This window comes from Halobacillus sp. K22, assembly GCF_052246795.1.
Lineage (GTDB): Bacteria > Bacillota > Bacilli > Bacillales > Halobacillaceae > Halobacillus.
The window spans coordinates 1-57671 of the sequence record NZ_JBQQCN010000002.1 but is presented as its reverse complement, the minus strand read 5'-3'; the positions used below and the strand labels follow the sequence as shown (position 1 = coordinate 57671).

The following is a 57671-nucleotide window of genomic DNA, read 5'->3' as shown; positions in this document are numbered from 1 at the left end:
CACCACCCGAAACTTTGGTCATCATATTTCGTGATGTGTTGGATTTAGCATCAAAACTGACTTTATACGTGTGGCCTTCAACGATCGCTGCATTCTGGATCAATTGAAGCGACCACAGGGCATTGCCAGGATTACTAATTTCGGTTTTAGCAAACGTCTCTCCATCGACATCAGAAGTCGAGATGGAACCAGCGCCTTCAAAGTTTGGGAGCTGAAGGAAGTTCCAATACAAAGGATCATAGGAATCGCTTCCTGAATTTACTATATTGATCTCTCTCGTGTATTGATTATCATAGATAAGGTTTCCTTCTTCGAGTGGCTGCTTAGCATCCTCAGGAAGCTCCTCTTCTTCAACTTCAGGTTTAACGGGTTCTTTATAATCGCGTCCGGTTAGTTCATAGACACGGACGTAATCCACTTCCATGATACCCGGGAAAGGCGTAGTTTCATCTGCATTTCCGCCGTACCATCCACCTACAGCGAGATTCATAATAAGATAGAATTCCTGGTCAAAAGGGGCAGGATAGGTATAGTTTGCAGCTTCGTCTTCTCCTTTACTAAACCAGTTATTCAGCGTCTGGTAGAGTTCTCCGTCTACATACCATCGGATTTCTCCCGGCTCCCATTCCACAGAGTACGTGTGGTAGTCCGTGTAATCGGTTCCTTCCGGAAAATGATATTCAGTGCCGCGGTACGTATTATTCGGATATTGCTCTCCGTAATGAATCGTTCCGCCAATATTGCTCGGGTCATTTCCGGCTGCTTCCATAATGTCAATTTCACCTGAGGCAGCCCACTCCCCGTAGACACTGTCTTCCGGCATCATCCAAAAAGCCGGCCAGAACCCTTGGCCTTCCGGAAGTTTCATTCTGGCTTCAAATTTACCGTACTTCTTGCTGAATAATCCCTTCGTTTTCAGCTTGGCGGAAGTATAATCGTAAGAACCAAATTGATCCGTAATTGGCTCTTCTTCTTTTTGAGCTTTAATTACTAGTTTTCCGTCTTCAATATACGAATTTTCCGGAGAGTCAGTATAATACTCCTGCTCATTGTTTCCCCAGCCTGGAGAGATTCCTTCTCCATTTTCATCGACAATCCAGTTGCCAATATCATAAGTCCATTTGGAGTCATCAATTTCGGCCGTCATAAATTCATCTGACCAAACGAGCGACCAGTCTGTTTCTTTCTGGCCAGGTTCATAGATTTTCACTTGATTCACATCAGAATCGATTAAACGAACGTGATTCTGGACTTCTTTATGCACGTAAATCGTTCCTTCTACGGTAATATCATCTAATTTCGTCCAGCCTTTTTGGGTTCCCTGTGTGATGTACAGATCCCCAGTGATGGTTGTATTTTTGAGGTTTACATCAGCTGAACTGATAACCGCGGTACCTTCAATCGTTTCATCCTGGTATGTACCTGGCGTCGTGTACGTTTGCTCGATTACCCTGTCAAAAATTTCTACAGCTTTCCACACTTTGAGCGGCTTCTGAGGTTTTATGCTCAGTTCATTTGAAGTTAACTTTTCCTCTTCCGGCATAAGATGCCTCATTATTTCGATGGCATCCTCCTGTTTGATAACTGAATTTCCTGAAGGCCCGTCTTTAAAGACAGCTTCCCAATAGTCAGCCTTCTTGTCCTCGTACCCAAACACATGGTTCACAAGGTTAGCGAACTCTACTTTCGATAAAGCAGCATTTTGATTTTTTAAGCTTTTCTCAAAGTCGGAAAAGATCTCCTGCTCACTCCACTCATTCGCGGCTCCTTTATTTGCCTTAGCTAACGCGGGAGACGCTGCTGCCCCCAAAACCATCACCAGCAAGATACAAATGAACAACCATTTTCTCAATATGAATTCCTCCTATAAGAGTTGTATATGATAAAGTGGGATGCTGACCCACCAACCATCGACAGGTAACAGAAACCGGTTTCGATTAAGAGTAAAAAAAATAAGCAGAACATATGTGGATACAGTTGCGAAAGCGCTTTCGTTTTTCCTTAAAAAAATAAGAGTTCTATTAGGTCTCTGTCATGTTAGTCCATATCTTACCACAATTTTCTGAATTGGCAAGAGATCACTTTAAAAGGAATACTGATATTTTTTAATAATTATAGTGTAAAAGGACTAAAATTTACAAAAATAGCCTATCATTTTTATCCATTATAGGTAATAATAAGGAGGCGCGTACTACATGATTGAATATTCAATAGAAAAGAGAAACGATGAACCAATTGCCCTGTCCATTTGAAGATTACCAAGCTCTCGTACGTGATGTGCTGAATAAATTAGGTATCCCGCTGCCCTATGAGGATTACATACAGGATGCCTATTTTGTCTATGAGCAGTGCCGCAAGCGCTATGACTCTTCACTCGCTAAATTTTCTACTTATTTTACTTCGCAGTTAAATTACCACTTTCGAACCATTCTTCGCAAAGAGCATCAGTACTTGAATCGAATTACGATTATGAGCCGGAAAGAGAAAGGGTTCTTTCCTGATCCAACTTCCGAATTTAATCAGTTCTATGATGTGTTTTACTGCAGTCAGCTGAGCAGCCTGGAGAGTGAGATTCTGCATTTAACGCTTCAAGGTTATACGGTGGACGAGATTTCGGCCGAGCGCTCAGTCAGTGTATCGACGGTGAAAAGGTATAGGAAGAAAATTAAACAGAAGGTTGTAAAAAATTTCATGAGGACAGAGTAGGCGTATAGATACGTAACAGCTGGTAATGAAGCAGGGAAGACTGTCTCGATAGAGGCAGTCTTTTTTCTAACAATAAGACTAGGTCTTTTTTACTTCCTTCCCTAATTTTTATAAAAATAACTTCAGCTTATTGAAGAGTTTTCATTTCGAGTCGATATAGCATTTAGAGACAAATATCGACGTTTCAATAAGCTTTAGGAGGAATGAAATGACCATGCTTAGCCGTACATATGTAAAAAGGGCCATTGCTTCAATTGCCCTGCCCATCGCTCTGCTTATCCCCCTGCACACAGTGGATGCAGGATCTAAACAGTTTACTGATGTTAATGAAGGAACGATTTATTACGAACCGATCCATGCACTGGCAGACAAAGGAATTGTTCAAGGATATGGAGATGGAGAATTTAAGTTTAAATCAGAAATTACGCGGGCGGAAGCGGCGCTTATGATTGCCAATCTATTAGACTTAGATACAGAGAATGCTCCTGCTGCTCCGTTTACGGATGTAAAGCAGGGAGAATGGTATTCAGGAGCAGTCAATGCTTTGTATCATGAAGGAATTATTGTAGGAAACGGTGATGGTTTATTTGGCACCAATGAAGATATTACCCGCGCCGAGTTATCAAAGATCATCGTAGAGGGATACAATCTCGAAATGCAGGAAGGGAATGCATTACCTTTTGAAGATGTGAATAACCAGGCCTGGTACACCGATTACCTCAGGGTGTTATATTCGCACGGGCTGATTTCTGGAACTTCTGCTACCACGTTTGAACCTAACGCAGCTATGATCCGGGGTGATTTTGCTTTACTCTCGTATAATACTGAATTTGGATATGGTGACCTGTTCCTGGAGCTTGAAGAAGCGGTGGCGATCAGCGCCTATCAAATTTCGGCGACTTTTAACAATGAAGAAACAGCGGTCCTTCATCTGGAGGAGCCTCTCGAAGAAGGGGAAAATACGAGAACATTCACGTACAAAGGAGAGACGTACAAAGAAAACTTTAATTATGAATTAATTTTTCCAGAAGACATCGCGGTTGAAAATGAATATGTAGCTGCTGCGCTGCCATACCTTGGCATTCCGTATTTATTCGGTGGAGAAACGACAGAAGGATTTGACTGTTCCGCTTTCACCAGACGTGTCTATGAAGAGGCAAAAGGTTTATTTCTTCCGAGGTCCACAGATCGGCAGTGGGAGGTAGGTCAGGATGTAGCTCTCGAAGATATTCAAGTAGGCGATGTCGTATTTTTCAGTGATACATACAGGGAAGGAATTTCGCATAACGGCGTTTATGTAGGAAATGGGAAAATTATTCACGCTTCGAGAACCTATGGTATCAGCATTGCTTCGCTTAGCTCTTCCTATTGGCAGAAGAAATTCACCGGAGTGAAAAGGTTCGAGAATTTACGAATTCCTGAAGAAGATCCGGTGGTATCAGAAGCAACGAAATACATAGGCGAATCTCCTTATCTAGCTGGCGGAACGACTCCGGAAGGCTTCGGAGCGGCTGAATTTGTTCAATATGTATTCAAGGAAGCGGAAGGAATTGAGCTTCCAGATGACGCTTATGCTCAGATGGAAATTGGGGAGGATGTCGCAAGAGAAGACTTGCAGCCCGGGGATATTGTTTACTTGGAAGCGAATTATATGAACCCAACGATATACGTAGGAAATGAGCAGATTGTTCATGTTACAGTCTCCAAGGGAGTCACGGTTACTAACTTAGTGACGAGCAGCTTCTGGGGGCCGAAATACGTAGGTGCGAAACGTGTGACTAAAGAAAATTACGATGATGTACCGGAGCCTGAGGAGCCGGAAGATCCAGAGAATCCTCGTGAGGATCCAAAAGATCCACCAGAAAACCCAGAGGACCCTGTAAACTAAAACAAAACCACCTCCCTGAGCTTCAGGAAGGTGGTTTTTATTATGGTCAATTTACGACTGCGTGACGGTTTCTGCGGTCCGGCTCTCCACAAACCGTTTCATTCGGTCCATCGCTTTATCAAGCTGCTTCAGCGATGTGGCATAAGAACACCGGATATAGCCTTCACCACTCTCCCCGAATACATCACCGGGCACGACGGCAACCTGCTCTTCATGAAGCAATTGCTCGGCAAACTGAGCAGATGTTAATCCGGTAGCTTTAATGGATGGGAAGGCATAAAACGCACCGCCCGGATTCGGACAGTCGAGCCCCATTTCATTTAAGCTCGTTACAATAAAGTTTCTTCGCTGCTTATAACTTTCGAACATATCCCGCACACTAGGCCCGCCGTTTTTCATTGCTTCAAGTGCCGCGTGCTGAGCCATGGTCGGTGCACACATCATCGTATATTGATGGATTTTTACCATAGCCGCGATCAGCTCGGGCGGTCCTGCTGCATAGCCGAGGCGCCAGCCAGTCATCGCGAATGCTTTAGAAAAACCGCTGATTAAAATCGTTCGATCCTTCATCCCGGCGAGAGAAGGGAAACTGGTATAGGAAGCATCGTAAGTAAGCTCTGCATAGATTTCATCTGACAGCGCCACTAAATCGTGCTTCTCAATCACTTCAGCGATCGGCTCCAACTCTTCTTTTGTTAAAAAGGTGCCGGTCGGATTGTTCGGATTGCACAACATAATTGCTTTCGTTCTCGGGGTGACTGCTTTCTCAATGGCTTCTGCTGTGAGTTTAAATTCATTATCAGCATCTGCCTGGATTGTGACTGGTTTTCCTCCAGCGAGACTGACAGTAGGAACATAAGCCACAAAGCTTGGTTCGACCACGATGACTTCATCTCCTGGTTCGACCACCGCCCTCAAAGCAAGATCAATGGCCTGACTTGCGCCTACCGTAACAACCAACTGGTCAGCCGGGTCATAGTTTACCTGAAAATTCCCAGCTAGATAATTACTGATTTCCTTCCGCAGTTCGATCATCCCTGCATTTTCCGTATAAGAGGTGTACCCTTGCTCCAGCGAGTGGAAGCTTTGCTCGATAAAATTCCACGGTGTGACGAAATCCGGTTCGCCGACTCCCAGTGAAATGACATCCTCCATCTGGGCGGCCACATCAAAAAAACGGCGGATCCCCGACGGTTTCAGATCCTCCACATGCTTCGATACGAACGATCTTTTACTCATGGAGATACCACGATTCTCTTATCATCTTCATCATCGTCATGCAAAATAAATCCGTCGTGTTTATATCTTTTCAGGACAAAATGAGTGGTGGTGGAAAGAACGGAATCGAGCGCTGACAGCTTCTCGGAGATGAACTGGCCAATATCCATCATGGTCTTTCCATTAACCGTTACAGATAAATCATATGCCCCGGACATTAAGTACACCGCTTTCACTTCAGGAAAACGATAAATACGCTCTGCCACTTTATCAAAACCGACCCCGCGTGCCGGTGTCACTTTCACATCAACCATAGCCGTAACTTCCTCGTGCTCCACGACCTTTGCCCAGTCAATGAGAGTAGAGTAGCCGAGAATCGCTTTTTTCTCTTCGAGGTCATCAATCACCTGCTGGATTTCCCGTTCACTCTTTCCCATCAGCTTGGCGATTTTTGCCACGCCTAGATTTGCATTCTTCTCAATAATCTTCAATACTTGGATTTCTGTTTCTTTCAATGGAGTCACCTACTTTCCTTCTATCCCATCATTTTAACAGTATTGAGTATAAACGAGAACCTCGTTTCAGAGATATTTTCATAATAGTTTTACAATGAGTAAGATTAGAGCGAATATTTGGAAAATTATTCATTAAAGTGATACGCTGAATTCATCTTTAGGAAGGAGTCGATTATGAGTATTCCAACTATTACACTTCATGATGGTTTGACCTTACCAGCCATAGGCTTTGGCACTTACGCATTGAACGGTAATGCTGGCGTTCAAGCCATTACAAGCGCAATTGATAACGGGTATCGACTGATTGATACCGCTTATAACTATGAAAATGAAGGAACCGTCGGAGAGGCCGTCCGCCGCAGTTCGATTTCAAGGGAAGAATTGATCATAACCTCGAAGCTTCCCGGTCGTTATCAGACCTATGATAAGGTCGTTACAGCGATCCAGGAATCCCTGTACCGTGCGGACCTGGATTACTATGATCTGTATCTGATTCACTGGCCCAACCCTAAACAGGATCATTACGTCGAGGCCTGGCAGGCTTTAATCGATGCAAAAAAATGGGGGCTCATCCGTTCCATCGGCGTATGTAACTTCCTCCCTGAGCATCTGGAGCGGCTGGAAAACGAGACGGGCGTAAAGCCGAGCATCAATCAAATTGAACTTCATCCTTTTTTCAATCAGGAAGAGCAGCGAATCTTCAATGATGAACATGAAATTAAAACGGAATCCTGGAGTCCGCTTGCGAAAGCTAACGAAATCGTTCAAAATGAAACGCTTCAGAAAATAGCGGATGAGCACAATAAAACGATCTCGCAAGTTGTCTTACGCTGGCATCATCAGCTTGGGGCGATTCCGATTCCGAAGTCAGCTTCTCCTAAGCGTCAACTTGAAAATCTATCTATATTCGATTTCTCACTAAGTGATGCTGAAATGGGGATGATTGCAGAATTAACTCGTCCGGACGGCCGATTGAATGATCAGGATCCGGCAGAATATGAAGAGTTTTAATAATGGGAGGGCGCATCCATCAGGGTGCGCTTTTTTGTTGCTAAAAAGAGGATAGATGGATTTAATAGAGATAGACTTATTATTGAAGAAGGAAGTGAAACTATTGAATCGTAAAAAAAGAAGCGTGCCTCTAATATTAAGACAGGAAGAAGCTCTTTACCGCCGGCTGCCAGATCAATATGAGAAAAGAAGAAATATAGAGCACTCTATTCAGAAGAGGTGGGCGGGTTACCGCGGGGAACTTGCGCTTGATTACTTTCTTGATTTTCTCCCCAAAACCACTTTTCATATATTCGAAGATCTTCGTCTCTTTGCATGCGGCAAAACCTTTCAGCTCGATACCCTACTTTTAACCCCTCACGCAGGCTTCATTATAGAAGTCAAAAATATCTCCGGAACGATTATATACGAAGGAAAGTCTCAGCCATTTCGCCGCATTTCACAAGGCAAAGAAGAGCGCCTTCCGAACCCCGTTGCGCAAGTGAACCGCCAAAAACTCCAGCTGGAGCATTGGTTTCAAGCACGCGGTATCCACGATTATCCGATTATTCCTCATGTCGCCATCAGCAACCCCTCTACTACTATGGATCTACAAGCAGATCCAACCGTACCCATTACTCATCTGGAAGAAACGATAGAGAGAATTCAAGAGGTTCATTCTTTTTATAAAAAGAGAAGAAGTTTTAACTCTGGCAGTATTTCGGAGAAACTTATAGAAGGGCATCGTCCCTATTATTCTAATATTCTCGGTGCTTTCTCGATCCCTTTTTCCTATATCGAGACGGGAGTTCAATGTCCTAAGTGCCAACGTTATGCTATGGCTAGAGTTAGAAGGTTATGGGAATGTCCATTTTGTAAAAGTCGTTCAAGTGAAGCACATTATCAAGCGATAGCAGACTATTTCCTATTTTTTGGTCAATCTATGACTAATAAAGATTGTCGCGAATTTTTACATGTTCCCTCACGCTATATGATGGGAAAACTATTAAATAGGACAAACCTTGAGGGGGAAGGAGAAACAAAAGGAAGAACTTATCAGATGCCGACTAATATAGAGGAATGGTTAAATTAATCATAAATAACTGGAGACCTGATCAGTTTACACAAAGCCCAAACAAGAGAGCGCACGGCCCAATCGGGAGAGCGCACGGCCCAATCAGGCGAGGGCACGGCCCAATCGAGGGAGGAACATGCCCCTCCAAATAGATTTCAATTTAAATAAGAAAGCTTGCAGAGATCTCATCTCTGCAAGCTTTCCCCGTTATTTATACTTCCCTAAATCCTCTGTCATCGAAAGCGCCCACTGCGTCAAAGTCGCCGAACCATAAGGAAGTGCCTCCTCATCGAGATTAAACTGAGGATGATGAAGCGGGTGAACGGCTTCTTTTTCTTCATTTCTAACTCCAAGACGGAAGAAAATTGCTGGAATCTCTTCAGCGTAAAAGGAAAAGTCTTCTCCACCCATTGAAGGTGGGATGACAGAGAATTTGCCTGGACCGAATACATCGTTCACGGCTTGTTCTACCGAAGGAAGTAAATCTTCGTCATTCACAAGGGGTGGATAGAAATATTGGTAGTGGAACCGGTAATCCATACCAAAGCCTCGGGTAATTCCTTTAATGATACTTTCCATTTTAGCTTCAATTGAATCACGCACTTCTGGATCCAGTGTGCGGACGGTGCCGCCAATCGAAACTCTTGGAGCAATCGCATTGTTTGCCGAGCCACCGTGGATCTGGCCGACGGTAAGGACCGTTGGAGACAACGGATTTACCTGGCGGCTGACAACCTGCTGCAGGGAACTGATTACTTCCGCAGCTACACTAATAGGATCAGTTGCTTTATGAGGCTGGGCTGCGTGCCCGCCTTTTCCGATGATTTCTAGATCAAAAAAATCAGCGGCTGCACAGGCTTCTTTTTGGGCGCAGGTTACTTGACCTGTAAGGTAATCCGGATTTACATGGAGTCCGGCCATCACATCGATCTTCGGATTCTGAAGGACTCCATCTTCAATCATCGTTCGAGCTCCAAACAGAGCTTCCTCCGCCGGCTGAAAAATAAGCTTGATCTTCCCTCGTTTGGGAGGGTTGTCTTTTAATAGCTTTGCTGCGCCTAGCAGCATAGTGGTGTGCCCGTCGTGTCCGCATAAATGGGCTTTTCCTGGCGTATTAGAGGCATAGCTTATCGTTTTTTCATCCTGGATGGGAAGAGCATCCATGTCGGCTCTTAACCCAACCGTGGGTCCAGGGTTTCCAGAGTCGATCAAAGCGACGACCCCGGTTTTCGCTATTACGTAAGGTTCATAACCAGATTCTTTCAGTTTTTCCTGAACAAATCGGGAGGTATTATATTCTTCATACCCTGTCTCAGGGTTTTGATGTAAATATTGTCGCCACTGGGTCAAACTCGCTTGCATGGATTGCGCTTGTTCCAACAACGTTGTCATTAAATCACCTCTGTTCTTTTTATTAACCATGACACACCCGAACCTTCAAGGACAACTATTTATTCGAATATTCCATCTTCGAGACGACTGTAAGGTTCTGATATACTTTATTTATTGGCTCTGTTAAACTTCCGTGTTGATCTTAAGGATAAGCTCCCGTTTGCGTAAAACTCAGTTTCGAGATAATTCGGGTCCATTACCAAAAAAAGGATGAGGCGGCTACGGAAACAACTCGCTTTCCTGCGGGGGAACTGGCAAGCCTCCTCAGTCGTTACCACTCCTTGTGGGGTCTCGCCTCGCTCCTTCTCCCGCGGGAGTCTCGTCGTTTCCTCCGCCACACCAACGATATCTAGTGAACGGACCCTGCTATAGAAGACAGGAGCGAAGCTTTATCTGCCTCAAATGCTTCTATAACAGGGTTCCTACACGTAAACAAACAGTAAAAATCAAGGTGGATTATAGATGATCCTTGTTCATGGGAAGGTGTTTATGCAGAGAACTTCGAGCTCTCAATGATCGCAAAGGGGCGGAAGGGAACGGCGAAGACTCCTGCGGGATGAACATGATCGGCGAGATCCCGGAAGGCGAAGCCTGAGGAAGCTCACCACATGCCCGCGGAAAGCGAGTCGTTCCCTGGAGCCCCTATCCCTACAAAATATCTCAAAACTGAGTCTTACAGTATACGGCCCTATTGTGTAATAAGCCTCTTATGAATAATCAACAATAAACTTTAACAGAGCATATTTATTAAGAAAAGGGAGGTCCAATCAATCGATGAATAGCAAAAATGAATATATAGAAGTAACTAAAATTGAGGAAATCGGCGAAGGCATGAGAGTCTGCCTGGATTTTATTGACGTCCTCGACCCGGAGGACGGGCTCTATGTAGGAAATACAGGACACGGATACATGAAAGTACTATCCGAAAACCGCGATTCGGAAGGGTATCCAGCGCGTCCATTTCGTATTAACTGCGGCGCATTTCATCAATACTTATATCAAAAGGAAAAAACGTATTACTTACATGAACTGAACCCTGGAGAAAGCTTGTTTTTGTCTGGAAAAGAGGACCGGGAACTACCTCTTGGACGCGTGAAGGTAGAGAAGCGTCCGTTTCTAAGGATTGAATGTCAAACGGAAGAAGGGACGATCTCAGCTACGCTGCAAAAGTCCTCGAGTGTTTATGTGATGGAAGAGGAGGAAGGAGAACTTCCTATACTCAGTCTCGAAGTTGGACATCGCCTTCTCGGGATTAAGGATCAGCCTGGCAGGCATTTAGGGGCGCAAGTGGATGAGGTCATATGGGAGAAATAAAGAGGCAATGCTTCCGCAAATCAGAGTGGAAGCATTGTTTTTTTATTCACCTTAGAGCACTAAACTTCTTAATTGTGAATGCTGTGCAGCTTTATTGATTTCTAGTTTCGTTGTTACTTAATAAGAAACGAACGATAGCCACGAAGGTGAATAAGAAAACATACCCTAAAACGGTGATCATCTTCTGACTCTCCTTTCAATATTTTTTGTATAAAAACAGCGATTGAAATTTGGCTGGTCATCGTAACAAACCCTGCGGCGATCATCACCGTTTACTATTTTTATATAATGTATTACTTTTCCTTTTAAATGAAATCATAAACCACTTTCTTCTCTATCAGACTAAAATCTGACAAAAGTAATAACCTCTCCGCCGTTTCATAAGACGAAGGTAGGAAATATGAGAAACTCCGTTTAAAATTACCATTAAAAGTAAAACGAACTAATGTAAAGCAAATAAACAAGAAAGGTGGATGAAGGATGACAGCACTAAAAGAGTATATGAATACGCAACTCATGACTTGCGAGGCCTCCGATAACTTGTCGGAAGTGGCAAAATGTATGAGAGAAGAAGACGTTGGGTTTGTTCCAATAGTCGAAGGTGGGAAATATGCAGGCGTTGTTACAGACCGTGATATCGTCGTGAAAGGTTTGGCTAAGGGCTCGCCTGATCATGTAAAAGCTTCGGATATTATGACGGAGAAAATCATTACAGGTTCTTCAGACATGGAAATAGCTGAAGCTGCTCGTTTAATGCAGGATCATCAGATTCGCCGTCTGCTTGTTGTTGATCAGGATGCCATCAGTGGTGTCGTGAGCATAGGAGATATAGGAAAACAGGGCTCTGATGAAATAGCTGGAAACATTGTGAGTGAAACAGCGAAAGGCTTAAGCAACAATTAAAAGAAGAAATAATGGTACGGTAAGTATAAATTCCTCAAATCCAATAAGTTATATTAAAAAAATATTACAAGTAAATATTTGGGTTTGAACTCCATGTGATTGGTGGTAAATATTTATATCTTATTCAAAGGAGGTCAAATAAAATGGCTAAGAACAATAATCAAAATCAAAATCAAACGATGAGTCGAGAAGAAGCTGGTCGTAAAGGCGGAGAGAAGACAAGTCGCAAATATGATCAAGAACACTTCGAGAATATTGGTCAAAAAGGCGGCGAAACCACTAGTCAGGAATACAGCCAAAAGCATTTTGAAGATATTGGCCAAAAAGGCGGAGAGACCACCAGCGAAGAGTACAATCAAAAACACTTTGAAGAAATAGGTAAGAAAGGCGGCGAAACAACCGCTCAAGAACACGATCAGGAATTTTATGAAGAAATCGGCCAAAAAGGCGGCGAAACGACAAGTGATAAGTACGGAGAAAAACACTTTGAGAAGATTGGTAAAAAAGGCGGCCGCAACTCAGGTAATGGTTCTAGCAATAACTAAGAGTTGCAGCCTATCACTAAATAAAGCTGGTAACTTTATTAAATGATTCACTAAAATTATAACGGAGGTGCCTTAAAAATGGCAAACAAACAGTTTAAAACAGGTGAAAAAGCACCAGAATCCGGTAACTATAAAGTAGATAAACTTGTAAGTGGAAACAATAAATCCAGTGACAATACTGAGATCAGCTTGAATGAAGGCGATCAGTTCCCGCCTTCCCCATCTGAGAATGAAGCAGCCTATTGGGTGAAGTCATCCTAATAGCTTTCCGAAACTCCCCCCGCCCTTATAAGGCGGGGGAGTTTTTGCGGGCAATAATGATATTAATTTTCATAAGCAAGTCTTTCATTATCTGAGCAGATAATGAAAGACTTGCTTTTCTGTATATTTAACTATCTTACTTTTTTTATATATTCAGAGGAAGTCAGGTTACGTTTTGGTTTAGGTTTCCAAGTAACGATAAAAATCCCACACATAATTAGAAAGAACCCAATAAAGAATTGGAAAGATAAGGATTCATCTAATAATAGCCAGCCTAATACTGCTCCGGTAAGCGGCTGGAAAAAGTAAAATAAAGAACCGACACCCGCTTCCATCAATTCCATCCCTTTGTTCCAGAAATAAAAACCTCCAGCCGTGGAAACTATTCCTAGATAGAGTATGCCGGAAATAACGGTTAAGTTAGGAATGGAAAAGGAGGAATATTGCAGTTCTCCTATCATAAAAGGTATAGTCATTATCATTCCGAAGAGGATGCCATACGCTGTAATTTCCAGTGATGAAAATTTGGAAGAAGCTTTTTTTACGTAAATAGATAGCAAAGCCCAGCAAACCGCTGCCATAAAAAGAATGAAACTGCCCAGAAGATAATCATTCATTTGAGTGTTCCATTCAATTACAGTCACTACGCCGACTGTGGCGAGGATCAGAGAGGCTGCTTTCCGATAAGTAATTTCTTCTTTTAAAAGTATTCTAGCAAAAACCACAATAAATACAGGGGTGGTAGCTGTGATTAACGCCCCAGTATGAGCATTGGATAGTTCCACTCCAATGAACTGGAATGAAATCGTGACTAAATAACCGATGAAACCAATCCAGATAAGCAACATCCAATCCTTATTTGTTTTGGCTGCAGAAGGTTTTTCCCTTACTTTTATAATAGAAAAAAGCAAGAGACAGCCTATTAAATACCGGATACACATAAGCATGAATGGGGGAATGAATTCCAGCACATATTTGCTGGCTACAAACATCCCGCCCCATATGCTAGCGGCTAAAGCTAAACAGATTGCTCCCAGAACTTGCTGTTTCATTTTATCCTCCTACGTTATATAAATATATTAATATAGCAATTAACGCTATCCGGTTTTCAAGAATGATAAACATAAAACCTTTAAATTAGTTAATTTTAATGATTTCATTTCAATAAACCGGGCGTGTTAAATTATATTGTAAAATTAATATGAGAGTCGTAGACCGGAAGAGGATTTAAAACTATAGGCTGCTGAGCTCAGCTATTTTTCGTCTAATTCTGTAGCTTAGTAAAGTGTTTTGTAGATAGAAGTGAAATGAAAATGTCATATGATATAATGAAAGAAACGAAAAATAAGGGATGGAGTAAGATGACTATTAAAACTAAACGGGATATTGAAGAGTTGTTGTCGTCTTTTTGTGATTTCGCGCAGTACGATGAGAAGGGTGCTAAGCACTATCTGGTGTTTTCGGACAAGGAACGGAGCGGAGACTGGACACTGATGGTTTATCGTGACGGTTTGATCACGGCGCACGGGCGAGGCCTCGATTATTGTGATGAAGGTGAGCGTGTGTTGAAGCGCGAAGAAGCGGGTAAGTTTGTCTGGAAAAATCGGAAAGCTATTAATGCCGTAATTCGAGAGAAACGTAAGGTTACAACTTCATAAGCTTGATGCACAAAGAAAGGCAGAGGTTCTATAAACCTCTGCCTTTCTTCATTTTTTATTCATTTATTATTCGGTAATTCCTACCTGATTCAATCCATCTTCTGTGGCCTTGGCTTCTGCACTATTATCACCGTATAGATCAACAGCTGACTGAATCAAGGATTCTCTCGCATGACTGAAGTCAGAATCTGGAGTCAGATAAACCGTCAGTGCACGATAATAAATCTGCCCTAGTTTATCTTTGCCAATCTGTTCGCCTGTTAGATAGGCTGCATGGTTAATGATGGAAGAGTTGATATGGACACCGCCATTATCCAGATCTAAAGGAAGATCATAGTACTCGTCCATATGGGAAGGATACTTTCCGTCTCCATCTCCATATGACGTATATTTTTCGCCAACTGAATATTTACTAGGGTTGCTCAGACTGCGAAGGGAGGTACGGCCCGACTCTCTAGCGTCTTCTGCCATAATGTCTTCCCCGATTTCCCAGTCCTCCTCATCTACTAAAGCACCAAATATATCCGAGAAGGCTTCATTAAGCGCCCCGGATTGGAAACGATATTTCAAACCAGCGGAGTAAGTCGTAACCCCGTGTGCCATTTCGTGCGCTGCTACATCGAGACCAGCTGATAGAGGTACGAAAAATTCGCCATCACCATCTCCGTAGGTCATTTGCTCACCATTCCAGAAGGCATTATTATAATCCTGGCCAAAATGAACCGAGGACTTGATGGCCATGCCTTCTCCATCAATAGAGTTACGATCATGCTCTTCCAGGTAGTACTCGTAAACTTGTTCAGAATTGTAATGCGCATCTACAGCCGGCCTGTCATAAGCATCTTTAAATGAAGCGTTTGGCGAGCTGAAAAGAACTCCAGGGAAATTTATATCACTATCCCCCCATTGATTTTTCATATCGTAGGTGTAAATTCCTTCAAGGTCTTCATGAGAGTTATCAAACAGGTAAAAGTTTGTGCCCTTTTGAACTGATTTGTCGTTTTTATGAGTGATGTGAAGCTGGCGTTGATCACCCAGTACACCGATTCCAGACCCCTTAGATGATTTATAATCCTGTGCGTGCATGATCTTGTTATATTGATCAATGACTTCGCCAGAATTCGCATCGACATAAACCGACCAGTTCCCAGGCTTATCGCCCAGGAAATTCACATTTACTTTGTAAGCTAAATGATTTTCATCTTGAAACGAATAATAGACAAGCTCTGCTTTAGGTGATTCTACCAGCTGATCTGGAGCCTTAACTGATTTTTTAGCGAGTTTTATACTTTCCGAGGTGGATAGAGAAGCTTTGGAAGGCAGGCCTTCCTTTTCAATCGATTCGTTGAATTGTCCACTAACCGATTGCACACGATTATCATTGCTGTAATGCACGGTAACTTCATGACCTTCCACTGGTATATTGTTCTTTTTCTGCTGAAGCTTCACGTGTGTCATACCCAATTCATCTTTCGTGACTTTAGCGGATTCCAGACTTTCCTCGGGTTTATCCATATTGAATTTTGCTTTATTTTTATTTAGAAAATCCTTCGCAGCTTTGCCATCTGCTGACTTTTGTTTTTCTGCCTGCATTTCTTTAACGAAGAAAGGTTTTCCTTTACCTTCACTATGTACTTTCTTCTGAACAACCTCTGTATTGGCATTTGGACTTACAGCGAGCGTTTGTGCTGGTGAAACGGTCCCCATAAATAAAGCAGATGATAAAACAGCTACTGGTATTACGTGTTTTTTCTTCATAAAATACCTCCCAGGAGTAATATAACCAATTATAGGAAATATAGGTAATCATATACAGAGTATTTTTAACTATCTTTATTTTCTGAAAATAATTGAGTGTGGTATAAAAAGACTATTATAGTGGAAAGTCATTTAACAAATATAGTATGGGTATCTAGAAAATATTGATAGTACTCATGCTAATAGAATAAATAAATTCTATTATATTTAATGAAAATAGTAGGAGGGTGAGCGATCGCGAAGTACAAATTAATTTTATTAAAAAAATAAGCCGACTGAGGATGTATCTTCAGCCAGCTTACCTTTAACTTATACCAGTATAATTAACTTATACCAGTATAAACCAGAGCATAGAAGTAACTACAATTGCTGTACCGCCCTGAAGCAGCGTACCCATTGTCTGTGCTTTATAGGCCTGAGTTATCGACATTCCACTGAATTCTTTAACCACCCAGAAATAACTATCGTTTACGTGAGAGACGACCATCGCACCAGCCCCAACAGACATTACAACAAGAGCAAGCGGCACGGCTCCTTCAATTCCCACTTGAGTGAGTAGTGGAGCAATCAGAGTAGAGGTAATAACAATGGCTGCTGTAGAAGACCCCTGGGCACTCTTTAAGGCTGCAGCAATTACAAATGGTATAAAGATAAATAGGGCGCCCACGGCCATATCGTTCCCAGCTATGCCTTTAATTAAATCTGCTACACTGGTAGAGCTTATAACTGACCCAAAAGCTCCACCTGCACCAGTGATTAATAGAATAGGAGCGGCTTCTTTAATCCCTACGCCAATCCATTCTGTCAGAGTTTCTTCATCAAATTTTGGCAGCAGCGCGAAAGCGAACAGGACACCGACAAGCAAGGCTACTACAGGAGAACCTAAGAATAGGAAAAAGGAAAAAATACTTCCTGTCCAGCCCGCAAATGTAATTACTGAACTGAAGCCGATTAATAAAATCGGTACAAGAATAGGGGCAAAGGATTTTCCGGGTGAGGGCATGTCGCCAAAACTGCTCACCACTTCATCGTAACTATACATAGACTCATCCTCATCTGATTCAATATGGATGTTAGTTCCTGCCTTAACGGCCCAGAGGTAGCCCACGAGGATTGCCGGAATGGCAACAATGATCCCAAAGAGGATAACTGTACCTAAATAGTTTTCCGCTCCAATGTTCCCGGCTGCGGCTATCGGGCCAGGCGTTGGTGGAACTAGCGTATGAGTAGCAAATAAACCAGTGGATAAGGCAATGGCCATAGAAGCGACCGTAACTTTTGTTTTATTTGCAAGCGCTTTCTTTAAAGACGATAAAATAACGTATCCTGAATCACAGAAGACGGGAATACTAACGATACTTCCAATAGCACTCATAGCCAGCTGAGGACGCTTTTCGCCCACGATACGAAGCACCACTTCTGCCATTCGAAGCGCAGCGCCGGACTTTTCCAATATGACTCCGATGATCGTCCCAAATACAATCACTAATCCTATCCCGCCCATCAGTCCGCCGAAGCCGCCATTTACAGCTTCGACTACATCAGTAAGCGGCATCCCTGAAAATATACCTATGGCGAATGCTGCCACTAATAACGAGAGGAAAGGATGAAGATTAAATTTGGCGGTAGCGACAATTACAAATAAGACACCTGCAACAATAACCAGAATTAATCCGATTCCATCCATACGTTTAATACACTCCTTTTATTTTGTGAAATTTGAAACGAGACGTGCAACTTGCTTTGTTGCTTTAAACAAATATTCTTCCGCATGATCCATACATTCTGTTAAATCTTTCGGTCCTGGAACGATCGAAAAGCATCCTGTAAAAACTTGATTTAACTTCTCGTAATCTCCATCTAAACTCCCTGATAGGAGCAGGACCGTCTTGTTGTACTGTTTCGCTGTTTCTGCTACATAGCCAGGAGCTTTTCCGTACATGGTTTGTTCGTCACTTTGTCCCTCGCCGGTCACAACAAGGTCAGCCCGCTGAATTTCTTCTGGAAGACGGATGGCTTCAGAAATGAGCCTTGCACCGGATTCCAGTGAAGCTTCTATCGATAAAAAAGCAAATCCAAGTCCGCCAGCGGCTCCAGCTCCAGGAGAATTCATGACCGATCTTCCACTTGCTTGTTCCACAAGTGTTCCGTAGTCAAATAAAGCCTGGTCATAAGCAAGCACCTGTTCTTCTGAAGCTCCTTTTTGAGGCCCATAGATATGGCTCGCTCCCTTAGCTCCTGTCAGTGGATTATCGACATCGGACGCAACCCTGATCGTTGTGGTCTTTAATCTGGAATCGATCGAAGAAAAATCAATCCTTTTGATTTGAAAAAGATCTTTTCCAAATATTCCTGTTTCTTTGCCATGGCCGTCAAACGCCTTCATTCCCAGTGCTTGAAGCATCCCCAGTCCACCATCATTCGTGGAGCTGCCGCCGATAGCGATCATCAACTCACGGTGTCCGCGATCCAGGGCATGTAAAATCGCTTCGCCGATACCGTATGTAGTGGTATAATCAGGATTTCTCTGTTGTTTAGGAACCAGTGGCAAACCCGCAATAGCCGCTCCTTCAATGACAGCTCGCTGATCCTCAAATTCGATGTACCAGCTTTCAACTTTTTCACCAAGAGGACCTGTACATGTCAAGCTCACTTTTTTGGGGTCAGAGGCTTTGGACAGAGCTTCGAGCGTCCCTTCACCGCCATCAGCCATCGGTTTCAGAATGGTTTCTGCATCAGGATCGACGGCTAGGAAAGCTTGTTCCATTATTTCAGATACTTGCACGGAAGACAGACTTCCTTTAAAAGAATCTGGCGCAAAGACTACTTTCATCATTGGTCCCTCCAATCATCAGCCTGATTCTATTGAAACGAAATTCAGGCTTGAATACAATTGATTATTTACACAAAAATTCAGAAAACTGAAAGCGGATTCTTATGCAGATGCACAAATTAAAAATGTATGAGAATTGTTTGTAAGATAACCGCATCTTTAAAATGCCTGGGATCCAAACCTACTTTTCGAGTTAATTGGTCCAGCCGGTAGATTAACGTGTTGCGGTGGATGTGGAGGACTTCAGCGGTCCGGCTCATTTTCATATCCTGTTTGAAAAACTGTGTAAGCGTGATGCGGTAAACTTGTTCCAATTGCTGGAGGCGGTTTTGATAAACTTCCGTCACCTCATGAAAAGTATCTGCATTTACATTATGCAGAAGTCTCTCCATTTGCAGATCACGACTGTAAATGGGTTCTCCCTTTGTACCACTAAGATCAATGGCTTCACAGGCTTGTTTGAAAGACTGTCTAATGCCATGTACTGAGAAACCGGGTTCACCGACTCCTATGAGTGAGTCAATGTCGTTGAAAGGAAGGGATGAGGCGTCAGGATAATGGAGAACTGCAATCACCATATTATCCTGATAGGGCAGAATAAATAGATAGTCTTCATCTAGAAACATAGTTTGCAGGGATTCAGCCAATTCAAAAGGTTCTTCTGCTTGAAAAACCAAAACCTGCCAGGTTCGATTCACATCTACTCTTAATGTGTAGGAGGCTTCTCTTACCAGTTCCTCACGATCGATCGCTTCGGTTTGCAGCAGCTGCTGCAGCCAATGATTCCATTGCCTCTCCTGATAAAAAGCCTGCCTTTGTATGTAAATTTGTTCTAGGGCAATTTCAACAGAACCTTGCGTCATTCCAGCTGCCTGTGTTACCTGTTCTGGCCGGCCTGTCAGTCCAACAACACCAGCAAGTCTTCCTCTGTGAAAGATAGGTAGGTTTGCGCCAGGCTTTACATTTGAATAATGGGTTACTTCTTCTGCTGTAATAAACTGCGGCTCTGTCGTTTCAATCACTGTTATCGCTCCGCCGTGACTTTGTCCGATACGTGTGGGATCGGTACTGGCGACTATTTTTCCCTGTGGGTTCATTAAATTAATGGGCACATCAATATATTTAGATAACCGATTTATTATTTCACGGCCTAATTGATCGGTGAGTTCCATTGTTTCCTCCTTGCAGAAGCTGATGTTATTAGTTTAATAATAACAGAGTGGAGAGGGTGAGGATTAGGAAGATTTATTCTCTTTATTACCTGGAAAAGATCAGTCACCCACTTCGTCTTTGTTGACAGAATATTGAAATATCGATAGGATAGATACTAGAAAGCAGCCTCGTAGAAAGGAATCCCCTTTCACTGTCCGGCTGCAGTGTTGACATCACAAGCGGATAACGTAACTGTAAAGCTGTCTAATCTCTACAATGCCAGAGATTAACTCGCAGTTTAGAGCCAGTTTTCTTCCTTAAAGGGAGAAAACTGGCTTTTTTGATTTTTATGGGCCCATAAAAAAGCAACACTACACTTATTATGGAGGGAAAATCATTATGTGTGCAGTAGAAATGAAAAAAGCGAGTCTTCCGTCAATAACAGGAGAAGGGTATGCCATTAAGCCGCATCCAGAGCATGATCGTTTATACCATATTGAATTTGAGAAACAGGTGATTGACCAATTTTTGCATGAGGTTCAAGACATTAGTGACGAGCAGTTGGAATATATTCCTTACCAGCGATTTATCGCAGCAAACACACTGCTGAACTTAGTCGATGAGGACTTTGGGGACACCATCCGGACTATTCTTCACGACCGCAATTCCGGAGGTTTTACAGTTGGGTTGCAGGGGCGCACGGAAGATGCCCAGGATTATGTGAAGTTTTCCACGGCATTGTCCCACCTGGCTGGGATTCCGAACTTCGATGCCATGTCGAAAAAATATTATGCTCGCTTCTCTGTGAAGCATACGGATGACAGTGATTCGTACCTCCGTCAGGCCTACCGTCGATTTACGCTTCATACGGATGGAACCTATGTAGATGAGCCAACAGACTGGCTGTTGATGATGAAGATGGAGGAAGAAAATGCAGTTGGAGGAAGCTCAAGATTGCTGCATCTTGATGAATGGGAAGAATTTGACTATTTTTACAACTCTTCAATGGCAGCCTTTCCTTTCACCTACAAGGCCCCGGCCAGTAAGAATGTGTCAGAGGATGTACAGCGTAAGCCATTTTATGAATGGAATAATCGTCCTTGCATCTGCTTTATCGATCAGTTTGTCTTTCCGGAAACGATTGCTCAGGCTCAGTATTTAAAAGAGCTCTCTCAATCCATGGAAAACTCTAAGGGAGTCATTGAACTCGAGCTTCCAGTGGGAGATTTAGTAATGCTGAATAACCGTTTCTGGCTTCACGGCAGAGCTGCATTTGAAGAGAATCCTGATTTGCATAGAGAATTGCTTCGTCAACGAGGTCATTTTGTACAGTAGTAGGAGGTAGAAGAATGTATGATTATGTGATTATCGGCGGGGGCATTGTGGGACTATCCACAGCTTTCGCGATCGTTCAAAAGAATCCTGATGCTACCATTATGGTCGTGGAAAAGGAGCAGGAGCTTTCCGCCCATCAGACTGGAAGAAATAGTGGGGTGATCCACTCCGGTGTTTATTATAAGCCAGGAAGCCTAAAAGCACGGATGGCGATGCAGGGCAGAAACTCGATGGTAGAATTCTGCAAGGCTCATGACGTTCCTCATGAGGTCTGCGGAAAAGTGCTGGTGGCAACAGAACAAGAGGAAGTCCCACGATTAGAGGCCCTATATGAGCGCGTTCAGGAAAATGGATTGAAAGTGAAAAGGATTAGCCAGGACGAATTGAAGGAAATAGAACCTTATGCCAATGGCATTGAAGGGCTTCATGTTCCTTCGACAGGCATCGTTAATTATAAAAAGGTCAGCTTGAAAATTGCTGAATTGCTCAATCAAGCCGGGGTCGAGTTTTCGTTCGGTTCGGCTGTTGAGACGATTGATGAGCGCGATGGGGAGGTTGCGATTGAAACAGGAGAGCGTACAATACGGTCGCGCTTCCTCATAAACTGCGCAGGTCTTCACAGCGATCGTCTGGTTCGTATGGCGGGTATTCATACGGATCTGCAGATTGTTCCCTTTAGAGGAGAATATTTTAAATTAACCGAGGAAAAGAACCACTTGGTGAAAGGTCTGATTTATCCGATTCCGAACCCTGATTTCCCTTTTCTCGGCGTTCATTTGACAAAGATGATGGACGGCGGCATTCACGCGGGACCAAACGCTGTACTAAGCTTTAAACGTGAAGGTTACCGTAAAACCGATTTTCATTGGAAAGACACGTTTGATGTTTTGTCATTCCCGGGATTTTGGAAAATGGCAAGAGTCAATATGAAAGAAGGTATGAAGGAAATGGTGCGTTCTTTTCACAAAGAGAGCTTTGTGAAGAGTCTTCAGCGACTGGTACCGGATATTCAAGAAGAAGATGTTATTCCGACAGATGCCGGTGTTCGAGCCCAGGCGATGTTAAAGGATGGGCGTCTTGTCGATGATTTTCACATCATTACAGGTAAGCGTTCCGTTCATGTGTGTAATGCACCATCACCGGCGGCTACGGCTTCATTTGAAATTGGCAAAGAAATCGCGGAGCGGATTCCCCAAGTGGAACGAGTACAAGTGAGTTAAACGAAGAGACCAGTGCCCGGCACTGGTCTTTTTTTAAAATAAATTATGGTGTCAGCAACTTATAGGCGAAATATAACAGGATATAATAGAGACCTCTAAAAAGAGAAGAAAGCGAGGCGTCCTTTATAGAGGGCGGGTTAGCCGTTTCGTTTGTTATAAAGATCCATGATGGACAACGGAGTTTTCTCATGATCCTCGTATTCAGGAGAGGAATAGTGATCGTCAGACGTGGAGTGCTCTTTACTGATGGAGCTTGTTAATTTTTCCGGTAGAGAGTTGGAATTCGTAAGAACCCAAGGTTCAGCAGGGACCTCGACCCCGTCAGTATTCGCTACCCCCTGGAGATATGCTCTTTTCCTTAGTTCTAAGGTTTCTTTCAGGTTAACGGCATAGGCCAGCAGACTCTCCAGCGTTTCACGGTCGTATTCGTCCATGGAGTAGGAGTTCTCTTTCCTCATCCTCACGATAATCGTACCATCTTCTTTCGGTCGTTCCACGACCCCTAGTAAAAGGTTGTAAGGTCCAAAAACGGAGTTGTAATATCTTGTTGTGCTGTAAGGGTCAGAAAGAATCTCTTCATAGACATTTTGTTCAAAACTCTCAAGCTGAGAGTAAGAGACAATGTCAATTTCCAGTTTAACTTCACTCTTGGTGGCTTTAATCAGCTTATTAAATTCAGCAACCAGATAGTCAACAATATCTGGAAGGGCAGTTCTCTTTTCTCTAACTAACTTGATCAGGGTATCATCATGGTTTTTTAAAACAGAAGAAGTGAAGCGGAAGTTGCTGGTAATCGCTCGCTCCTTTTCTTCCCATTCCCCAAATTCTACCCCCAGTTTAAATACGGTTAGGCTTTTCAAGGCAGATAAGGATAAGACTCTGGCGAAAAAAACTGTAAAAAGAATTAGAATGGCAATCACGAAAAGAGCAAGAAGGGAAGGACGGATAAGATAGTCAATAAATGTTTTCGGACTCTCCGCATAAGCACTGTCTAAAATTTCATAATAGAAAAATCCGCCGTACGCTATGGAACCGATAATTCCAAGGGTGATCAATATGAAATAAATCTCTTTCTGGTTATTCATAATCATGCTTGCTGCTCTTGAGATCTTGCGCCAAATAGGTCCCTTATACATCTTTATCCCCTTTCTCTTTTACTACATCTTACTCTTAGATTACTACATTTTTCCTCTTTATGAATTATTTTTTCTAGATTCTGTTAAACCTCCGTGTTGTTATTACAGTAAAGCTCCCTTTTTCTTTAAGACTCAGTTTCGATATAAATGGGCCCGTTACTCTAGATGGAAAAGGATTGGTGGGGAAATAACTCGCTTTCCTGTGGGGGAACTGGCAAGCCTCCTCAGTCGCTATCGCTCCTTGTGGGGTCTCGCCTAGCTCCTTCTCCCACGGGAGTCTCTTCATTTCCCCACCAACCCAGCCATTTCTTGTGAACGGATCCTGCTCTAGGAGATAGAAGCCATTCTGAATCTGCCTCAAAATGCTTATATAACAGGGTTTTTACAGTTATACCCTCGTAGGATCCTAGGTTATACTTGTTCATTGGAAGACGTTTATGCAGAGAATTTTGAGCTCTCAATGATCGCAAAGGGGCGGAAGGGAACGGCGAAGACTCCTGCGGGATGAACATGATCGGTGAGATCCCGGAAGGCGAAGCCTGAGGAAGCTCACCACATGCCCGCGGAAAGCGAGCCGTTCCCTGGAGTCCCTTTCTCTACAAGATATCTCGAAATCGAGTCTTCAACTATCCGGCCCTATTGCTTAATAAGCCGTTGATGAAAATTGCATGTTGGTTGTAAAAAAGAGTAAGAAAAAAACCACCTGGGGGTGGCTTTTACTGGTGCAACTGATATTGTTTGTATGAATCCTTCAGAGCAGCTTCCAGCGCATTCCCGGCCTTTCCTAGATAACCTTCTTTGAGACGAGCGACCGGTTCGTCTGTTCCGTCTTTCAAACTGTAGCCTTTCAACAAGGATTTGATGAATTCTCGTCCATGGTCTGTGGCGAGCGTGCAGGAAGCGTCTACAATCACGCCATACTTTTTATCAATTTCCAAGGTAAGGGTTAAAGATTCGGATATGTGGTTTGCGGCCATTCCGGTAGGTAATTTGGAATGACCGGCAACAAATAAAGTGTTCATATTAAGTCCTCCTGTATGTTTATTGATACTTTTCCTGTAATCGATAAATTTCTTGCATCAGAGATTCCCCGACAATTGGTTCTGTTTCCTCATATACGGGTGTAACAGCCTCTTTCCATAAGACGCGTTGTTTTTTTGTTAAGTAATGAACATCAAGGGAGGCTGTCCGCTTGATCTGGCGGAGATGGGTATCGTTAATTTCTATGGAATGCCTTTTGATCCAATCAGTAGTTTCTTCCAAAGCCTGTGTAATAATAGCTTGATGCTCATTAGACAGCTTGCTCCAGAATTCGTCATTCATAAGAACCACATAACCCAGGTAGCCGTGATCGCTGATGGTTAAGTAGTCTTGCTCTTTGTAGAGATTCTTAGAATAAATGTTTGATAATGTATTTTCCTGCCCGTTGATAAAATCTACTTCTAAATTGTTGTACGTTTTATTGAATGGCATCTGAGTGGTACTAGCTCCCAGTGCATGGAACTGGGATTCAATAACAGGGCTCGGCATGATTCTCACGTGTGTTCGATTAAAATCAGAAGGAAGGATCATCGGCTGGTCGCTGCTAGTCATTTGTTTATAGCCGTTATACCAAAAGGTCATCCCTTTGACATTAGGTTCCAATTGATCAAGCAGGGTCCGACCAATCGTCCCTTCATAAGCTTCTTCCACTGCTTGATAGTTGGGGAAGGCGAAGGGGAGATCAAGCACCTGCCACTTCGGGAACCGCTCGGTGAGCTTGGATGTAGCCGGCGCAATCATTTGAATATGTCCATTTTTCAATGCATCGTACTCATTTTGATCATTATAAAGGGTACCATTCGAGTAAATCTCCACTTTAATATCTCCGTCGGTCCGTTCATGAATCAGGGAAGCAAACCGTCGGGCTGCTCTGCCTTTTGGTGTGTTTTCGGCAACGACGTGACTGAATTTAATAACGACTTTATCTTCAATTCCTTCCTGTTCATCATCGTAATTCAAGGAATCTGTGGCTTCACTCAAATCAAACCCGAACCAAAGAGCTGTCACGATCCCTGTTAAAATAAATAGACTAATGGCTGCGACAGTTTTCAATGAGACTACCCCTTGTAATCGTTTCCAATAGTGTAACATAGCTGTACTTTTAAGTGATACACTATAGATAATAGACTAGGGAGGAAGATCGGTCATGTCACTTAAACGGATGCCCATCCGCTGGAAAATTACTATTCTATCATTTGGAATAGTGGCCTTTACCGTTTTGATCGGCGGCATTATTATAATAGGAAATACCATTGAATCCAAAGAAGAATCACTTGGAGAGCACGCCCTCGTTACGGGGAGGACCATAGCGAATCTGCCAGCCCTCAAAGAAGGGTTAACGGAATCGGAGGGTTGGAAGAAAATCAATCCTGTAGTTGAGCGGATTCGGACGATTAACAGCTCAGACTATATTGTGGTTCTAAATATGAATCGTATCCGATATTCGCATCCGGTGGAAGAGAAGCTGGGTTCCTTATCTTCGGGCAAGGATGAGGGGCCGGCTTTTGGGGAACACAGTTATACCTCCAAGGCCGAAGGGGTAATGGGAGTAGCTGTACGGGGCTTTGTGCCCGTGATGAACAAAGATCACGAGCAGATCGGTGTTGTGATTGTCGGAAATCTCCTGCCATCCTTGACGGAGATTCTGCTAGGGATGAAAAGTGAAATTCTGCTTGTTCTTTTATTAACAGGACTCTTCGGAATTTCTGGTTCCTGGCTGCTCGCACGGCATTTAAAAGAGCAGACGTTTCATTTGGAACCTCACGAAGTGGTTCAACTGCTTGTTGAGCGGACGGCAACATTTCAGGCCATGAATGAAGGAATTGTAGCGATTGATAATGAAGGTAAAATTACCATTATGAATGATAAAGCTAAAAGGATTCTTGGGATCAAAGGGGATCAGAGAAAACAACGGATTGAACAGGTTATTCCCGATGTCAGGCTGGGGGATGTACTCACTTCGGGGCAGGGTGTTTATAATGAAGAGCTTCGCTTAGGGAGCGCATTAGTAATGAGCACACGCGTGCCGATACGCGTGGAACAGGAGACGATCGGTGCGGTCGTTATTTTCCAGGACCGGACTGATGTTACCAGACTTGCCGAAGAATTAACTGGAGTAAAAGCTTTTGTAGATGCTTTACGCGTGCAGAACCACGAGCACTTAAATAAATTACATACCATCGCCGGTCTTATTCAACTGGACCAGAAGGATAAGGCACTGAATTTTGTATTTGAAACCTCAGAAAAACAGGAGCGTCTCTCAAATTTTTTAGTGAAAAACCTGAAAGATTATAGTTTATCCGGTCTATTGCTTAGTAAAGTGAGCAGAGGAAAAGAACTAGGAATTGAAGTGGTAATTGACAGCCAGAGTGAGTTGCATCACTATCCTCCTTTACTTGATCAGCATGATTTTGTCGTTATATTAGGCAATCTAATCGAAAATGCCTTTCACGCTTTTGAGGAAGTAGAACGTCAAGAAAAATGGATCGATGTTTCTATCTCACAAAATGAACATAGCTGTTCCATCAGCGTAGAGGACAATGGGCAGGGAATTTCACAAGAAAAGCAGGCAGCTATTTTTGAAAAAGGTTTTACGACAAAAGGACAGAAAGGTTCTGGAATCGGGCTTTATTTAGTGAACAATATCGTGGATAAAGGAATGGGAGAGATCGAAGTTATTTCTCAAAAGGGAGAAGGCACAAGCATTTTAATTACGTTTCCTATGACACTTGAGGAGGATTCCTATGAGCAGGCAACAGGTTATTGAAGTATTGTTAATTGAAGACGACCCCATGGTCCAGGAAGTGAATAGACAATTTATTGAACGAGTGTCTCCGTTTCAAGTGGTTGATATCGCTTCTGACGGGAAAGAAGGAGTGCGAATGGCGAAAGAGCTTTCTCCCCACCTGATTGTTCTGGATATTTTTATGCCGGGACAGGATGGTGTGGAAGCTCTTAAAGAAATACGAAATCAGGCGTTTGATGTGGATGTAATTGTGATTACGGCAGCCAACGATAAAGATACTATCCGCTCAATGTTCAGGCACGGTGCCGTCGATTATCTGATTAAACCGTTTAAATTCGAGCGCCTGCAGCAAGCGCTCACGAACTACCGCGATTTTCGTTCGGAAATAAGTGGGGCGGGAGCTTTACAACAGCAGCAGATCGATGGGCTCGTTGGCAGTAAACTTGAGCAAGATGTCAAAGAATTACCTAAAGGATTAAATCAACAGACCCTGGAACAGATCACTACTTTTCTCGGCCAAAACTCAGAAGCTTTATCCGCTGAGCAGGTGGCTGACGGTGTGGGAATGGCCAGGGTAACAGCGCGCAGGTATTTAGAATACCTCCAAAAAATCGGCGATGTGGATATAGAGATCCAGTATGGAGGAGTGGGCCGCCCGGTTAATCGCTATCATATGAAAGTGTAAGACCTTTTGCAGATCAGGCAAAGGGTCTTTTTTTGACTACTATGTGACCAAAAAGACCAAAATGTCCAATATGTTCATAATATTCTAAAAATAATTTGAAAGCGTTACCATTAAATTTAGAAAATGAAATTCAGAAACGAGGGATAACAACATGTTGAAAAAATTAGTATTTTTGCTGGCACTTACTTCGGTGATGGTATTAGCCGCCTGTGGAGGAGATGGGGGATCGGAAGAAGCTTCTGGATCAGGCGGATCAGATTCAAAATCTATCGTACTTGGAACAGGGGGCACTTCAGGAACCTACTACCCAATTGGTGGAGCCTTAAAGCCGGTATTTGAAGAAAGCGACAGCATTGATAATGTGACGGTCGAATCGACAGGAGCTTCTGTAGCCAATATCCAAAATATTCAGGATCAATTAAACCAGATGGCGATTATTATGAGTGATGTCGGATATGATGCCATTGAAGGCAACGGACAATTTGAAGGGAATCCAGTTGATGTGCAGGCGATGGCCGGCATGTATCAGAACGTGGTGCAGGTTGTTGCCCTGAAAGACAGCGGGATTCAATCCATAGAAGATTTGAAAGGTAAAAAAGTAGGCGTTGGTAAAGTCGGTTCTGGTGTAGAGCAGAGTGCGAAGAAAGTCTTGGAAGCGGTTGGGCTGACTTATGATGATTTATCCAAGGTAACTCACACGGGTTACGCAGATAGTGTACAGGAAATGAAAAATGGAAACCTGGATGCGGCTTTCTTTACCTCAGGTGTACCGAACAGCAACATTACAGATCTGCAGCAGCAAACGGACATTAATTTTGTAGAAATTAAAGGAGAAACAGCGAAGAAGCTGATGGATAAATATCCTTTCTACAAAGCAAATAAAATTGAAGCTGGAAACGAAGCCAAGTATAACCTGGAGAACCCAGTGGAAACTGTAGGAATTCAGAATATGATTATTGTTTCTCCGGATTTAAGTGAAGATGTGGTGTATGACCTGACGAAGCGTTACTACGAATATTTAGGCACAGAAGGCGTTTCGGTGGGTGCGTTGAAACAGCTTGGCCGTGATGAAATTGCGAAGGATTTAGTGGCGCCTCTTCACCCGGGAGCTAAGAAATTCTATGAAGAACAGGGCATTTTAGAGTAAGGGAGATAGGGCATCGATCCGGTGCCCTTTTTTATACGATGAAATGGAAAGTAATTACGATTGCAACAGTCACTCTTTTTATTGGCATCTTCTTCACAGTTGTTAAGGTTCCACTGCTTGTAATTGATAGAGAAGGGGAAACTGAACATCTCTTCAGGTATAGGGAAGATGCGGAATTCTCCGTCCGTTGGACACATTCAGTGGAAAAAGAAGACTGGGAAGAAATGTTTGTACTTGAGGACGGGGTGATTGAACTAACAGCTACCCGTTTTAAGACCTTTGGAGCGGGAGTGCCGAATGATGCGGGTGAAGACACCTTCCTAAAAGATGGATGGGTCTATATGACAGGCATCACTCAAACGATTGGGAAAGAACTAGCCTTACGGACAGGTAGGGAGACGAGCCACCGTGTGATATATGATCGTCATCACCTGGACCTTAAGAAGAATCAGTCCTATCGAATCAGGGTCGCCCATTTCTCTATTTGGAAGGGCATCAAAACTTATATTTCAGTAAAGCTGAGGTGAGGGAAAAATGAAGAAAAAAGCAAAACAGGCAGAAGATTATGACCGCGAAAGTACTACCCGGGAAAACTTGGCCAAACCGGTGGCCTTGACGATATCCGTCCTTGCGATTGCTTTATCCTTGTTTCATTTATATACCTCTTACGCCGGGTCGCTTGTAGATATTAAGCAGCGGAGTATCCACTTGTACACATTAATGACCCTTGGATTTTTACTCTATCCTTTTGTAAGGAAAAAAGGGGGAAAAGGAATCCCTTTTTATGACTACATAACGGCCGCTCTTTCGCTGTTTGTCGCGGTATATATGTTTATTACTGCCGAGCGGATCATTCAGTCCGGAGGCCAAATTAACGACATGGACTTTTATGTCGGTATTCTGGTTATCGTGCTGCTGTTTGATATTACCCGAAGAGTAACAGGCTGGGGGCTCTCTTTATTAGGACTTGGATTTCTTATTTACGGATTTTACGTGAAGCTGTCGGTTTACCCTGTCCTTAATATGAATACGATTACTGGAGTCGGGAAACAGATTATCTCTCAGCTTGTATTTATTACAGAAGGTGTACTAGGTACAGCCATTGGAGTATCGGCCAGTTATATCATTCTGTTTATCTTATTTGGTGCATTCCTGGGACGATCCGGCATGGGCAAATTATTTAATGACCTTGCCTTAGCTGTCGCGGGTCATACGAAAGGCGGCCCGGCCAAAGTAGCCGTAATTGCCAGCGGATTCTTAGGTTCCATCAATGGATCAGCGATTGCGAACGTGGTTACTACAGGTACCTTTACCATCCCTTTAATGAAAAAAATCGGCTACAATAAGAACTTTGCCGGCGCTGTCGAATCAGCAGCTAGTGTCGGAGGTCAGATCCTGCCACCGATTATGGGGGCCGCTGCCTTTATCATGGCTGAGAACTTAAATGTAGCTTACACCAAAATTATTCTCGCTGGAATCATTCCGGCGCTTCTGTTTTATATCGGAATCCTTCTGCAGGTTCACTTTCGAGCTGCCAAACGTGGTTTGAAAGGATTGCCGAAAAGTGAACTACCTTCGTTAAAAGGTGTAATTGTCGAGCGCGGACATTTAATCATTCCCATGCTTACACTGCTTTATTTACTTTTCTCAGGAAAGACACCTTTTTATGCGGCTTTCTGGTCCATTATTGCGACCGTCGTCATTGCAGGGTCCAAGCGTATGCTTCCAATTATCACGGCTATTTCTCTCTTCCTGATTTTTCAGCCGCAATTGTCTGCTATTCTTACCGGCAGCTCCCTTCCGAACGTTAGAAGTGACTGGTGGGAACTTCTCATTATTCTAGTCGTACCGCTTTTAATTAATGTATGGAGAAAACGACTGAAAATTGAGGGGGAAGAAGTGGGTATTAAGGATTGCCTGCAAGCCCTTGAAGACGGGGCACGGACGACTGTTCCAGTAGCCATTGCCTGCGGGGCTGTAGGAATTGTGGTAGGTATCGCATCCTTAACCGGGGTGGCGCTGGAAATTGCTAACAGTATTGTCAATATCGGAAGCGCCGTGAACAGCCCGCTGATTCAATTGCTGATTACACTTGTGCTTACTATGATCACATCGATCATTTTAGGAATGGGACTGCCTAGTATCCCGACCTATATTATTACCAGTACGATGGCCGCACCGATTCTGCTGCAGCTTCCTCTGTACCGTGAAATTGCCGGTTCCACGGAAACGGCGACCTTTGTAGCGCACATGTTTGTCTTTTACTTTGGTATTTTTGCGAACATCACACCGCCTGTTGCCCTGGCCGCCTTTGCCGGAGCTGGTGTCGCCGGAGGGAATCCAAACAAGACTGGTTTCCAGGCCATGAAACTTGCGATTGCTGGATTCATCGTACCCTTCATGTTTGTGTTCTCCCACGAGATGCTTATGGTCGATGCCACCATTATAAACATCTTGGTGATTACAGTAACGTCACTGATCGGTGTGTTTTTGCTTTCGATTATGGCTGAAGGATATTTGAAAAAAGGTGTGCCTGGTTGGATGCGTGCGCTGTCCGGAGTAGGGGCGATGCTCCTGATTTATCCAGGATTTATAACCGATGTGATTGGTCTGGCCGTATTTGCCCTGGTACTTGCTGTGAATTTTAGAAAAACAAACGAGATCCAGCAGGAACGGTCCGCACTGTAATGAAAGGAGAAAGGGTATGCGCTTTTTAACAATTGAACAAGAGGGAATAGAAACAGCAGCCGTCCTCGATGAAGAAAGAAACGTTGTAACTGTCCATGCCATTAATGAACAGATGGATAAGGCGTGGCCAACAGATCTATTTGAACTTCTTCAATCCGAGAACTTTGTACGATTCAAGAACTGGTGGAATAATATTCCAAAACCTGAAAAAGAATCGTTAGAAAGAGCGGAAAAGTATAACATCTGTCCTCTATACCGCCGTCCAAGGAAGATTTGGGGGATAGGGTTGAACTATGTGGACCACGCGTCCGATCTCGAGGAGATGGCGCCACAGAAAGAACCTGCCAGTTTTATGAAGCCTGATACGACCATTATCGGTCAAGAGGATCTCATATGTATTCCGACTCAATCCGAACGAACGACCGGAGAAGCGGAATTAGGTATTGTGATCGGTCAAGTGTGTAAAGATGTTCCTGAAGAAGGAGCTGCTCAGGTGATCGCGGGCTATACGTCAATTATCGATATGACTGCTGAAGATATTTTAAAGCGAAATCCAAGGTATTTGACCCGGTCGAAGAGCTTCGATACTTTCTTCAGCTTCGGTCCTGAACTTATTACTCCTGAGGAAATTAAAGACGTAAAGAGTCTTAACGTCACGACGATCATTAATGACCGGGTTCACCGGACTAATGAAGTCAAAAATATGACGTTTGACCCTGATTATCTCGTATCGTTCCATTCTAAAGTGATGACCTTGCTGCCTGGTGACATCATCTCGACAGGGACACCGGGGGCTGTAGTGATTAGAGACGGAGATGTGATCGAATGTCAGATCGATGGGTTTACAACGTTACGAAATTCAGTGAAGGATTTAAAAGATAGTCAGAAAGGATGAAATAGATGGATTTCCAATTAAAAGATAAATCTGTTATCGTACTCGCTTCGAGTAAAGGATTAGGGAAAGCAATCAGCACAGAATTTGCTAAAGAAGGGGCGAAGGTACTTATATCCAGCCGCAGCGAGGAAGATTTGGCAAAGGCCAAAGCTGAAATTCAAGAAGTAAGTGGCAATCCGAATATAGAGTATCAAGTTTGTGACGTGACCAATAAAACACAGATCGAACAGCTTGTTCAAAAAGCAGTCGAACTGCACGGAACCGTAGATGTATTAATTAACAATGCAGGCGGTCCACCGGCAGGAACATTTGATGACTTCTCCGACGAAGATTGGCAGCAGGCGTTTGAGCTCAATCTGCTCAGCTTTACCAGGACGATCCGTGAAGTGCTCCCTTCCATGCGAGAGCAGAAGAGCGGAAGGATACTGAACATCGCCTCTTCCTCGATCAAGCAGACGCTGGATAATTTGATTTTATCAAATACTTTCCGGGCTGGAATCGTTGGGCTGTCTAAAAGTCTATCGCAGGAGCTCGCCCCTGATAATATTTTAATTAATACGGTAGGACCTGGCCGGATAGCGACAGATCGCGTCGCTTCATTAGACCAGAAGCGGGCGGACCAAGCAGGTATTTCTGCTGAAGAAGTCAGGGAGAAAGCTGAGAAGAATATCCCGCTCGGACGATACGGAGAGCCGGAAGAATTTGCTAAAGCAGTGGTCTTTCTGGCATCGGGAGCGAATACGTATTTGACGGGCCAATCGCTTGTAATAGATGGCGGGCTGGTCAAAGCTCTATAAATGAAAAGTGGAAGTAGACTGTCTCTGCGGAGGCAGTCTTTTTTTGGATGTATGGAAGTAGCTTAGGCTTCTTCCGAAATGGTAAGTAGAGCATTCACTATGTCTCCTCATTACTAATCATACGTATAAGAGATTTACTCAATGTGCTTAAGAAAGCCGTTGCAGGACAGATTAGTAAACTTTTTCACCTATATTTGGTAAAATTTTCACCAATACACTAGAGGAGGCTTATGATTGCGCAAGCATCGTGGAAAATGGATAGCAGCCGTCACGATTATGGTTATCAGTTTGCTTGTGTGGCAGCTGCCAGAAGATAATCGTGAAAAGCATCCCCTTGTCGAAGAAGCGGAAATCTATATAGGAGTTGATTACGAGCAGGAAGGTGCATCTCCAAAACAAGGTTTCGACAGCTCAGGATTTATTCAATATGTATTCAAACAAGTTTTAGAGTTCGAACTCCCTCGAACGCTTGAACAGCAGAAAAATATGGGGGAACAGGTAAAACGTAATTCCTTGCAGGAAGGTGACGTACTCTTTTTCAGTAAAGATGATGAAGGGCTTACCCATGCGGCGATCTACATGGGGAAGGATCAGATCATTCATCCTACCGTATCCGATGGAGTGGAAGTAACATCTTTTGAAAGCGACAGCTACTGGAGCGGAAATTTCGAAATGGCTAGAAGAATCACGGAGGCTCCGGAGATTGCAAGAGATGAAGACCTGGTACAAACCGCCCTTCAATACCTGGGAGTCCCTTATTTATTTGGAGGGGAAACGCCGGAAGCCTTTGATTGTTCCGGACTCATCCAGTACGTGTTTGAGGAAGCAAAAGGGATTTACCTTCCGCGTTCTACCGATCAGCAGTGGCAGGTTGGCGAGAAAATAGATATAGAAAATATTCAGCCAGGGGATGTTATCTTTTTCAGCGACACCTACCGGGACGGTATTTCTCATAACGGAATCTATATCGGAGAAGGTCGATTTGTTCACGCCTCACGGACCCAGGAAGTCACCATCTCTTATCTTAGCGGGGAATACTGGCAGGAAAAATTCACCGGAGTGAAGCGATTTGAAGAACTAATGATTCCGAGGGAAGATCCGGTTGTTTCAGAGGCCACTAAATATATCGGAGAAGTCCCCTATCAAAAAGATGGAACCACACCAGCTGGCTTTGACACCGCAGGATTCGTTGAATATGTTTTTGAGCAGCAAGGTGTTCCGTTCCCGCGTCGTGCACAAGAGCAATGGGAGGTTGGGGAACCTGTAGATAAAGAAGATCTCAGGCCGGGCGATCTTGTGTTTTTTAAAGATGATTATTTGAATCCCGCCTTCTACATCGGCAACCATCAAATCGTTCATGTAACCTTGAATGAAGGTGTCGAAGTAACGAATTTGGAGTCGAACGAATACTGGGCACCGAAATACTATGGAGCGAAGCGAATCGACTAACTCTCGCTTTGCGAACGGATTCATAGTACTCCGTGCTCACTTGATGGTCGACTTCTTGTAAGAGGAGTGGTTTTGTGTATCTAGCCTTAACAATTATATCTATCAGCCTCCTGATTATTATGTAATATGGGTTTCGCCGTTCTCTGTTTTCAAAGGATCCAGAGAATCTTAAAGTGCTGTTTGGGGTTTTTGTATTTTTACCACTGATCATTTTAACGATCTTAGTAGCTGCATTCCTTTAAAGAAGAAGGAATATTAATCATTCACAAGCTTATTAAACTAATGGGCCGGATAGTTGAAGACTCAGTTTCGAGATATCTCGGGTCCGTTGCCAAAAATGAATAAGGGCGGCTACGGAAACAACTCGCTTTCCTGCGGGGGAACTGGCAAGCCTCCTCGGTCGTTGACACTCCCTGTGGGGTCTCGCCTCGCTCCTTCTCCCGCTGGAGTCTCCTTGTTTCCTTCGCCTCCCTATGAATGAAGAGTGAACGGACCCTTCTGTAGGCGAAAAGGAGAGTTTGATCCGCCTCCAATATTTATATAACGGGATTCATTCAAATGGATAAGCTCGTGGTTAAAAATGTGTCCCCACCATAAACCAGATTCTTTCAAACATGATTACGAGCTTCATATATCGCAAGGTCCGGAGGGGGACGATGCAGACTCCTGCGGGATGAACATGATCGGTGAGACCCCGCAGAGCTTGCTCGAGGAGGCTCAGCACATGCCGCGTGCCTAGCAAGCCGTTAATTGCTTTACTTAAGAGTAAAGCCAGAAGTCCGATCAACACTCACCTTTTCAATCGTATCAGCCTCCTCTATAATGAAGGAAACAATGAATAAAAGGTGAGGTAGTCTATGTCTTCATACAGCAACGAACAAATCCAGCAATACTTAACTAATAATCAAAATAAAGCGCGGCTTCTGGTAAGCTGCAGCGACCAGCCGGGCATCGTATCAGCCATTTCTACATTTTTGTTCGAGCAGGGTGCAAATATTGTGGAATCCAGTCAATATACTACGGATCCAAGTGAAGGGACATTTTTTCTGCGGATCGTTTTCGAAGCCCCTGGTATGAAAGAAAAGGAAGCGGAGATAAGGGAAGCTTTCAACGATATTGGCGAGAAATTTTCAATGAAGTGGAAGCTGACTTTTCTATCCAATTTAAAGAAGACGGCTATTTTTGCTTCTAAAGAAGTTCACTGCCTGCGGGAGCTTATTTATCAATGGGAGAGCGGTGACTTAATGACAGACATTGCTCTTGTGATCAGTAACCATGAAACCGGCCGGGAGATTGTAGAGTCGTTCGGTATTCCGTTTTATTATATTCCCGCGAATAAAGATATTCGAAAGGAAGTTGAAGCTGAACAGCTGAGACTTTTAGAAGAGTATGAGGTGGACGTTATTGTACTTGCCCGCTACATGCAGATTCTGACGCCGGATTTCGTGGCGGCGCATCCATCCAAAATCATCAATATTCACCACTCTTTCCTGCCTGCGTTTATCGGAGCGAGCCCACACAAGCGTGCTTACGAGCGTGGCGTTAAGCTGATCGGAGCAACCTCTCATTATGTTACAGATGACCTGGATGAAGGACCGATTATAGAACAAGATGTGATCCGCGTCGACCACCGGAACGGCGTGCGAGATTTAAAGAAAAAAGGGCGTTTAATCGAGCGAAGTGTGCTCACCCGTGCGGTTAAGTGGGATATCGAAGACCGGGTCATTGTACATGAAAATAAAACAATTGTATTTTGATTCTTTATTACCATAAAAAATTCAGTTTGTTATAATCTGTCTTTTAAATTATACTAATATTAGACAAAATTCATGCTGAAGGTGGAATGAATGTAATGGGGAAAATAAAAAAAGCGATTATCCCGGCAGCAGGGCTGGGGACAAGGTTCCTCCCTGCAACCAAAGCCATGCCGAAAGAAATGCTGCCAATTGTAGATAAGCCAACTATTCAATACATAGTGGAAGAAGCAATTAAATCCGGCATTGAGGATATTATTATCGTGACAGGTAAAGGAAAGCGTGCGATTGAGGACCATTTCGATAAAAACTTCGAGCTGGAAGACAACTTAATGAGCAAAGAGAAATTTGAAATGCTCGACAAGGTGAACGAAACCTCGAATGTAGATATTCACTATATTCGTCAAAAAGAGCCTAAAGGCCTAGGACATGCGGTTTGGTGTGCCCGTAAATTCATTGGAGATGAACCATTCGCCGTCCTTTTAGGTGATGACATCATCCGATCGGAAGAACCGGGACTGAAGCAATTGATGGACCAATACGAAGAAACACGCTCTTCTGTTATTGGAGTTCAGCAGGTAGAAGAGGATCAGACGCACCGCTATGGAATTATTGATCCTGAGAACAAGAACGGCCGCTTGTACGGCGTTAAGAACTTTGTTGAAAAACCGCCTAAAGGTCAAGCACCATCTAACCTTGCGATCATGGGCCGCTACGTTCTTACACCGGAAATCATGATGTATCTGGACAAGCAGGAGAAAGGTGCCGGGGACGAAGTTCAGTTAACCGATGCCATCCAGCACCTAAATACAATCCAGCGCGTATTTGCATATGACTTTGAAGGTGCCCGCTACGATGTGGGTGAAAAGCTCGGCTTTATTAAAACCACCATTGAAATTGCATTAGAACGTGAGGACTTGAAAGACGACGTAATGGAGTTAATTACGGATCTGGTAGAGTCTCATGAGAAAGTAAAAAGTTAATTTCTGATGAGAAGACTGTCTCTTCGGAGGCAGTCTTTTTTATGTGAATTTTATATATAATATATGAACATATATTGTAATTTCCAGAAAATCAGCCGATAATACTATGGGAACATTAAGTCTTTAGTCTTAGGGGGGTGTTGGAAGTGAAGAAGAGTAAGAAAAAAGTCTGGTTATGGATCAGTGGCGGTGCTATTGTATTTTTTATTATGATTGGAATGGCTGTTGGAAACACCGCTGAAAGCGAAAGTCTGAATAAGAAAATCGCCTCGATGGAAGAACGGGTCGAGAAAAAAGATCAAACCATTGCGGAACTTGAAGCTAAATTAGCAGAAGCAGAGCCGTGGTTTAACCTAAGCGAAAAAGAGAAAGAACGGAAGTTAGCGGAAGAGAAGAAAAAGCAAGAAGCTGAAGAAGCAGCAGCTGAAAAGAAAGCCGCTGAAGAAAAAGCTAAGCAGGAAGCTGAAGAAGAGAAAGCTAAAGAAAAGGCGGAGGAAGAAGCTGAGAAAGGGTACGAAACGGGTACTACTTTTGAACAACTAGCTCGAACACCTGAGGATTATGAAGGAAAGAAAGTTAAGTTCTCTGGGGAAGTGATTCAAGTGATTGAAGCAGAAGGAGAAGAGACACAATTAAGGATTGCTGTCGATGATGATTACGACCAAGTTATCTTTGTTTCTTATGATTCCAGTATGATCGATTCACGCATATTAGAGGATGATAAGATCACCATCATGGGAGTATCTCTCGGACTATTAACCTATGAATCAACTATGGGCGGAGAGATTACCGTTCCTGCTATTGCTGTGGACCAGATTGAACAATAGCTCATCCATAATATAAATCTATACTCTCAGGAGAGGGCTGGGCTTCCGCTTTAAGGGAATCCAGCCTTATTTACTAATAGATTTAACTTTTAAACCCTTTCAATATTTCAATAAACTATGGAGTCATTTTCTGTAGCTCAGCCTTGAAAGTACTGCTCCAGCTTATAAGCTGCCATCGCAAGCTGCAGCTTTAACCGGTCATCCGCTGAATCCAGATTATAGCCGCTTCGTTCCTCAATGAGATTCAAACGATATTTCAGGGTGTGGCGGTGGATAAACAGGTCCGATGCAGCCGCTTGAATATGGTTGTTATGTTTAAAAAAAGCTTCCAGGGTATGAATAAGGTCAATACCCTGCTTGCTCTTATTTAATAAGCTGCCCATTTGCTCCTCGTAAAACTGCTTGAGGCTGAGGCCTGCTTCCTTCATCTGGAGTAGTAGGTGAAAGGTGCCTAGGTCATCATAGTGAATAATTTCTTTTTCTGTAAAAAGGAGACTATGGAGGTCCGCGGCATATTCAGCTTCTATAGCGCTTTGATTCAGCCGGCTGACGTCCGCGTAGGTTCTGCCAACCCCGATCATGACGGAAGTACGGGGCAGCTTTTCTTTCCATATACGATGTAAGCTCCTGGCTGTAGTAAGGCTATCCTCCTTCCAGTTTTTATTCTTCCGCTCTTTTACTTCAAAAAGAATCATTAATCCTTCGAATCGCTCCCTGATTAAGTACTGGCGACCCTGTTTTTCCAATTCTGCACGGGTAAGGTCGTAAAGAAGATCCATACTTTTCTTGAATTGGCTGCTGTCTTTGACATTCACCAGTTTTACGTAAAGGATGGCCTGGCTAAGGGAGAGATCAAATCCCAATTTCTTTCCACGTTCTAACGCCATCGAGGAAGTTTGAAAATTTTTATTGATCAGCTGTTCGAGAAACTCCCCGCGGAGGCGCAGCTGGGTTTGTAAGACGGCCTCTTCTTTTAAATATTCAATTGCAAATACAGCGGCCGCATGCTCTAGAGTACTTACATGAAGCTCGCTCCATTCCTCAAGTTCTTTAATAGCAATCAGACAGCCGTAGTTCTTTTCATTGGCGGAAATCGGGTAGAAGAGAATCTTGAATCTATGCAGTTCCAGATCCAGGGGCTTTCTTTCTATCTGGCATTTTTCTGAAAGGTCTTTGTAAGGTAAGGATTCATGGTCTACGACAAGTGCCGTCCCATCGATTCTGACCGCTGTATGTTTTTGCACAGAATTGGAGACTTCACCCGCTTCACCGATGACGAAAATAGATGACCCTGTCAATTCGGAGAGTCGCTCAGAGATGCTGGGCTTTCCTTCGTTATTAACCACGAGCTGGGTCAGTTGTTTATGAAAATCGAGGGAGGACGAGATTAACTCCATCTGTTTATTGACAATCTGCTCTAACATACTTTTTGTAATACTGGAAAAGTTGATGTCTGTGGGAAGTTCTATTAAAGGCAGATCATTCTGGTTGGCAATATCCTTAAACGCCTGAGGAATCTCCTCCAGATAAAATCCGGTATAGATGGCCACGCCGGATAGTTTTTTCATAGCTAATAATTTTTGAAAATGGGTATTGTGCTGATGTAACCCATAGCCTGTCGTTACTAAAAACTCCCCTTCCTGGAGCCGGCTGATATCCTCAATAACTTCTACGGTCGTCACCCATTTTATCAAGTTATGGGTACCACCGTTTCCTGCGATGAGACTGGCGCGCGATAGCCCCGGCAGTCGTAAAGCTTCGTAAACGGTAATGCTCACTTCCAATCCTCCTATATGTATAGCTCTGTATAATGATATTCTTATAAATCTTTTCTAACCATAGATAGACCGTACTTTTATTATACAATTCGTACAATAAAAAAGGTGTAAATTACATAAGAAAGACGAATATAATTCAAGTGTAAATTAACATAAACTGTATTTAATAGTAATATTTTTCAAGGGAATTTACGCTAAAGAGTCTGATACAGATTGTAGTGTTAGAAAGGAGGCAGAAAAAATGAACCATTCCTGGTTGATTAAACCTGTATTTGAGGACTTCTACCCTACAGCTGCTTATGGGGAGGGGGTATTCATATATGACGATCAGGGGAACAAATATTTAGACGGGTCATCCGGAGCTGTTACAGCAAGTATTGGTCATGCTGTGCCTGAGGTTGTAGACGCTGTGACTGAGCAGGCAAAGAAGATTTCTTTTGTTTACCGCTCTCAATTTACATCTTCACCAGCTGAACAGCTTGCGGAAAAACTAAATGATCTTGCTTTTGGTGCAGACGATCCTTATTATTCTTTTTTTGTAAATAGCGGGTCAGAGGCGAATGAAACGGCCTTAAAGATTGCTGTGCAGTATTGGCAGGAACAAGGGAAGTACCAGAAGCATAAGATCATTTCACGCTGGACCAGTTACCACGGGATAACAATGGGGGCCTTATCCATGTCAGGTCATACGGAACGTCGGAAACGTTTTGTACCGATGCTTGAAGGTTTCCCAAGTATTTCACCACCCTACTGCTATCGACGTCCCAGTCAGGAGTCCTGCAGAGATTTTGAAATAAAATGTGCGGATGAACTCGACGCCGCCATTCGTCGGACTGGTGCTGAACAGGTAGCTGCGTTCATAGCCGAACCCATTATCGGGGCAGCCGGTGGAGTTATTGTTCCTTCTGTTGAGTACTACAAACGCATTAAAGAAATTTGTGATTATCATCATGTGCTTTTTATTGCAGATGAAGTTATGACAGGCATCGGCCGGACAGGAAAAACATTCGCGATGGAGCACTACGGGGTCAAGCCGGATATCCTTACGCTCGGAAAAGGGATGAGTGCAGGCTATGCGCCAATCGCCGCCGCTCTGATCCATGACCGGGTATTGGAACCGATTCGGAAGGGGTCTAAAGCAATTATCGGCGGTCATACCTACAGTGCCAACCCCCAATCTACGGCAGCGGCTCTTGCTGTTCTTACCTTTATCGAAAAGCACCAGTTAGTTGATCGTTCTGCTGAAAACGGCGCATATTTATTAAACCAGCTGAGAAACCTGGCTCTTACCACGCCGATCATAGGAGATGTGCGTGGAAAAGGAATGCTCGTAGGAATTGAATTTGTCTCTCACTTGTTTACAAAGACTCCTTTTCCTAAACATGTGGATCTGACCCATACCCTGGTTCAACGAGCCCGTGATAAGGGGCTGTTAATTTATCCTGCATCAGCTGGGATTGAGGGAGGAGACGGAGATGCGGTCATTATCTCCCCTCCATTAACGATAAGTAAGCAGGAAATGGATACTTTGGTCACCCTGCTGCAAGAGACCATACATGAAGTTCAAAGAGAATTAATGTTGAAAGGTTATATGAATTCCACCGGATAGGAGGACTGAGGATGCAAAAAGGAACGCAGAATCCTGTAAATAAAATGGGAAGTGTTGATGAAGCTTTGGCTTATATTCATGATGGCAGCACGCTGATGTTCGGTGGCTTTGGCGGTATCGGAAATCCGCCCACATTAATTGAAGCCATTTTAGAAAAAAGGGTCAAGAATATGACGCTGATTGGAAATGACGCTGCTTTTCCTGATATCGGCATCGGCCGTATCGTCAGCCAAGGTCTAGCAAGGAAGATCATTGCCTCACACATTGGGTCCAATCCAGTAGCTGGCCAATTAATGACAGATGGTAAGTTAGAGGTGGAATTTTCTCCACAGGGCACACTCGCTGAGCGAATCCGTGCGGGCGGCGTCGGTCTGAAAGGGATTCTCGTGGATGTTGGAATCGGAAGCATGGTGGAAGAGGGAAAACAAAAGGTGACGGTTGATGGACAACCGTGCCTCCTGGAAACGTCGCTAAGAGCTGAAGTTTCCATAGTCTATGCGAAAAAAGCGGATACTTTTGGCAACCTTATCTATGACACAAGCGCTAGAAATACGAGCCCTCTTGTGGCTATGGCCGGAGATTACACGATTGCGGAGGTCGAGGAGATCGTACCTGCTGGTGAATTAGATCCCGAATGTGTGATAACGCCCGGGATTTTTGTTGACATGATCATTCAAAGTGAAGGGGTGAACTGGACATGGGCATGGGAGTAGAGCTTCGCAACCGGATGGCCAGGCGAGCGGCAAAAGAAATTGAACCGGGTATGATCGTGAATTTAGGAATCGGCATTCCTTCCCTTGTTTCCAATCATATCCCGAAAGACCTGCACGTGATGTTTCAAGCTGAAAATGGAGTACTCGGGATGGGTGAATCTCCAGAGGAGGGAGAGGAAAACCCGATGCTCTGCAATGCGGCTGGTTTTCCGGTCAGTATCGTCCCGGGTGCTTCTTATTTTGACAGCGCGACAGCTTTTGGAATCATTCGTTCAGGGAACCTGGATATTACTATTTTAGGCGGGCTTGAAGTAAGTGAACAGGGGAATCTGGCCAACTGGATTGTTCCACGAAAAAGGGTGCCGGGAATCGGCGGAGCCATGGAGCTTGCTCAAAAGGCTAAAAAGGTCATAGTACTGATGAGTCACGTAAATAAACAGGGAGAACCTAAAATCCTACCCGAGTGCGAGCTTCCGTTAACGGCTAAAGCCTGTGTGAATCTCGTCATAACCGATCGGGCCGTTATAGAGGTTACGAAGGAAGGACTTTTGTTGAAAGAAGTAATGACTCCTTATACAGTGGACGATGTAATCAAACATACGGCTGCTCCACTGCAGCTTTCTGATCAAGTAATCACCTTATCGTAGTAAGAAAGGGGGGACAAATTGTGGTAATCCATAAAGGTAAGATTCACGAATGGCTTACGGAGTATAGAGAAGAAGGTACGAAGCTTCTTCAGCGTCTGGTTCAAGCAGACAGTACACAAGGGAACGAAGCTGAAGCACAAGCGGTCGTGATCGAGACGTTAAAGGAATTGGGCATGACGATTGATCATTGGGAACCTGAAAGAGAAGAGGTAAAGAAGCATCCCTATTTTGCTTCTTCAAGAGAGAGCTTTACAGGAAGCCCAAACGTAGTTGGCGTCCAAAAAGGAACGGGAGATGGACGATCTATCATCTTTAACGGCCATATTGATGTCGTTCCTGCCGGGGACCTTACACAGTGGGAGCACGATCCCTATAGCGGAAAGGTCATTGACGGGCGCGTGTATGGCCGGGGGGTTACAGATATGAAAGGCGGCAATGTCTCCATGCTTCTTGCGCTGAAGGTATTAAAGAGTCTTGGCGTCAAGCTAAAAGGGGACGTTATTTTTCAAAGCGTCATCGAAGAAGAAAGCGGCGGAACGGGGACACTGGCAGCTGTGATGAGAGGGTATAAAGCCGAGGCTGCGCTGATCCCTGAGCCAACCAATATGAAAATTTTCCCCAAACAGCAAGGCTCTATGTGGTTCCGCATTTATGTGAAAGGACGATCGGCCCATGGCGGGACACGTTATCAAGGGGTTAGTGCGATTGAAAAGAGTATGATAGTTATGAATCATGTTCGCGAGCTGGAAAAAAAGCGAAATGATCAGATCACTGATCCACTTTACGAAAACATTCCAATCCCCATCCCGATAAACATTGGGAAAATTGAAGGAGGGGACTGGCCGTCTTCTGTGGCTGATCTCGTGAAAATAGAAGGCCGCATGGGGATTTCACCAGAAGAAACGATCGAAAATGCCAAGGTGGAAATGGAAAACTGGCTGGAGCTATTGAAAGAAGAGGATGTGTGGTTTGAAGACCATCCGCCTAGATTGGAATGGTTTGGTGCTCGCTGGCTACCGGGTTCTATGGACCAAGATCATATGTTCATGAGCACCCTTGTGGCTGGGTATCGTGATGTTCTCGACATTGATCCTGTAATTGAAGCGTCCCCCTGGGGCACGGACGGCGGATTGTTAACAGAAGCGGGAAATACGCCTTCTTTAGTGTTTGGGCCTGGAGTAACGGAAATGGCACATTACCCGAACGAGTATATTGAGCTGGATAAAGTATTTGAAGCCGCAGAAATTATGGCGTTAACCCTAGTTGAATGGTGCGGAGTAGAAAAGTGAAACCCCACTAAAGAGAGGGGAAGGTATAATCTACCACCTCAGGTCATCCAAATAATGGATGACCTGAGGTGGTATTTTATGGAAATTGTATTGAAATATGAATGTTTCATTTAATCGCTTTAAAAACGAACTTAAATGTAAATAAATGGTGTCAATCGTAGTTGAGGTATATGTTAAAGTATTTATAAGTTAACGTTTACATGAAGGAGTTTTGCAACATGAGCACTCGCTTCCGTGTATCATTGCAAACCAAAATATTAGGATTGGTCCTCACTCTAATTATTGGCATAATTATTATACTGGCCGGCATTTTTGCATTCTGGGAAAAACAGGATACTGAAGAAAAAATGGGTCAGTTGGCGCTCCAAGCTGCCACCACCCTCTCTTTCATGCCTACGATCAAAGAAGCATTTAACCGCGAAGATCCTTCTAAGATCATTCAGCCAATTGCTTTAAGTATTCAGGAAGAAGTAGGAGCAGAATTTGTGGTAGTAGGAAATCAGGATAGCGTAAGGTATGCTCACCCTGATTCTTGGAAGATTGGCGAACGGATGGTCGGTGGTGACAATGCCCGGGCTTTAAAGAGCGGAGAGTATTACATTTCAAAAGCTGAGGGAACATTAGGACCTTCGCTCAGGGGAAAGGCACCCATTATTAGTGAGGATGGAGAAATTATCGGAATCGTTTCCGTAGGTTTCCTGATCAAGGATATTAATTCAGCTATTTGGGCTAAGCTGGCAGATATTGCAGAAATATCAGTAGTGGTTCTTCTTGTAGGAACTGCAGGCAGTTATGTGCTCGCAAGGAGTATCCGAAAAGATACATTGGGGCTTGAACCCTACCAAATATCCTCTTTATACCGTGATCGTGAAGCAGTTCTTTCTTCAGTCAGAGAAGGTATTATCGCGATTGACCACGCTGGAAAAGTGAAGATGATCAATCAATCAGCCATGAAGATTTTGAACATTCAGACAGATACGGAAAACAAACCGATCAATGAAGTTTTTCCCAATACCCAAATGCTGCGAGTTCTGCATTCGGGTTTACAAGAAAAGGACCAAGAAATGATTCTGAAAGATCGAGTGATTATTGTAAATAGAACACCGATCTTAGAAGGTGAAGAAGTCGTTGGAGTCGTAGCTAGTTTTAGAGACAAAACTGAAGTAAGAGAGATGGTTAATGCCTTATCGGAAGTGAAACGTTATTCGGAAGATCTTCGTTCTCAGACCCATGAATTTACTAATAAGATGTATGTGCTTCTGGGGCTTCTCCAGTTAGGAAATTATAAAGAAGCCGTTGATTTGATCGAAAGTGAATTTGAGACCACCCAAAGTCAAAATCGTATACTATCTGATCAAATCGACGACGAAACTGTTCAGGCCATTTTATTAGGAAAAATCAGTAAAGCATCTGAACAGAAAATTAATTTTTCGATTGATCCTGACTCTTCACTGGAGATTATTCCTCCTCATATTAACCGCTCAAAATTGGTAACGATTTTAGGAAATCTTATAGACAATGCGTTTGAAGCGGTGGAAGGACAATCTGTGAAGGAAGTTGACTTCTTTGCAACAGATGTAGGTAATGAAATTGTCTTTGAAGTTACAGATAGTGGACCTGGAATATCAGAATCGGTTATGCCTTATCTATTTATGCGTGGTTTCTCTACTAAACAAGGCGAGCAGCGTGGATTTGGTCTTGCAAATGTGAACGAAATTGTTAAAGAACTTGGCGGCACTTTGGAAATAAGTGAACCTGATACAAATGGTACAATTTTTTCTATTTTCTTGCCTAAGAAAGGAGGAGGGCTGTCATGATTAAGGTAGTGATAGCGGAGGATGATTTTCGAGTTGCCGGGCTTCACGAAAAATTTTTATCAGCCATTGAAGGGGTTCAGGTTGTTGGGAAAGCTCTGAATGCGGAAGAAACAATTAAGGTGCTTCTCGATCAACAGCCTGATTTATTGCTGCTCGATGTCTATATGCCTGATCGTCTAGGCACTGATTTATTACATGAAATTCGAGAAAAGATTCCGTCGGTGGATGTCATCATGATCACAGCGGCTAACGATAAAGGTATGATTGAAAAAGCTCTGAAGTACGGAGTGGTCGATTATATTATTAAGCCTATCTCCATTCAGCGGTTTAACAAAACCATAGAAGATTACAGGAAGAAGAAGAGCATGATCTCAAGTGCTGATACTTTTGACCAAAACATGGTTGATCAATTGATTGGAAATATGGAAGAAGAAAAACCAGAAGTAAGGGAGGTTCCAAAAGGAATCGACCCCCTGACTCTGGATAAGGTGCGTGAAATGCTCATCACTTCACCAGAAGGAATGACTGCTGAACAAGCAAGTCATCAAATGGGTGCTTCTAAAACCACCGCAAGAAGATATTTAGAATATTTAATTTCAATAGAAGAAGGCAGTGCAGAAATGCGCTACGGAAAAGTGGGGAGACCTGAAAGAAAATACTATTTACAATCATAGAAATGAAACCACCGGAAATCGGTGGTTTATTTTTTTGTGTGAATTTTATTTGGTTTATTCATCTTACGTTGTTAAAACAGGTTATTTTGAAAACGGTTACATTTTTGTAACAGTCTTATATTATGAACGTAATGAAAGAACAATTCACTTCAAAGGGGAGAAACATTATGAAGAAATTATGGATGTTGGTGGCTTTATTATTATTAGCTATAACCACAGCTTGCGGTGGAGGAGATCAAAGTTCAAGCGCAGATGGAGAATCAGGCGAGGATGGAAATTGGCAGCCTGATAAGAATATAGAAATCGTCGCTCCAAGTGGTGCAGGCGGTGGCTGGGATACGACAGCGCGAAGTGTAGGTAAAATCATGGAAGATGAAGGGATTGTAGAACAGAGTGTTGGGGTGGTAAACAAGCCTGGCGGAGGCGGAGCTGTGGGATGGTCTTATATTAATAGTACGAATAATCCTCACAATATATTTGTATCATCACCACCTTTGATTTTTGTACCGTTAAACGGACAATCTGATCTAACTTATGAGGATTTTACTCCTCTATCTAATATGATTGCAGACTATGGAGCGTTTGCTGTAGCCAAGGATGCAAAGTGGGACAACTTAAATGAACTGTTTGAAGATATGAAAGAAGATCCTTCCAGTGTAACTGTCGTTGGGGCTTCATCTCCAGGTTCTATGGACCATATGCAGTTTGTAAAAATTGCCAAAGCTGCCGGAGTAGATATTAAAGGAATAAAATATGTTTCTGCTCAGGATGGAGGGGCCTTAACCCAGGTGTTAAATGGAAGCGCAGATGTTTATTCAACAGGTGTAGCGGAGACGATCGAACAGGTAAGGGCAGATAAAATAAAAGTTCTTGGAGTTACATCTGAGGAGAGGTTAGATGGGGAAGTGCTATCTCAATTCCCTACGGCTAAAGAACAAGGGATTGACGCAACCTTTGTAAACTGGAGAGGTTTTTTCGGACCGAAAGATATGGATGAATCAGCTGTTACTTACTATGAAGAGAAGTTTAAAGCGGTAAGCGAAACGGAGGCATTTGCCAATATCCGTGATCAGTACGGGTGGGATGAAATGTATATGGATAGTGAAGAGTATCAGAAGTTTTTGAAAGAACAAACGGACGAACTTGGTTCACTATTAGAAGAACTTGGTCTCGGGCAGTAAGCTAAACAGCTTTATATAAGGTGAAGAACCTGATCTAGATTTAATTCATTAAGATCAGGTTCTTATCTTATCATTTCAAAATATTTTTTGAAGGTGATAACCGTGCTTAAAACAATGAACCAAAAAATTAGTATTTTTCTTATTTTATTTGCCTCCGGATATTTGTATTTAACTTACAACTTAAAGGAATACCCTTATGTTCCTGTTGATTCCGATCTAGTTCCCAAATTACTGGGATACTTGCTGATTGGACTAGCTGTTTTATTGTTCTTTGATAAGTCTTCAGAGACCACAGAAGAAAAGGAAAAGCGTAAAGTGCCTGGTAAAGAGCTCCTTGTGCTGCTCGCGGTGGGGGTCATGATACTTGCCTATATTTTTCTTTTGGAAATCTTAGGATTTCTACTAGCGACCGCAATATTTGTATTCTTTTGTTCTTGGTTCCTCGGTTACAAGAAATGGAAAAGTAATCTATTAGTTTCTCTGATTTTTCCTTCTGTACTTTACTATTTATTTAATTATTTACTTCAAATTCGATTACCTCAAGGAATATTACCATTTTAAAAGGTGTTGGTGAGATATGGGTGCATTAGATGGTTTGATGCAAGGTTTCCAAGTAGCATTTAGTTTACAAGGTATTTTGTTTGTCCTCATTGGTGTAGTTACCGGTACGTTAATTGGAATGATGCCCGGCCTTGGGCCTATCAGTGCCATTGCTATCATGATTCCAGTCACTTATGGAATGAATCCATCTTCCGCATTGGTTATGATGGCGGGAGTCTATTATGGAGCTGTATTTGGAGGATCTACCTCCTCCATTCTATTAAACGCCCCTGGGATTTCCGGGACGGTGGCTACGTCTTTTGATGGTTATCCGATGGCACAGAGAGGGGAAGCGGGTAAAGCATTAGCTATTGCAGCTATTTCCTCCTTTGTCGGTGGAACGGTGTCTGTCGTGCTGCTAATGTTATTTGCTCCGGCGTTAGCTCAGGTGGCTGTTTCCTTTGGACCACCGCAATATTTTGCATTGATGTTCCTCGGGTTAACGGCAATTTCAAGTCTTTCAGAAGGCTCAACAGTAAAAGCGTTAATATCAGCCACGGTGGGTTTTATTGTTGCGACAATTGGAATAGATGCCCAAACAGGTACCAACCGCTTTACTTTTAACAACCCCAACTTGATGGAAGGAGTCGACTTTCTTGTCATCGCTTTAGGTCTTTTTGCGCTGGCGGAAGTGTGTTTCCTTGTGAAAAACCGTAAAGATCAATCTCTCAGCAAACAAGGGGACATCGGTAACTTAAGGTTGAGTAAACAGGATTTCAAAGAAATGAAAGGCCCTATGACCCGTCAGTCTTTCTTAGGATTCGTGTTAGGAGTTCTTCCTGGAGCGGGGGCTACAATAGCATCATTTATAGGTTATATTACTGAAAAAAGAATTGCGAAGAAACCTGAAGAGTTCGGTAAAGGAGCGATCAAAGGGGTTGCGGCTCCAGAAACAGCGAATAATGCGGCTACCAGTGGTGCGTTTGTTCCATTATTAAGCCTGGGGATTCCTGGTTCAGGCACAACAGCTGTCATGCTTGGTGCCTTCCTGGTACTTGATATTCAGCCTGGGCCTTTACTTGTTACAGATCGTCCCGATGTATTCTGGGGGATCATAGCCAGTATGTATATAGGGAATGTATTTCTATTAATCTTAAACTTGCCTTTAATTCCTTACATTGCAAAAATTTTAAAGATCTCAAGACCAATGCTTATTTCCTTAGTTATTATTTTCAGTTTAATAGGCGTATATTCGATTAGCTTTAGTACCTTTGATTTATATTTGCTGCTTTTATTTGGTTTGCTAGGTTACTTAATGCGTTTGTTTTCGTTCCCGGCAGCCCCGTTCATCCTTGCCTTCATTTTGGGTGGAATGATGGAGCAAGCCTTCAGGCAGGCGCTTACAGCATCTGGGGGAAGTCTGATGGTCTTAATTGAAGATCCTGTTTCTATTGCCCTGCTGTCCATCAGTGTGCTTTCTTTCATTGTACCCATTATTCGAAATCGTGTACGCCAGAGAGCAGAACATGACGGCACTGAACAATAGGGGAGGAGTTCTAAGAATATGTACGATAAGGTGATTGAAAAAATAGCAGAATATGTGATCGAAGAACAATCTTTTAGCGATGAAGCCTGGAAAAATGCGCGATATGTTCTTATGGATTCCATGGCTTGCGCTGGCTTAGCATTAAACTATCCGGCATGCACAAAGCATCTTGGACCATTGGTGCCAGGGGTTCAAACACCTCATGGATCACGAGTTCCAGGAACATTGCATGAATTAGATCCTGTTCAAGGCGCTTTTAATATCGGACTTTTAATTCGTTGGCTGGACTATAATGACACGTGGCTTGCAGAAGAGTGGGGACATCCTTCTGATAATTTAGGGGGAATATTAGCAGTCGCTGATTATTTGGCCAGAAAAAATGAGGCTGAAGGAAGAAAACCCTTTTACATGAACGATGTACTGTACAGGATGATTCAAGCCCATGAAATTCAGGGTGTACTTGCTTTAAGCAACAGTATGAACCGAAATGGAATTGATCATGTTTTATTTGTGAAAATTGCTACTGCTGCGGTCACTGCAGCTATGTTAGATGGGTCGAAAGAACAAGTAATGAACTCTGTAAGTAATGCGTGGATCGATAATGGGAGTTTACGGACTTATCGACATTTTCCAAATACGGGTTCTAGAAAATCCTGGGCTGCAGGTGATGCGACGAGTAGAGGTGTACGTCTGAGTTTAATGGCGCTTAAAGGTGAGATGGGCTATCCGACTGCGCTGACAGCGGAAAAATGGGGATTTGAGGATGTCATAATGGGAGGTAAAGCAATTACCCTATCTCAACCATTAAACGACTATGTGATGGAGAATGTTTTATTTAAGATATCCTATCCTGCTGAATTTCATGCCCAAACGGCAGCTGAATGCGCGATAAAACTATACCCTAAAGTAAGAGGGAGAGCCTCGGAGATTCAAGAAATCCTAATCGAGACTCAAGAATCAGCTAAAAGGATTATTGATAAAAAGGGAAATTTAAATAATCCTGCAGATCGTGATCATTGTATTCAATATATTACGGCTGTTGGTTTATTATTTGGCAAACTGGAAGCGGAGCATTATGAAGATCATTTTTCTGCAGAGCACCCAGAAATCGACCAACTACGTAATAAAATGAAAGTTGTGGAAGACACTGATTTCACAGAAGAATATTTTCATCCTGAAAAACGTTCAATAGCTAACAGAGTCACCATTCGTTTCTCAGAAGGAAATCAAAGGGAACAGGAAGAAGTACGTTATCCTATCGGTCATCGCCAGCGTAGAGAGGAAGGATATCCTTTAATAAAGAAGAAATTTGAAAACAATATGATAGCGCTATTTCCTGAAGAAAGAATCCAACATCTTTTGCAACTTCATAATGCTGATAATCTATTCTCTATCAAAGTGAAGGATTATATGGGAGCTTTTGTACCTTAGGAGGTCTTTAATTAATGAGTTGGTTATTAGATGAAAAAATATCCCATGAATATTTATGTCAGTCGTTTCGAGAGCAAATGAAATCAAAAAAAATCATGCGGCTTGTAGGGGCTCATCATGGACTAGCTGGTATGATGGCTAAGAAGTCTGGGTTCACCTCCCTTTATTTATCTGGGGGAGCTTTATCTGCAAGTAAGGGTCTACCAGACATTGGATTAATTACGCATGAAGAATTAGTGGAAAAAGCTAAAGAACTGATTAACGCTGCAAATCTTCCATTACTGGTGGACATTGATACAGGCTATGGAGAAGCTTTCAATGTAGTAAGATTAGTGCAGGATCTAGTAAAGGCTCGAGTAGCTGCGGTGCAATTGGAGGATCAGGTTTTTCCTAAGAAATGTGGGCATTTGGATGGCAAGAGTTTAGTCCCTAAAGAGGAAATGGTGGAAAAGATAGAGCTTATTAAGAAAGCTGCTCCCGATATAGTAATTGTAGCCCGCACAGACGCATTGGCAGTAACTAGTAGAGAAGATGCGGTGGAAAGAGCCGAAGCTTACATAGAAGCAGGCGCTGAGTGCGTATTTCCTGAAGCTGTTGAGACAGAGGAAGATATGGAAGATCTTGCTCACCGCCTTCAAGTGCCGCTTTTATACAATATGACAGAGTTTGGGAAAACCCCTTATAAGACTAGTGAAGAGATAGAGAAGCTGGGATTCTCGTTGGTCATTTACCCTGTTACATCATTACGAGTGGCTCTTAAAGCAATCGAACAAATTTATGAAACGATTTATCATGATGGTACTCAGGAAAGTATGCTTGATCGAATGCAGACGCGAGAGGAACTATATGAACTAATTGACTACCATAAATATGAAAATTTTAAATGAGAAAAAAGAAGAAGAGCTTCATAAACTGCGGCTCTTCCTCTTTTTTAATCCATATCGATATCTTCTTCCGTGACTACGTACAACCTATCTGTTTGGAAAGTTTTGAATTCTTTTAGATATTCACTATGGTAATGTATTTTCTGCTCAATTACCTTACCTAGTTTATCTTCTCGATCAGCTTCCTCAAGTGCATCCCTGGACCCTAGTCTACTTGCAAGGTGGTCAAGAAAAACATCTTCTTCAGGTGTCTGGATTTTTTTCTTTAATTGAGTTTCAAAATCATCAGTAAGTACGTATTTCCTGGATTCTTCATCATAACTTACCAGATTTTCAAGTCCAAAATCTTTGGCGTACGAGAGAATATACTGCGTTAAATCTTCATAGTTGCTCAAGTGATCATGCTTTTTAGCTTCTACTGTACGATTGGTTATGTAAGTCATTTCCATTAGTAACTGAAATTGTTCTTGTGTAAATTTCATGTCCATTCTCAATTTCTCCCTTCAATACAGCCTACTAATATCCTATCAAACTCCAGCATATTTAAAAGGTCTAAATTAAATTTTATTCTAATATTCCAAAACCTACCACCTCAGGTCATCCATTTTCTGGATGACCTGAGGTGGAATTTTTTGGATAAGTATATGTTAGAATGTAATGGTTTTCAGGTAGGCGTGGTTAGGGAAAGAGATATAAAACTAGAGAAAAGCAGGTGAAGAGGTATGACAAACTATACGCACGATTGGTGGAAGAAAAGTGTCGTCTATCAAATTTATCCCAAAAGTTTTAATGATACGAACGGGGACGGCATCGGTGATATTCCCGGAATCATAGAGAAACTCGATTATTTAAAAGAGCTTGGTATCGATGTAATCTGGCTGTCACCCGTTTACGATTCGCCTCAGGAAGATAACGGCTATGATATTCGCAATTATCGTCAAGTGGATGATCTATTTGGATCGATGGAAGATTTGGAACAACTACTCGAAGAAGTACATCAACGGGACATGAAACTAGTGATGGATCTGGTGGTTAACCATACTTCCGATGAGCATCCCTGGTTTGTGGAATCTACCAAAAGCAAAGACAACCCTTACCGCGATTACTACATATGGAAGGATGGCAAAGAAAACGGAGAGCCTCCAACTAACTGGAATTCCGTTTTTGGAGGTCCGGCCTGGCAGTATGATGAGCAGACTGGGCAGTACTACCTTCATATTTTTGCTAAAAAACAACCGGACTTGAATTGGGAGAATCCCAAACTCCGGGAAGAGGTTTATGACATGATGAAGTTCTGGCTGGATAAAGGCATGGACGGATTCCGGATGGATGTTATCAATTTCATTTCGAAAGATACATCTTATCCAGATGGTTTGGATGGAGATGGAAGCCCCTACTTCATGAATGGACCGAGAATTCATGAATTTTTACAGGAAATGAACAAGGAAGTGCTGTCTCACTACGATGTGATGACTGTGGGAGAGATGCCGGGAGCTTCGCCGGAGGATGCCAGACAATATACGGATCCCGAAAATGAGGAGCTGAATATGATTTTCACCTTTGAGCATATGGATTTGGATTCAGAAGGAGATAAGTGGAATTTAAAACCTCTTAATCTAGTAGAACTCAAGGAAAACTTTGAAAAATGGCAGACGAAGCTGCACGGAACGGGTTGGAATAGTTTGTACTGGAATAATCACGATCAGCCGCGTATCGTGTCCCGCTTTGGAGATGATGAGAATTACCGGGAGAAATCGGCAAAGATGCTAGCGATCTGTCTGCATATGATGCAGGGAACACCGTATATTTATCAGGGAGAAGAAATTGGTATGACAAATGCCCGCTTTGAAAATCTCGAGGATTACCAGGATATTGAGCTGCTTAATATGTATGAGGAAAAGAAAGCGGAAGGCTGGTCCCACGAAGAGCTTATGGAAGCTATTTACGTTAAAGGCAGAGATAACGCACGGACTCCGATGCAATGGAACGATCAGCAGCACGCTGGTTTTACCAGAGGAACGCCGTGGCTTCAGGTGAACCCTGCCTATTCAGAGATCAATGCAGAAGCCGCTCTTAAAGATGAAAATTCGATCTATTATTTCTATCAGCAGCTGATCCAGCTGAGAAAAGAAAAAGATATCATCACGGATGGAAACTTTGAATTGTTGATGCGTGAAGATCCGGTGGTATTTGCCTATAAACGAACGAATGGAAATGAGACTCTCTTAGTCCTGTGTAACTTCTCTGATCAGCAAGCAGGGGTTGCCGAGGAGCTCATCCAGACCATACAGGCAGGTTCGGTAGTCATCTCTAATGATAATGAACAAAAGAACCGGGGAGTTTTGGCACCATACGAAGGCGTTGTTTATTCGGTGTAACTTAAAGGGAAAAGCTGAAGGACAAGCTATCGATATTAAGAAAATCCCTCATGCGTTATTCTTGAACTCTAAAAGAGAGGTGCTGTTCATGAAGCCAGTAGAAGAGAGACTTCTGTTTCGTAAAGAAGAAAAGACAGGGACTACTTCCGGATTATGTGAAAAATACGTTCAAACTAATTTAGTTACACTGCCGAAAGAGTATGCTTTTGATTTTCTCCTCTTTTGTATCAGAAATCCAAAGCCTTGTCCTTTAGTGGAAGTACTGGAAGCCGGCCAGACCGTACCTGAAATTGCTGATGCGGATATACGTACGGATCTGCCTCGTTATCGTATTTACCGTAATGGTGAATTCACAGAAGAAGTACTGAATTTATCGGAAGTTTGGCAGGATGATTTCGTAACTTTCCTTATCGGATGCAGTTTTACTTTTGAAACAGCCTTGGTCACGGGAGGCATCCCGATGCTTCATCAGGACCAAGAGAAAGTGGTCCCTATGTTTAATACGAATATTCCATTAGAGAAAGCTGGCAGGTTTGAAGGAGATATGGTGGTCAGTATGAGAGCGATACCCAATAATCTGATGGATGAAGCTTTGGAAATTTCCGAACGATTCGGTCAGGCTCATGGGAGTCCAGTTCACGCCGGACATCCGAAGGACATAGGCATCGCTGATCTTCAAAAGCCTGATTATGGAGAGCCAGTTGATTTTGATCCTGCTTCTTCAACCCCTGTATTTTGGGCATGCGGGGTCACTCCTCAAAATGCAGCACTTCAGGCGAAGCCTTCAATAATGATTACCCATGCACCTGGTCATATGCTTATTACAGATCAATTGGATCCTAATTACGACAGTTAACCAGAAGACTCGTTCGAAATGAACGAGTCTTCTGGTGTATTAATTGCCACTATACTATGTATATCCTTTATACTTACGGGATACAGATCAATTTGAAGAAATGTGATTAAGCGGCTGTAGAATACGAGGTGAAAGATATTCAAATGGTTAAATGTAGCTGACAGTTGATAAGCATCAGACCAGCCTAAATTAACGGACGCGCAGCTACTAATTATTTTCAATAGCAATCGTTGTAATCACGCAGAAAATAAATCCAAGAAGCATGAGGTTAATAACAATATCGTATGATCGCTGCATTTGTAAAAAGAACCCTGTTATCAAGGCAGCTACACCTAGTAATCTTAGGATCTGTAGAATAGTGTTTGTTTTCATAATAGCACTCCTGCAAGTTACTGAACTTTATAATCCATACCCTCATCCAATATTGAAAAAACTGTAATTTAGCGTCCTTATGTATGAGATTAGATGTCCAGCTTAAATGAGAAGGAGTCGATAGAAACATAGTCTATTACTCTTAAAACGTTAAGGATGAAGAAGCACTCCACCAGTAACCACAAAAAAGCTACTATGAATAAAGGAGAAAAGATCATGACACAGTCCCTAATTTTTGATATGGATGGAACCCTGTTTCAAACCGACAAAATTTTAGAGTTATCTTTGGAAGATACGTTTGATCAACTTAGATCACAAAATAAATGGAATGACGTCACTCCCATAGATCAATACCGAGAGATTATGGGAGTACCGCTCCCGGAAGTATGGGCGGCCCTTTTACCTAATCATTCTAAAGAAGTAAGGGAAGAAGCCAATGCCTATTTTCTCGAACGTTTGATAGATAATATTAAGGCAGGCAAGGGGGCTTTATATCCTCATGTAGAAGAAGTTTTCCGTTATTTAAAAGAAAATCAGTGTTCGATTTACATAGCAAGTAATGGGTTAACCCAGTATTTAAAAGCCATTGTTGACTATTACCAATTGGATCAATGGGTGACGGAAACGTTCAGTATTCAACAGATCCATACGCTCGATAAAGCAGATTTAATCAAAATCATCATGAAAAAATATAATATTAATAAGGGAGCCGTCGTTGGAGACCGTCTTTCCGATTTCCGTGCAGCTAAAGAAAATGGGCTGGAATCTATTGGGTGCCGGTTTGATTTTGCCCGGGAAGAAGAACTTTCTCAAGCGGATCAAGTCATAGATGATTTGATTGAACTACAAAGCATTGGTGCTCAAATGAAACACAACTTTTGAACTACCCCCACTTACTCGCTGACGCTCCTTGAAGTTGGGGATTCCTAAGAGCACGAACCTAACGGTTCGTTCAAATGATTAGGCTAGCCCCGTCGCACCGACGGTTGAAAGGAGTCGTTGAACTTCCTTTAGTATATTGAAACTCGCATTTAGATCGCGGTCG

At 43.0% G+C, this 57671-nt stretch carries 51 protein-coding genes (1 of these 51 running past the window's edge); 36 read left to right on the top strand and 15 right to left on the bottom strand.

Annotation, left to right across the window (positions count from 1 at the left end; translation table 11 throughout):
• Positions 1–1852, bottom strand: the 5' portion of a protein-coding gene (locus tag ACTWPM_RS01885) for a carbohydrate binding domain-containing protein (protein ID WP_443131372.1). Its footprint begins 1148 nt before the window's first position; the window shows 1852 of its 3000 coding nt (coding positions 1–1852); the start codon lies at positions 1850–1852; its stop codon lies off the left edge, out of view.
• 374 nt (positions 1853–2226) lie between these two features.
• Here ACTWPM_RS01885 and ACTWPM_RS01880 point away from each other — a divergent pair, with 374 nt between their 5' ends.
• Positions 2227–2706, top strand: coding sequence for a sigma-70 family RNA polymerase sigma factor (locus tag ACTWPM_RS01880; RefSeq protein ID WP_443131371.1), 480 nt, complete (start codon positions 2227–2229; stop codon positions 2704–2706).
• A gap of 208 nt (positions 2707–2914) precedes the next feature.
• The gene (locus tag ACTWPM_RS01875; RefSeq protein WP_443131370.1) at positions 2915–4594 is read left to right on the top strand and encodes an NlpC/P60 family protein; all 1680 of its coding nucleotides are present in this window, start codon (positions 2915–2917) and stop codon (positions 4592–4594) included.
• A gap of 51 nt (positions 4595–4645) precedes the next feature.
• On the opposite strand, the gene ACTWPM_RS01870 is transcribed toward ACTWPM_RS01875, so the two are convergent.
• Positions 4646–5833, bottom strand: a complete 1188-nt coding sequence (locus tag ACTWPM_RS01870) for an aminotransferase (protein WP_443131369.1) — start codon at positions 5831–5833, stop codon at positions 4646–4648.
• Positions 5830–6327 carry an Lrp/AsnC family transcriptional regulator gene (locus ACTWPM_RS01865; protein WP_443131602.1) on the bottom strand — a complete coding sequence of 166 codons (498 nt, stop codon included), beginning with the start codon at positions 6325–6327 and terminating at the stop codon, positions 5830–5832. Before ACTWPM_RS01865 ends, ACTWPM_RS01870 begins: the two co-directional genes overlap by 4 nt.
• A gap of 174 nt (positions 6328–6501) precedes the next feature.
• Here ACTWPM_RS01865 and ACTWPM_RS01860 point away from each other — a divergent pair, with 174 nt between their 5' ends.
• Entirely contained in the window at positions 6502–7338 is an 837-nt protein-coding gene (locus tag ACTWPM_RS01860) for an aldo/keto reductase (protein WP_443131368.1), read from the top strand.
• A gap of 55 nt (positions 7339–7393) precedes the next feature.
• Entirely contained in the window at positions 7394–8410 is a 1017-nt protein-coding gene (locus ACTWPM_RS01855; RefSeq protein ID WP_443131367.1) for a nuclease-related domain-containing protein, read from the top strand.
• Between the two features lie 189 nt (positions 8411–8599).
• On the opposite strand, the gene ACTWPM_RS01850 is transcribed toward ACTWPM_RS01855, so the two are convergent.
• The gene (locus ACTWPM_RS01850; protein WP_443131366.1) at positions 8600–9784 is read right to left on the bottom strand and encodes a M20 metallopeptidase family protein; all 1185 of its coding nucleotides are present in this window, start codon (positions 9782–9784) and stop codon (positions 8600–8602) included.
• A gap of 774 nt (positions 9785–10558) precedes the next feature.
• Here ACTWPM_RS01850 and ACTWPM_RS01845 point away from each other — a divergent pair.
• The 4 genes from ACTWPM_RS01845 to ACTWPM_RS01830 all read left to right on the top strand — a co-directional run bounded on the left by ACTWPM_RS01845 (position 10559) and on the right by ACTWPM_RS01830 (position 12807).
• Entirely contained in the window at positions 10559–11098 is a 540-nt protein-coding gene (locus tag ACTWPM_RS01845; protein WP_443131365.1) for a 3-dehydroquinate synthase II, read from the top strand.
• A gap of 480 nt (positions 11099–11578) precedes the next feature.
• Positions 11579–12001 (top strand): CBS domain-containing protein, encoded by a 423-nt coding sequence (locus tag ACTWPM_RS01840; RefSeq protein WP_443131364.1) that lies wholly within the window; start codon positions 11579–11581, stop codon positions 11999–12001.
• A 143-nt stretch (positions 12002–12144) separates the two neighbouring features.
• Complete coding sequence (locus ACTWPM_RS01835) at positions 12145–12546, top strand: glucose starvation-inducible protein B (protein WP_443131363.1); 402 nt, start codon at positions 12145–12147, stop codon at positions 12544–12546.
• Positions 12547–12624: 78 nt separating this feature from the next.
• Positions 12625–12807, top strand: coding sequence for a YjzC family protein (locus ACTWPM_RS01830; RefSeq protein WP_443131362.1), 183 nt, complete (start codon positions 12625–12627; stop codon positions 12805–12807).
• Between the two features lie 131 nt (positions 12808–12938).
• On the opposite strand, the gene ACTWPM_RS01825 is transcribed toward ACTWPM_RS01830, so the two are convergent.
• Entirely contained in the window at positions 12939–13859 is a 921-nt protein-coding gene (locus ACTWPM_RS01825; protein WP_443131361.1) for a DMT family transporter, read from the bottom strand.
• Between the two features lie 261 nt (positions 13860–14120).
• On the opposite strand from ACTWPM_RS01825, the gene ACTWPM_RS01820 reads away from it, so the two are divergent.
• Positions 14121–14465 carry a hypothetical protein gene (locus ACTWPM_RS01820; RefSeq protein WP_443131360.1) on the top strand — a complete coding sequence of 115 codons (345 nt, stop codon included), beginning with the start codon at positions 14121–14123 and terminating at the stop codon, positions 14463–14465.
• Positions 14466–14531: 66 nt separating this feature from the next.
• Here the strand turns inward: ACTWPM_RS01820 and ACTWPM_RS01815 are convergent, their stop codons facing one another.
• From ACTWPM_RS01815 to ACTWPM_RS01800, 4 genes are all read right to left on the bottom strand, one after another.
• Positions 14532–16223 (bottom strand): M4 family metallopeptidase, encoded by a 1692-nt coding sequence (locus ACTWPM_RS01815; protein ID WP_443131359.1) that lies wholly within the window; start codon positions 16221–16223, stop codon positions 14532–14534.
• Positions 16224–16551: 328 nt separating this feature from the next.
• Positions 16552–17910 carry a GntP family permease gene (locus ACTWPM_RS01810; protein ID WP_443131358.1) on the bottom strand — a complete coding sequence of 453 codons (1359 nt, stop codon included), beginning with the start codon at positions 17908–17910 and terminating at the stop codon, positions 16552–16554.
• Between the two features lie 18 nt (positions 17911–17928).
• Positions 17929–19056, bottom strand: a complete 1128-nt coding sequence (locus tag ACTWPM_RS01805) for a glycerate kinase (protein ID WP_443131601.1) — start codon at positions 19054–19056, stop codon at positions 17929–17931.
• A 119-nt stretch (positions 19057–19175) separates the two neighbouring features.
• Positions 19176–20228, bottom strand: coding sequence for a CdaR family transcriptional regulator (locus ACTWPM_RS01800; protein ID WP_443131357.1), 1053 nt, complete (start codon positions 20226–20228; stop codon positions 19176–19178).
• Between the two features lie 379 nt (positions 20229–20607).
• Here ACTWPM_RS01800 and glaH point away from each other — a divergent pair, with 379 nt between their 5' ends.
• A complete protein-coding gene (gene glaH, locus ACTWPM_RS01795) occupies positions 20608–21543 on the top strand; it encodes a glutarate dioxygenase GlaH (protein WP_443131356.1) in 936 nt (311 codons plus the stop codon).
• A gap of 14 nt (positions 21544–21557) precedes the next feature.
• A complete protein-coding gene (gene lhgO, locus ACTWPM_RS01790) occupies positions 21558–22763 on the top strand; it encodes an L-2-hydroxyglutarate oxidase (RefSeq protein WP_443131355.1) in 1206 nt (401 codons plus the stop codon).
• A 137-nt stretch (positions 22764–22900) separates the two neighbouring features.
• Here lhgO and ACTWPM_RS01785 read toward each other — a convergent pair whose 3' ends face one another.
• The 3 genes from ACTWPM_RS01785 to ACTWPM_RS01775 all read right to left on the bottom strand — a co-directional run bounded on the left by ACTWPM_RS01785 (position 22901) and on the right by ACTWPM_RS01775 (position 25993).
• Positions 22901–23899 (bottom strand): hypothetical protein, encoded by a 999-nt coding sequence (locus tag ACTWPM_RS01785; RefSeq protein WP_443131354.1) that lies wholly within the window; start codon positions 23897–23899, stop codon positions 22901–22903.
• A gap of 716 nt (positions 23900–24615) precedes the next feature.
• Positions 24616–24921, bottom strand: coding sequence for a DUF3870 domain-containing protein (locus tag ACTWPM_RS01780; RefSeq protein WP_443131353.1), 306 nt, complete (start codon positions 24919–24921; stop codon positions 24616–24618).
• Between the two features lie 19 nt (positions 24922–24940).
• Positions 24941–25993, bottom strand: a complete 1053-nt coding sequence (locus ACTWPM_RS01775; RefSeq protein ID WP_443131352.1) for a DctP family TRAP transporter solute-binding subunit — start codon at positions 25991–25993, stop codon at positions 24941–24943.
• Positions 25994–26087: 94 nt separating this feature from the next.
• Here ACTWPM_RS01775 and ACTWPM_RS01770 point away from each other — a divergent pair, with 94 nt between their 5' ends.
• From ACTWPM_RS01770 to ACTWPM_RS01720, 11 genes are all read left to right on the top strand, one after another.
• The gene (locus ACTWPM_RS01770; protein WP_443131351.1) at positions 26088–27707 is read left to right on the top strand and encodes an ATP-binding protein; all 1620 of its coding nucleotides are present in this window, start codon (positions 26088–26090) and stop codon (positions 27705–27707) included.
• The gene (locus ACTWPM_RS01765) at positions 27685–28371 is read left to right on the top strand and encodes a response regulator (protein ID WP_443131350.1); all 687 of its coding nucleotides are present in this window, start codon (positions 27685–27687) and stop codon (positions 28369–28371) included. The genes ACTWPM_RS01770 and ACTWPM_RS01765 overlap by 23 nt, the downstream gene beginning before the upstream one ends.
• A gap of 151 nt (positions 28372–28522) precedes the next feature.
• Positions 28523–29518 carry a TAXI family TRAP transporter solute-binding subunit gene (locus ACTWPM_RS01760; protein WP_443131349.1) on the top strand — a complete coding sequence of 332 codons (996 nt, stop codon included), beginning with the start codon at positions 28523–28525 and terminating at the stop codon, positions 29516–29518.
• A 38-nt stretch (positions 29519–29556) separates the two neighbouring features.
• Positions 29557–30045: a DUF1850 domain-containing protein gene (locus ACTWPM_RS01755; protein ID WP_443131348.1), complete on the top strand. Its 489-nt coding sequence runs from the start codon at positions 29557–29559 to the stop codon at positions 30043–30045.
• Between the two features lie 7 nt (positions 30046–30052).
• On the top strand, positions 30053–32206 hold the full coding sequence (locus tag ACTWPM_RS01750) for a TRAP transporter permease (protein WP_443131347.1): 2154 nt from the start codon (positions 30053–30055) through the stop codon (positions 32204–32206).
• A 16-nt stretch (positions 32207–32222) separates the two neighbouring features.
• On the top strand, positions 32223–33101 hold the full coding sequence (locus tag ACTWPM_RS01745; protein WP_443131346.1) for a fumarylacetoacetate hydrolase family protein: 879 nt from the start codon (positions 32223–32225) through the stop codon (positions 33099–33101).
• 5 nt (positions 33102–33106) lie between these two features.
• Positions 33107–33898 carry an SDR family oxidoreductase gene (locus ACTWPM_RS01740; RefSeq protein WP_443131345.1) on the top strand — a complete coding sequence of 264 codons (792 nt, stop codon included), beginning with the start codon at positions 33107–33109 and terminating at the stop codon, positions 33896–33898.
• A gap of 234 nt (positions 33899–34132) precedes the next feature.
• Entirely contained in the window at positions 34133–35347 is a 1215-nt protein-coding gene (locus tag ACTWPM_RS01735) for a C40 family peptidase (protein ID WP_443131344.1), read from the top strand.
• A gap of 857 nt (positions 35348–36204) precedes the next feature.
• The gene (gene purU, locus ACTWPM_RS01730) at positions 36205–37104 is read left to right on the top strand and encodes a formyltetrahydrofolate deformylase (protein WP_443131343.1); all 900 of its coding nucleotides are present in this window, start codon (positions 36205–36207) and stop codon (positions 37102–37104) included.
• Between the two features lie 95 nt (positions 37105–37199).
• The gene (gene galU / locus ACTWPM_RS01725) at positions 37200–38084 is read left to right on the top strand and encodes a UTP--glucose-1-phosphate uridylyltransferase GalU (RefSeq protein WP_443131342.1); all 885 of its coding nucleotides are present in this window, start codon (positions 37200–37202) and stop codon (positions 38082–38084) included.
• Between the two features lie 146 nt (positions 38085–38230).
• Positions 38231–38911 carry a toxin regulator gene (locus ACTWPM_RS01720; RefSeq protein ID WP_443131341.1) on the top strand — a complete coding sequence of 227 codons (681 nt, stop codon included), beginning with the start codon at positions 38231–38233 and terminating at the stop codon, positions 38909–38911.
• 137 nt (positions 38912–39048) lie between these two features.
• Here the strand turns inward: ACTWPM_RS01720 and ACTWPM_RS01715 are convergent, their stop codons facing one another.
• Positions 39049–40689, bottom strand: a complete 1641-nt coding sequence (locus tag ACTWPM_RS01715) for a PucR family transcriptional regulator (protein ID WP_443131340.1) — start codon at positions 40687–40689, stop codon at positions 39049–39051.
• Positions 40690–40930: 241 nt separating this feature from the next.
• Here ACTWPM_RS01715 and ACTWPM_RS01710 point away from each other — a divergent pair, with 241 nt between their 5' ends.
• The 11 genes from ACTWPM_RS01710 (at position 40931) to prpB (ending at position 53023) form a co-directional block, all read left to right on the top strand.
• Positions 40931–42298, top strand: coding sequence for an aspartate aminotransferase family protein (locus tag ACTWPM_RS01710; protein WP_443131339.1), 1368 nt, complete (start codon positions 40931–40933; stop codon positions 42296–42298).
• 11 nt (positions 42299–42309) lie between these two features.
• Positions 42310–43011, top strand: coding sequence for a CoA transferase subunit A (locus ACTWPM_RS01705; RefSeq protein WP_443131338.1), 702 nt, complete (start codon positions 42310–42312; stop codon positions 43009–43011).
• The gene (locus ACTWPM_RS01700) at positions 42996–43658 is read left to right on the top strand and encodes a 3-oxoacid CoA-transferase subunit B (RefSeq protein WP_443131337.1); all 663 of its coding nucleotides are present in this window, start codon (positions 42996–42998) and stop codon (positions 43656–43658) included. Before ACTWPM_RS01705 ends, ACTWPM_RS01700 begins: the two co-directional genes overlap by 16 nt.
• A gap of 17 nt (positions 43659–43675) precedes the next feature.
• Entirely contained in the window at positions 43676–44947 is a 1272-nt protein-coding gene (locus ACTWPM_RS01695) for a peptidase (protein ID WP_443131600.1), read from the top strand.
• Positions 44948–45165: 218 nt separating this feature from the next.
• Complete coding sequence (locus tag ACTWPM_RS01690) at positions 45166–46764, top strand: ATP-binding protein (protein WP_443131336.1); 1599 nt, start codon at positions 45166–45168, stop codon at positions 46762–46764.
• Positions 46761–47438, top strand: a complete 678-nt coding sequence (locus ACTWPM_RS01685) for a response regulator (RefSeq protein WP_443131335.1) — start codon at positions 46761–46763, stop codon at positions 47436–47438. Before ACTWPM_RS01690 ends, ACTWPM_RS01685 begins: the two co-directional genes overlap by 4 nt.
• 167 nt (positions 47439–47605) lie before the next feature.
• Entirely contained in the window at positions 47606–48619 is a 1014-nt protein-coding gene (locus ACTWPM_RS01680) for a tripartite tricarboxylate transporter substrate binding protein (protein WP_443131334.1), read from the top strand.
• A gap of 102 nt (positions 48620–48721) precedes the next feature.
• Complete coding sequence (locus tag ACTWPM_RS01675; protein ID WP_443131333.1) at positions 48722–49180, top strand: tripartite tricarboxylate transporter TctB family protein; 459 nt, start codon at positions 48722–48724, stop codon at positions 49178–49180.
• A gap of 16 nt (positions 49181–49196) precedes the next feature.
• Entirely contained in the window at positions 49197–50705 is a 1509-nt protein-coding gene (locus ACTWPM_RS01670; protein ID WP_443131332.1) for a tripartite tricarboxylate transporter permease, read from the top strand.
• A gap of 18 nt (positions 50706–50723) precedes the next feature.
• Positions 50724–52136: a bifunctional 2-methylcitrate dehydratase/aconitate hydratase gene (locus ACTWPM_RS01665; protein WP_443131331.1), complete on the top strand. Its 1413-nt coding sequence runs from the start codon at positions 50724–50726 to the stop codon at positions 52134–52136.
• Positions 52137–52150: 14 nt separating this feature from the next.
• The gene (gene prpB / locus ACTWPM_RS01660) at positions 52151–53023 is read left to right on the top strand and encodes a methylisocitrate lyase (RefSeq protein ID WP_443131330.1); all 873 of its coding nucleotides are present in this window, start codon (positions 52151–52153) and stop codon (positions 53021–53023) included.
• A 44-nt stretch (positions 53024–53067) separates the two neighbouring features.
• On the opposite strand, the gene ACTWPM_RS01655 is transcribed toward prpB, so the two are convergent.
• Complete coding sequence (locus tag ACTWPM_RS01655) at positions 53068–53508, bottom strand: hypothetical protein (RefSeq protein WP_443131329.1); 441 nt, start codon at positions 53506–53508, stop codon at positions 53068–53070.
• Between the two features lie 234 nt (positions 53509–53742).
• On the opposite strand from ACTWPM_RS01655, the gene ACTWPM_RS01650 reads away from it, so the two are divergent.
• Both ACTWPM_RS01650 and ACTWPM_RS01645 read left to right on the top strand, forming a co-directional pair.
• The gene (locus ACTWPM_RS01650) at positions 53743–55398 is read left to right on the top strand and encodes a glycoside hydrolase family 13 protein (protein ID WP_443131328.1); all 1656 of its coding nucleotides are present in this window, start codon (positions 53743–53745) and stop codon (positions 55396–55398) included.
• A gap of 88 nt (positions 55399–55486) precedes the next feature.
• Entirely contained in the window at positions 55487–56254 is a 768-nt protein-coding gene (locus ACTWPM_RS01645) for a putative hydro-lyase (protein WP_443131327.1), read from the top strand.
• Between the two features lie 207 nt (positions 56255–56461).
• Here the strand turns inward: ACTWPM_RS01645 and ACTWPM_RS01640 are convergent, their stop codons facing one another.
• Positions 56462–56626 (bottom strand): hypothetical protein, encoded by a 165-nt coding sequence (locus ACTWPM_RS01640; RefSeq protein WP_443131326.1) that lies wholly within the window; start codon positions 56624–56626, stop codon positions 56462–56464.
• 216 nt (positions 56627–56842) lie between these two features.
• Between ACTWPM_RS01640 and ACTWPM_RS01635 the strand changes: the two genes are divergently transcribed.
• Positions 56843–57508, top strand: coding sequence for an HAD hydrolase-like protein (locus tag ACTWPM_RS01635; RefSeq protein WP_443131325.1), 666 nt, complete (start codon positions 56843–56845; stop codon positions 57506–57508).
• Positions 57509–57671: the final 163 nt, after the last annotated feature.

What these genes read in the sequence shown, in the direction of transcription:
- ACTWPM_RS01880 (WP_443131371.1), top strand. Translation starts at nt 2,227, where the DNA reads ATGAACCAATTGCCCTGTCCATTTGAAGATTACCAAGCTCTCGTACGT.
- ACTWPM_RS01875 (WP_443131370.1), top strand. Translation starts at nt 2,915, where the DNA reads ATGACCATGCTTAGCCGTACATATGTAAAAAGGGCCATTGCTTCAATT.
- ACTWPM_RS01870 (WP_443131369.1), bottom strand. Translation starts at nt 5,833, where the DNA reads ATGAGTAAAAGATCGTTCGTATCGAAGCATGTGGAGGATCTGAAACCG.
- ACTWPM_RS01860 (WP_443131368.1), top strand. Translation starts at nt 6,502, where the DNA reads ATGAGTATTCCAACTATTACACTTCATGATGGTTTGACCTTACCAGCC.
- ACTWPM_RS01855 (WP_443131367.1), top strand. Translation starts at nt 7,394, where the DNA reads ATGGATTTAATAGAGATAGACTTATTATTGAAGAAGGAAGTGAAACTA.
- ACTWPM_RS01850 (WP_443131366.1), bottom strand. Translation starts at nt 9,784, where the DNA reads ATGACAACGTTGTTGGAACAAGCGCAATCCATGCAAGCGAGTTTGACC.
- ACTWPM_RS01845 (WP_443131365.1), top strand. Translation starts at nt 10,559, where the DNA reads ATGAATAGCAAAAATGAATATATAGAAGTAACTAAAATTGAGGAAATC.
- ACTWPM_RS01840 (WP_443131364.1), top strand. Translation starts at nt 11,579, where the DNA reads ATGACAGCACTAAAAGAGTATATGAATACGCAACTCATGACTTGCGAG.
- ACTWPM_RS01835 (WP_443131363.1), top strand. Translation starts at nt 12,145, where the DNA reads ATGGCTAAGAACAATAATCAAAATCAAAATCAAACGATGAGTCGAGAA.
- ACTWPM_RS01830 (WP_443131362.1), top strand. Translation starts at nt 12,625, where the DNA reads ATGGCAAACAAACAGTTTAAAACAGGTGAAAAAGCACCAGAATCCGGT.
- ACTWPM_RS01825 (WP_443131361.1), bottom strand. Translation starts at nt 13,859, where the DNA reads ATGAAACAGCAAGTTCTGGGAGCAATCTGTTTAGCTTTAGCCGCTAGC.
- ACTWPM_RS01820 (WP_443131360.1), top strand. Translation starts at nt 14,121, where the DNA reads ATGTCATATGATATAATGAAAGAAACGAAAAATAAGGGATGGAGTAAG.
- ACTWPM_RS01815 (WP_443131359.1), bottom strand. Translation starts at nt 16,223, where the DNA reads ATGAAGAAAAAACACGTAATACCAGTAGCTGTTTTATCATCTGCTTTA.
- ACTWPM_RS01810 (WP_443131358.1), bottom strand. Translation starts at nt 17,910, where the DNA reads ATGGATGGAATCGGATTAATTCTGGTTATTGTTGCAGGTGTCTTATTT.
- ACTWPM_RS01805 (WP_443131601.1), bottom strand. Translation starts at nt 19,056, where the DNA reads ATGAAAGTAGTCTTTGCGCCAGATTCTTTTAAAGGAAGTCTGTCTTCC.
- ACTWPM_RS01800 (WP_443131357.1), bottom strand. Translation starts at nt 20,228, where the DNA reads ATGGAACTCACCGATCAATTAGGCCGTGAAATAATAAATCGGTTATCT.
- glaH (WP_443131356.1), top strand. Translation starts at nt 20,608, where the DNA reads ATGTGTGCAGTAGAAATGAAAAAAGCGAGTCTTCCGTCAATAACAGGA.
- lhgO (WP_443131355.1), top strand. Translation starts at nt 21,558, where the DNA reads ATGTATGATTATGTGATTATCGGCGGGGGCATTGTGGGACTATCCACA.
- ACTWPM_RS01785 (WP_443131354.1), bottom strand. Translation starts at nt 23,899, where the DNA reads ATGTATAAGGGACCTATTTGGCGCAAGATCTCAAGAGCAGCAAGCATG.
- ACTWPM_RS01780 (WP_443131353.1), bottom strand. Translation starts at nt 24,921, where the DNA reads ATGAACACTTTATTTGTTGCCGGTCATTCCAAATTACCTACCGGAATG.
- ACTWPM_RS01770 (WP_443131351.1), top strand. Translation starts at nt 26,088, where the DNA reads ATGTCACTTAAACGGATGCCCATCCGCTGGAAAATTACTATTCTATCA.
- ACTWPM_RS01765 (WP_443131350.1), top strand. Translation starts at nt 27,685, where the DNA reads ATGAGCAGGCAACAGGTTATTGAAGTATTGTTAATTGAAGACGACCCC.
- ACTWPM_RS01760 (WP_443131349.1), top strand. Translation starts at nt 28,523, where the DNA reads ATGTTGAAAAAATTAGTATTTTTGCTGGCACTTACTTCGGTGATGGTA.
- ACTWPM_RS01755 (WP_443131348.1), top strand. Translation starts at nt 29,557, where the DNA reads ATGAAATGGAAAGTAATTACGATTGCAACAGTCACTCTTTTTATTGGC.
- ACTWPM_RS01750 (WP_443131347.1), top strand. Translation starts at nt 30,053, where the DNA reads ATGAAGAAAAAAGCAAAACAGGCAGAAGATTATGACCGCGAAAGTACT.
- ACTWPM_RS01745 (WP_443131346.1), top strand. Translation starts at nt 32,223, where the DNA reads ATGCGCTTTTTAACAATTGAACAAGAGGGAATAGAAACAGCAGCCGTC.
- ACTWPM_RS01740 (WP_443131345.1), top strand. Translation starts at nt 33,107, where the DNA reads ATGGATTTCCAATTAAAAGATAAATCTGTTATCGTACTCGCTTCGAGT.
- purU (WP_443131343.1), top strand. Translation starts at nt 36,205, where the DNA reads ATGTCTTCATACAGCAACGAACAAATCCAGCAATACTTAACTAATAAT.
- galU (WP_443131342.1), top strand. Translation starts at nt 37,200, where the DNA reads ATGGGGAAAATAAAAAAAGCGATTATCCCGGCAGCAGGGCTGGGGACA.
- ACTWPM_RS01710 (WP_443131339.1), top strand. Translation starts at nt 40,931, where the DNA reads ATGAACCATTCCTGGTTGATTAAACCTGTATTTGAGGACTTCTACCCT.
- ACTWPM_RS01705 (WP_443131338.1), top strand. Translation starts at nt 42,310, where the DNA reads ATGCAAAAAGGAACGCAGAATCCTGTAAATAAAATGGGAAGTGTTGAT.
- ACTWPM_RS01700 (WP_443131337.1), top strand. Translation starts at nt 42,996, where the DNA reads ATGGGCATGGGAGTAGAGCTTCGCAACCGGATGGCCAGGCGAGCGGCA.
- ACTWPM_RS01690 (WP_443131336.1), top strand. Translation starts at nt 45,166, where the DNA reads ATGAGCACTCGCTTCCGTGTATCATTGCAAACCAAAATATTAGGATTG.
- ACTWPM_RS01685 (WP_443131335.1), top strand. Translation starts at nt 46,761, where the DNA reads ATGATTAAGGTAGTGATAGCGGAGGATGATTTTCGAGTTGCCGGGCTT.
- ACTWPM_RS01680 (WP_443131334.1), top strand. Translation starts at nt 47,606, where the DNA reads ATGAAGAAATTATGGATGTTGGTGGCTTTATTATTATTAGCTATAACC.
- ACTWPM_RS01670 (WP_443131332.1), top strand. Translation starts at nt 49,197, where the DNA reads ATGGGTGCATTAGATGGTTTGATGCAAGGTTTCCAAGTAGCATTTAGT.
- ACTWPM_RS01665 (WP_443131331.1), top strand. Translation starts at nt 50,724, where the DNA reads ATGTACGATAAGGTGATTGAAAAAATAGCAGAATATGTGATCGAAGAA.
- prpB (WP_443131330.1), top strand. Translation starts at nt 52,151, where the DNA reads ATGAGTTGGTTATTAGATGAAAAAATATCCCATGAATATTTATGTCAG.
- ACTWPM_RS01655 (WP_443131329.1), bottom strand. Translation starts at nt 53,508, where the DNA reads ATGGACATGAAATTTACACAAGAACAATTTCAGTTACTAATGGAAATG.
- ACTWPM_RS01650 (WP_443131328.1), top strand. Translation starts at nt 53,743, where the DNA reads ATGACAAACTATACGCACGATTGGTGGAAGAAAAGTGTCGTCTATCAA.
- ACTWPM_RS01645 (WP_443131327.1), top strand. Translation starts at nt 55,487, where the DNA reads ATGAAGCCAGTAGAAGAGAGACTTCTGTTTCGTAAAGAAGAAAAGACA.
- ACTWPM_RS01640 (WP_443131326.1), bottom strand. Translation starts at nt 56,626, where the DNA reads ATGAAAACAAACACTATTCTACAGATCCTAAGATTACTAGGTGTAGCT.
- ACTWPM_RS01635 (WP_443131325.1), top strand. Translation starts at nt 56,843, where the DNA reads ATGACACAGTCCCTAATTTTTGATATGGATGGAACCCTGTTTCAAACC.